We start from the raw sequence: 57671 nt of genomic DNA, 5'->3' as shown, positions 1-57671 counted from the left end.
GCGGGTACAGGCCAGCGTATTGGTCCCGTCGATGTTCATCGCGCAGGACCCGCAGATGCCCTCGCGGCAGGACCGACGGAAGGTCAGCGTCGGATCGATGTTGTTCTTGATATAGATGAGCCCGTCCAGAACCATCGGTCCGCAATCGTCGAGATCGACGAAATAGGTGTCGACGCGCGGGTTGCGGCCGTCATCCGGGTTCCAGCGATAGATGCGGTATTCCCGCAGGTTGGTGGCGCCGGCCGGCTTGTCCCAGACCTTGCCCTGGGTCACCTGGGAGTTCTTGGGAAGCGTCAGCTGTACCATGTCTCGTCGCTCCGCGTTTCGGTCGGCCGGATCGGGCCGGCCATCCATTCCGTTCAAGTTTCCAGCCGCTCAGGCAAACCGCCTCAGCAGCACATTGTCTTCCGTTTCGCCTTCGGCGAGATAGCCGAAGGTGGCGAGCACGGCGAGACAGTCTTCCTGCCAGTGCTCGCGGCAGTTGGTTTCCAGCAGGATCGCGCCGGGATGATCGCTCGGCTCCGTCGCCCTGATATAGGGCAGCAGGACCCTGTCCTCGTATCCCTCGACATCGACCTTCAACACGTCGACGCGTTTCACACCGTAGCCTGTAAGGATCTCCGCCAGCGGCTGCACGCGGACCTGGCGCGCACGCCAGTCGCCCTGCCATTCTTCCGTCAGTTCCGGCACCAGGGTCGCAAAGCCGCAATTGCTCGGCTCGCTCCACAGATCCATCGTGCCGCAGCCTTCCCCGACCGCCACCGTCGCCACGTCGATGTCGGCCAGTCCGTTCGCGGCAATGTTGAACGCAAGGCGTCCGGCCGTCTCGGGATTGGCCTCCACCGCCAGAACGGTGGCTCCGCAACGCGCGGCGGCAAGGCTGTAGCTGCCGACATTGGCTCCGACATCGACGAAGACCGTGCCCTCGTGCAGGTGGGCGGCAAGGAAGCGCCGCTCGGCCCGCTCCGGCAGACGCTGGCGTGCCAGAATCTTGCGGTCGTCGTAGTTGGAGCCGGGATAAAGCCGGAAACGGAGCCCCTCGACCTCGGTATCGAACGGCCCGGCGAAGAGGCGGGCGACAACCGCCCTTAGCTTCTTGCGCAGCGCCGGCGCGAGATCGTGCCAGTCGGCAAGCCGCCACGCGAAACGTGCCAGTCCCCGGGTCCTGTAGGTCCCGAAGGGAGAGGTCGTATCGACAAGGGTGGCTGCCGCCGTCATGTCCGCAGGGCTCCAGGCACACCGGCAAGGCCTTCAAGGCCCGGCCGGTGCGCGGTCTCCATCAGTAGACGCGCGCCTTCGGCGCGATCTTCTTCGGGTCGATGCCGCCTTCCTCGTAGGTGGTCAGCGGCTCGGTGATCACCGGACGATACTTGAGCGTCACCTTGCCGGCCTCGTCGACCCAGGCAAGCGTGTGCTTGCGCCAGTTCTCGTCGTCGCGACCGCCCATGGGACCGTCCTTGTAGTCCTCGCGGGCATGGGCGCCACGGCTCTCCTTACGCGCCTCGGCGCCGTAGACCGTGGTGATGGCGTTGGCCATCAGGTTCTCCAGCTCCAGCGTCTCCACCAGGTCGGAGTTCCAGACCATCGAGCGGTCGGTGACCTTGAGGTCGGCCATCTCGCCCCAGATCTGCGTCAGGCGCTGGCAGCCCTGCTCCAGGCTTTCCTGGGTGCGGAAGACAGCCGCGTCTTCCTGCATCGCCCGCTGCATCTTTTCGCGAAGCTGCGCGGTCGGCGTGCCGCCATTGGCGTGACGGATGCGGTCGAAATGACCCATGATCCGGTCGCAGGAGGCTTCGTTCGGCGTCGGAACGGCCGACTTGCGATCGATCACTTCACCCGCCTTGATCGCCGCCGCACGTCCGAAGACGACGAGGTCGATCAGCGAGTTGGAGCCGAGACGGTTGGCGCCGTGCACCGAGGCGCAGCCCGCCTCGCCGACGGCCATCAGGCCTGGCTGGATCGCATGCGGGTCTTCCGCCGTCGGGTTCAGCACCTCGCCCCAGTAGTTCGTGGGAATGCCGCCCATGTTGTAGTGGACGGTCGGCAGGACCGGGATCGGCTCCTTGGTCACATCGACGCCGGCGAAGATCTTCGCCGATTCGGAGATGCCCGGCAGACGTTCGCCGAGAATGTCCGGATCGAGATGGTCGAGATGCAGGAAGATGTGATCCTTGTTCTTGCCCACACCGCGGCCTTCGCGGATCTCCATGGTCATGCAGCGGGAGACGACGTCGCGCGAGGCAAGATCCTTGGCCGAAGGAGCATAGCGCTCCATGAAGCGCTCGCCCTCGGAGTTGACCAGATAGCCGCCTTCGCCGCGGGCGCCTTCCGTGATCAGGCAGCCCGCGCCGTAGATGCCGGTCGGGTGGAACTGCACGAACTCCATGTCCTGCAGCGGCAGGCCGGCGCGCGCCACCATGCCGCCGCCGTCACCGGTGCAGGTATGGGCGGAGGTCGCCGAGAAATAGGCACGGCCGTAGCCGCCGGTGGCCAGCACGACCATCTTGGCGGCAAAACGGTGGATGGTGCCGTCGTCGAGGTTCCAGGCGATGACGCCCTGGCAGACGCCATCCTCGGACATGATCAGGTCGAGCGCGAAATACTCGATGAAGAACTCGGCATTGTTGCGCAGCGACTGGCCGTAGAGCGTGTGCAGGATCGCGTGGCCGGTCCGGTCGGCCGCGGCGCAGGTGCGCTGCACCGGGGGACCGTCGCCGTAGTTCTGCATGTGGCCGCCGAAGGGGCGCTGGTAGATGCGGCCGTCCTCGGTGCGCGAGAAGGGCACGCCGTAGTGCTCCAGTTCGTAGACCGCCTTGGGCGCCTCGCGGGCCAGATACTCCATGGCGTCGGTGTCGCCGAGCCAGTCGGAGCCCTTCACCGTGTCGTACATGTGCCACTGCCAGCAGTCGGGCGTCATGTTCTGGAGCGATGCGGCAATGCCGCCCTGCGCCGCGACCGTATGCGAGCGGGTCGGGAAGACCTTGGAGATACACGCGGTCCTGAGACCCTGCTCGGCCATGCCGAGGGTCGCCCGCAGGCCGGCGCCGCCGGCTCCCACCACCACCACGTCGTAGCGGTGGTCGACGAAGGAATAGGCTTGTCCTGCCATGTTGTTCAGCCTCCGAAGCTGATCTTGAGGACAGCAAAGATCGACGCGAGGCCGATGAATGCCGAGAAGAAGGTGTTCGCCATCAGCGTCAGGAACTTCGGCAGCTCATCGTGGACATAGTCCTCGATGACGATCTGCATGCCGAGCTTCATATGATAGACGCCGGAAACCACCACCATCAGCATGACGATCGCCACCAAGGGATTGGCGAGGGTCGCGGTGACCGATTCGTAATCGCCGCCCTGCAGGGCGATCACCAGGATCACGAAGAAGGTGATAAGGAAAACATTGGAAACCGCGGTGACCCGCTGGCGCCAGAAATGGGTCGTTCCGTCCCGGGCCGAGCCGAGGCCGCGAACGCGTCCGAGCGGAGTGCGCATGTCAGTCATGGATCCAGCCTCCCTCAGCGAACTGCATATCCGACGATCCACAGCAGGATCGTCAGGGACACGGAACCGATCAGCGTGGCGCGTGCGAGCCACTCGCGCGCCTGCGGCCCAAAGCCGTATCCCATGTCCCAGATGAAGTGCCGCATCCCGCCCAGCATGTGGTGGAGCAGCGCCCAGGTGAACCCGAACAGCACGAGCCGCCCGAGGATCGAGCCGTAAAGATCGTTGACGAAGTTGAAATAGTCCGGGCCCGCCGCTGCGGCCACCAGCCACCACACCATCAGGATCGTGCCGAAGTATAGTGCACAGCCGGTGATGCGGTGCATGATCGACATGACCATGGTGAAGATGGGTTTGTAGATCTGGAGATGCGGCGAAAGCGGCCGGCTGTTTCTCGTCCCGACGTCCGACATGGATTGTTCTCCCGTCTCCCTCATCGGCTTACGCTTACGTAAACGTTAGCTAAATCAGGGCCTTGTATACCCGCCTTCTAACTCCATCGGACGGGTACGTCAAAATATCCTGTCGGATAAGACGGAACGTGGATTTTGTCGCCGCTCCAAAGGCGGACACCAGCCATGCTGCCGCGTGGCCGACAAAGGACGGCGCGCGAAGGTTTACCTATAGGTCAACCGCTTGTGCAGATGCACCATCATGACGGTCGCAAAGATCGGCGTCAGCAGGTTGAGCAGCGGCACGGCAAGGAAACCGGCAAGCGCGAGGCCGGCAAGAAACACCGTGCCGGAATGGGCCCGACGCAGAGCACGTGCCTCAGTCGGAGAGCGGAAGCGGCTGGCGGCAAACTCGAAGAACTCGCGGCCGAGCAGGTATCCGTTGACCACGAAGAAAGCGATCAGGTTGACGCCCGGAACGAGGAGCAGAAGGAGCGCCAGCAGGTTGCCGGCGATGACGATGCCGGTGAACTTGATCGCCTGGGGCAGCGCCACGGAAAGAGGCAGCGCCTTGCCCGGAGGATCCGACGGATAGTCGCCCCGCTCAACGACCTCGGCGATGTCGTCCTGCAGCAGCCCGGCAATGATCGCCGTCACCGGCGCAACGAGAAAGCCGAGCAGGAAGATCGCGCCGATGCCGGTCAGCAACGACAGAACCGTCTCCAGCCAGGGGTAGGGCAGGCTGACGAAGGCTGCGACCGCACCGTTCAGCCCAAGCCAGACGAGGAACAACAGCACCAGCGTGTAACCGAGCGTCTTCCAGAAGATCGCCCGCAAGGGGGGCTCGAAGATCTGGGAAAGCGCGCGCAAAGCGGAAGAAATCATGTCGGGAACGCGGTCCTTGTCGCCGTATGCTTCGAGCCTCACTTAGGAAGCCGGCACGGCGACCACAAGCGGGCGCGGCTCAGCCGTCCAGCGATTGCCACGCCATGCCTGTGGCGTTTCTGTCTCGCAGCGCAGCCCGTGCAAAACCATACCAGAAGCCCCCTCCGGCCGGCTGGTCGTACCGCCGATCGATCGCCCAACCACCCAGATGGCACTTGAGCAGGGTGCCGACCGCACCGTGGCCGACGAAAAGGACCTGCGCGTCCTCAGGGATACGCTCCAGATGCGCCACCACCCGGCCGACGATCCGGGACTGGGCGTCGCAGGCCCGCTCCCAGCCACGCACGCTGGCCTCCGCCTCTGCGAAAAAGGTATCGGCGACACGCTCGAACTCTTGCGGCGGCAGGAAGCCCGTCGCCGATCGGTCGTTCTCGTGCATCAGCTCGTCCACGACGACCGATAGACCGAGATGCCCGGCAATGATCCCGGCCGTTTCGACCGCTTTCGTCTCGGCACTGGAGACGAGATGGGTAAGGGACGCGAACTCGGGCCGACGCGCGCCTATCCGGGCACGCCTCGCCCCGTCCTCCGTCAGGCTCCATTGCGGCACGGGAACGGCCGGATCGATGCGTACCTGCGGATGCGTGAGATAGAAGCAATCGGCAGGTGCGAGGGCCATGGTCAGTTCCGCCCTTCGACCCAGCTGCGAATCAGCCAATGGGCGATGGAGAGCGGCGGCGGCACCTTGAGTCCGTCCGGATGCATGTCCGCCAGCATCGCCGTCACCTCCTCGCGGGAGAACCAGCGGCAGGCTTCCAGCTCTGCCTCGTCCATGGTGATGTCGCGGCTGATCGCCGTGCCGTGGCAGCCGATCATCAGCGAGGCCGGGAACGGCCAGGGCTGGCTCGCCATGTAGCCGACATCGCCGACGCGGATGCCCGATTCCTCGAACACCTCCCGGCGCACCGCCTCCTCGATGGTCTCTCCCGGCTCGACGAAGCCGGCCAGCGTGGAGAACACGCCCTCCGGCAGGCGCGGCGGCCGGCCCATCAGGCAGGCGTCGCCGTCGGTCACCAGCATGATCGCCACCGGATCGGTGCGCGGGAAATGCAGCCCGCCGCAGGACGGGCAGTCGCGACGATAGCCGCCCTGCGTCATCGTGCTGGGAGAGCCGCACCTGGAACAGAAGCGATGGCTGACATGCCAGTGCAGCAGGGAGCTGGCCTGCGCCAGCAGGCCCATATGGCCCGGCGGCAGAACGCCCTGCAGGGCAAGAGACCGCAGATCGATCAGCTTGCGCCCGTCGATCTCGACCCGCTCCGGGTCGGCGGCAAGCGTGGCAGCGAAGACCGGCGCCTCGGTCTCCGGCTGGAAGCCGAGCAGGACGATTTCATCCCCTATGGGCGCGAGCGCAGCACCCGCCTTCTCCTCCCACAGGATCGAAAGCGGCGAACCGGACGTGTCGACCAGAGGCTTGCCCTCGCACAGGAAGACGAAGCGCGCCGCGGGCGCTGCCCGGTGCGCGGCCAGCCAGTTCGCATCTCCGCGATACTCGGAAAGCCGGTCCAGAGGATTGCCGTGATAGGAAAACCCGAAGGGGGTGTCGGGCATGTTGGTCATGCTGGAGCGGTCCTTGTTCAGTCAGGCACGTCTGGCGGGAAAAAATCAGGCGGGTTTCGGCAAGCGCTCAGCGATCCTCAGCGCAAGGGCTTCGGCCTCGCCTGCGGGATAGGGCACGGCTGCGCCGGAGCCCCAGACGGGGCCGGGCCAGGCGGCATCGCCGGGAAAACGCGCGATCACATGCACATGAAGCTGCGCGACGATGTTGCCGAGCGCCCCGACATTCAGCTTGTCGCACCCCGTCTCCGCCTTCAGCACTTCGCCCACAAGGGCGATCTCGCGCATCAGCTGCGTGCGGTCCTCCTCCGCCAGATCGAGGAGCTCGACCAGCTCCGGCTTGCGCGGAACCAGCATCAGCCAGGCATACCGGCTGTCGCGCATCAGGCGCAGGGACGACAACGGCAGATCGGCGACGGCCAGGCTGTCGGCCGCAAGCCGCGGGTCGAGACTGAAGGGCGGCATGGAGGCTCCGTCGAAGGCAGGCGGGGATACAGAGAGCCGCACTATAACGAGAGCGCATGCGAGCGCCAGCCCCTCCCCCCTGCAGTTCACCCCACCATTTCCCGTTGACGGCATTCCCTCACGGAGGGCATGCCAGATGAAGGATATGAAAAGGCCGGCACCATCGGTATGAGGCACGATAGCGGGAGGACGCGGATGCTGCCTGAGGCGACGAGCTACGAGGATCTTGCCGCACGCTTCGTCTGGCAGGTGCCGGAGCGCTACAACATCGGCGTCGACATCTGCGACAAGTGGGCCGACGCCGATCCCGAGCGCACCGCGATCATCGCCATCTCCGAGGACGGCCGCCGCGACGTCGTCAGCTTTGCCGCGCTGAAAGCGCTGTCCAACCGGATCGCGAACCTTTTCGTGCGCGACGGCATCCGCCGCGGCGACCGGGTGGCCGTTCTCCTGCCGCAGGCGGTCGAGACGGCCGCGACACATATCGCCGCGCTCAAGATGGGTGCGATCACCATTCCGCTCTTCATGCTGTTCGGCGACGAGGCGCTGGCCTATCGGCTCGGGAATTCCGGCGCGCGCGCGGTCGTGACCAATGCGGAGGGCGCGGCCAAGCTCGCCCGGATCCGCAACCAATTGCCGGAATTGACGTCGATCTACGCCATCGACGGCACGGCGCCGGAGGCGAGCGATCTGCACGCGGAACTCGCCGGGCAGTCCGACGCCTTCACGCCGGTCGACACGCTGGCCGACGATCCGGCCATCATCATCTACACTTCCGGCACCACCGGCCAGCCCAAGGGCGCGCTGCATGCCCAGCGGGTGCTGCTCGGCCACCTGCCCGGCGTCGAGATGAGCCACAATCTCTTTCCCCAGCCCGGGGACCGGATCTGGACCCCCGCCGACTGGGCCTGGATCGGCGGGCTGCTCGACGTGCTGATGCCGGCGCTCCATCACGGTATCACCGTCGTCGCCTGCCGCTTCCGCAAGTTCACGGCGGAAGCGGCATTCGACCTCATCGCCAGAGAGAAGATCCGCAACGCCTTCCTGCCGCCCACCGCACTGAAGATGATGCGGGCCTACGGCGAACCGCCGGCGGACCTGCGGCTCGACATGCGGACGGTCGCCAGCGGCGGCGAGACGCTGGGCGCGGAGCTCGTGGAATGGGGCCGCCGGGTGTTCGGCGTCACCATCAACGAGTTCTACGGCCAGACCGAGTGCAACATGATCGTCTCGTCCTGCGCCCGGCTGATGCCGGCGCGGCCTGGCATCATGGGCCGCGCGGTGCCCGGCCACGACCTTGCCATCGTCGACGCCACGGGCACTCCGGTCCCCGACGGCCAGCAAGGCAATATCGGCGTCCGGCGCCCGGACCCGGTGATGTTTCTCGGCTACTGGAACAATCCCGAGGCGACGCGGGCGAAATTCGCCGGCGAGTACCTTCTCACCGGCGACATGGGCGTGCGCGATGCCGACGGCTGGCTGCGCTTCATCGGCAGGGACGACGACGTCATCACCTCGGCCGGCTATCGCATCGGCCCAGGCGAGATCGAGGACTGCCTGATCGGGCACCCGGCCGTCGCCATGGCCGGCGTCGTCGGCAAGCCGGACCCGGCGCGCACCGAAATCGTAAAGGCCTATGTGGTGCTGGCGGACGGACATGACCCGTCGGAGGCGCTGGCGAGCGAACTGCAGGACTTCGTCAAGTCGCGGCTCGCAGCGCACGAATATCCCCGCGAGATCGCCTTCGTCGATGCCCTGCCGATGACGACGACCGGCAAGATCATCCGCAAGGATCTGCGCGCCAGAGCCACCCAGGAGACCGGGGAGAGTGACGGCCACCGGTGATCTCTGCCGGATTTCCCCTTGCATCGGCGGGCGAAACTCACGATATAGGGCGTGGGAGGTTGGTGGTGGACGAGCCACTCGCCAACCGGGTCAGGTCCGGAAGGAAGCAGCCCCAACGAGTCGCGGCACGGGTCACCGTGCCAGCCTCCCACCCTTTCCCCTTCAGGTTCCGATCCGGCGCAGCTCGCGCCCAAGGGCGAGGGTGCGGCATCGCGACGGCGCAAGAACGCGTGCTCTGGTCAGCGGCAGCGGGGAAATCCTGCAAGGCGCACCGAATAGGCCTCAACATCCGGCGGCCGCGCCGCTAAGCTTGGACCCATGGACGGTCTCATCCCCACTTCTTCCGACGATGCTCCCGGCGCAGGCAACGGCAACGCCGCCTACCGGGTGCTCGCGCGCAAGTATCGCCCCCGCAGCTTCGACGATCTGGTCGGCCAGGAGCCGATGGTCCAGACCCTGCGTAATGCGTTCGAGACCGGGCGCATCGCCCAGGCCTGGATGCTGACCGGCGTGCGCGGTGTCGGCAAGACGACGACGGCCCGCATTCTGGCGCGCGGACTCAACTACGAGGTCCCGGGCGAAGCCGACCGGCCGACGGTGAACCTCGAAAAGCTGGGCGTGCATTGCGAAGCAATCATGGACGGCCGTCATGTCGACGTCATCGAGATGGACGCAGCCTCGCATACCGGCATCGACGACATTCGCGAGATCACGGACGCGGCGCGCTACCGGCCAGCCTCCGCCCGCTACAAGGTCTACATCATCGACGAAGTGCACATGCTGTCGAAGTCGGCCTTCAACGGCCTGCTGAAGACGCTCGAGGAGCCGCCCGAGCATGTGAAGTTCATCTTCGCCACCACCGAGATCCGCAAGGTGCCGGTCACGGTCCTGTCGCGCTGCCAGCGCTTCGACCTGCGCCGCATCGATGCCGACAAACTCGTCGGTCTGCTGCGCCGCATCTCACAGGCAGAGGGCATCGCAGTCGCCGACGAAGCGCTGGCGCTGATCGCCCGCGCCGGCGAAGGTTCGGCACGCGATTCCCTGTCGCTGCTCGACCAGGCCATCGCCCATGGCAGCATTTCCCAGGGCGGCGGCGACGCAATCGGCGCGGAGACGGTGCGCGCGATGCTCGGCCTTGCCGACCGCGCCCGCATCACCGACCTGTTCGAGTATCTGATGCGCGGCGATGCGGCGGCGGCAATGGCCGAGTTCCGCCAGCAATACGACGTCGGCGCCGACCCGGTGGTCGTGCTGTCCGATCTTGCCGAATTCACCCATCTCGTCACCCGGCTGAAGATCGTTCCCGATGCGGGCGACGATGCCTCGGTGACGGAGACCGAGCGGGCCCGCGGCCGCGAGCTTGCCGGGCGTCTGTCCCTGCGCCTCCTGTCGCGCGCCTGGCAGATGCTCCTGAAGGGGATCGAGGAAGTCCAGGCCGCTCCCAAGCCGCATCTGGCCGCCGACATGGTGCTGGTACGTCTTGCCTATGCCGCCGATCTTCCCGATCCGGAAGACGCCCTGCGCATGCTGCGCGACGGCAAGGCCGCCGCGCTCGGCTCCAGCCTGCCGGCAGCGCCGGCCCGCCCGCAGACCTCCGGCGGAGACGCTTCCGGGCGACAGGCGCCGAGCGAGCCGGCGCAAGCCGCGTCGTCGCCGGCCGCATCCGGTGCCCCCTACTCCACCCCGACAGCCGAGCCGGTTGCCGTCTCGCCGCAGATGCGCACCTCCACGCAGGCATTGCCCGGCGAGGCGTCCTACACTCAGGCCGCTCCCGGTACCCAGCCCCGCCTGCAGGCGCTGGCCGGAGGGCTAGCCCCGGAGACGACCCGCGCCCAGCCTGCTGCCGACAGCCAGCCGGCGCCGTCCCACGGGCTCGCCTCGCTGGCCGACTGCGCCGCTCTTGCCGCGGAAAAACGCGACATCCGCCTGAAGGTCGAGATCGAGCGGCAGATGCGGCTCGTGCGTTTCGAGCCGGGGCGCGTCGAATTCCAGCCGGTCGAAGGCGCCGATCCGGATCTCGCCGGACGGCTCGGCCGGCGCCTGTCGGAATGGACGGGCACCCGCTGGATCGTCACCGTCTCCCGCACGGAAGGACGGCCGACGCTGCATGAGGAGCGCGAGGCCAACCAGCGCCAGCTCTTCTCCGATGCCAAGGCCGAGCCCACCGTGGCAGCCCTGCTCTCGGCCTTTCCGGGCGCCAAGGTCGTCGACGTGAGAATGACCGCCGTCGAGGATGCGCCCCTTGACATGGCTCCGGTCGAAGACGAAATCGACCCCGACACATGATGCGACAGCCGGCGCCGGTACGATCCGACCTGCCGACCGGCAGGGACTGACCCGACGCCCTTTCGTACCGCTCCCAAGGAGACACCCATGGACTTCCTGAAGATGATGAAACAGGCGAAGCAGATGCAGGAGCAGATGGGCTCGCTGCAGGAAGAGATCGCCTCGGTCGCGGTGGAAGGCACCGCCGGCGGCGGCATGGTCACCCTGACCATGACCGGCAAGGGCGAGCTCAAGTCCATTCGCATCGATCCGTCCATGGCCAAGCCCGACGAGGTCGAGATCCTCGAGGACCTGATCCTTGCGGCCCATCAGGACGCCAAGGCCAAGGCCGAAGCGCTGCTGCAGCAGAAGACCCAGGAACTGATGGGCGGCCTCGGCCTGCCCGCCGGCTTCAAGTTGCCGTTCTGATCCCATGGCCAACCGGGCGGTCGCCGGACCCGAGGTCGAACGGCTGATCCAACTGCTCGCCAAGCTGCCGGGGCTGGGCCCCCGGTCGGCCCGGCGTGCTGCGCTGCACCTCATCAAGAAGAAGGACCAGCTGCTGGTCCCGCTGGCGCAGGCCATGGGCGTGGCCGTGGACCGGGTGACCGTGTGCCAGACCTGCGGCACGGTCGACACCTGCGATCCCTGCACCATCTGCTCCGATCCGCGCCGCGACACGGCAACCATCGTCGTGGTTGAAGACGTTTCCGACCTGTGGGCGCTGGAGCGCGCCGGGGCGCTGAACTGCCGCTATCACGTGCTGGGCGGCACCTTGTCGCCGCTCGACGGCATCGGACCCGACGACCTGACCATCGACAAGCTGATCGAACGGGTCGCTGCCGGAGATGTCTCTGAGATCGTCCTGGCGGTGAACGCGACGGTGGAGGGCCAGACCACGGCCCATTACATCACCGACCGGCTGCGCGGCATGGACGTGAAGGTCACGCGCCTTGCCCATGGCGTTCCGGTCGGCGGCGAGCTCGACTATCTCGACGAGGGAACGCTGGTCCAGGCGCTGAAGGCCCGCACGTCCTTCTGATCCCGCATGTCGTTCCGCGCGGGGCGCCGTGCTAGGCTCGGCGCAGCCAGCCACCTGCAACGGATCGTCATGCACCGCGCCCTGCCCGCCCTTCTCGCTTCGCTCGCAGTACTGCTTGCAGCCATCTGCAGCTCTCCCTCCCTCGCCCAACAGAGCCTGCAGGCGAAATTCGACCGGTTCCTCGAAACGCGCATCGTCCCGGCCGCTCGCGCGGCCGGCGTGCCGCAGGACGTGATCCGGCGGGAGCTCTCGGGCCTGTCGCCCGACACCTCGCTGCCGGGCCTCGGCGATCCCGACGGTCCGGAGCGGCCGCCCTCGGTCAACTATCAGTCCGAGTTCCGCGCCCCGGCCGGATATTTCCGCGACAGCCAATTCAACGCGCTGGCCGCACAGGGCCGGCGTCTTGCACAGACGCATCGCGCGACCCTGTCGCGGATCGAGGCGCGTTACGGCGTGCCGTCACGGATCATCCTGGCGATCTGGGCCCGCGAATCCGGCTATGGCGCCGCCCGTATTCCCAACGATGCGCTAAGAACCCTTGCGACCCGCGCCTTCATGGGAACCCGGCGCGATTTCTTCGCCGAGGAGACCGTCGCGGCCCTGCAGATCCTCGCGGACGGGCACATCGCCCGTGCGAACCTGCGCAGTTCCTGGGGCGGCGCGCTCGGCCAGCCGCAATTCCTGCCCTCCAGCTTCCTGCGCCTTGCGGTGGATTTCGACGGCGACGGCAAGCGCGACATCTGGCGCTCAGTGCCGGATACGCTGGCCTCCATCGCCAATTATCTCGCCTGGCACGGCTGGGTGACAGGGCGCGACTGGGGCTACGAGGTCGAGGTCCCGACTTCCGTCTCCTGCGCACGCGAAGGGCCCGACCGGGGCCAGCCGATCACGGCCTGGGTCAGGGAAGGCGTCAGCCGCGTCAAGGACCGCCCGTTTCCGCAACACGAGTTGCCGCAGCCGGGCTTTCTCCTGATGCCGGCCGGGCGCAACGGCCCGGCCTTCATCGCGACCGACAATTTCTATGTGCTGAAGGCCTACAACGAGTCCGATGTCTACGCGCTCTTTGTCGGCCATCTGGCGGGCCGCTACGGCAACAATGCCGGCTTCGTTCAGGGGTGGAAGGACGTGAAGACACGCTCGCGCGGCGCCGTGCGCGACCTCCAGCTCGAGCTGGAGGCCAAGGGCCACGATGTCGGCGGCGCCGACGGGCTGATCGGCTTCAAGACCCGCCGCACCCTCGGGCTCGAACAGGAAAAGGCCGGCCGGCGGGCGACCTGCTGGCTGGAGTGAGCCTCTGCCAGATTCCGGCAGTCGCCTGCTTCAGCGGCGTCGCAACGGTAGAGAGTAGCCCCCGCTTGCCGAAGATATATAATAGTTTCTTCCCGATTTCAGAATGTAGAAGTAGTCGGAGTGCTCCTTCTTTCCCTCGCACGTTCTGAATTCGATTGTCAGAAGCCCATACCGATCAATCTTGTATGTATGCGGATCTTTCCCTCCACATGCCTTCCCGTTGGCAAGGCGAAAATGGTTGTCTTTCTTGAAAGTAATGCCCGGAGGCGGCCAAATGGCCGAACCGAACCGTTTACCGACAATGAGCGCCCTCACCTGATCTCCGGAAAGCTGCTGTTGCGCCAATACCGGAACGGTCGCCGCAAAACTCAGAATCGAGAGGCAAATCAGAACCTTAATGGAATACATCAAACTCTCCCTCGCAATCATGCGAGTTTAGCAAGATATCCTCTCGCCTTACACGCAAAAGATGGCTCCAGGGGAGCGCGACGGCCCTCGTGGTCTTTCCGCCCTCGCAATGAGCGGCTCTCTCCTACTCGCTGACGATGCCGGTGCCCGCCGTTTCCATGCGGAAGGCTGCGGCCATCAGCGCCTTGGTGTAGTCTGACTTCGGCGCGTCGAAGACATCGGCGGCGGCTCCCGCCTCCACCACCTTGCCGGCTCGCATGACGATGACCTCGTTGGCGAGTGCGCGCACCACCTTGAGATCGTGCGAGATGAAGAGATAGGCGAGGCCGTGGCGCTTCTGCAGGTCGCGCAGGAGATCAACCACCTGCGCCTGCACGCTCATGTCCAGCGCTGATGTCGGCTCATCGAGCATGACGAATTTCGGCTGCAGCACCATGGCACGGGCGATGGAAATGCGCTGGCGCTGGCCGCCGGAGAATTCATGCGGATAGCGGAAGCGGGTGTCGGCATCGAGACCCACTTCGACGAGTGCGGCGGCGACCTTCGCATCCCGCTCGTCCGCAGTAATGCCGGGGAAATGCACGGCGAGCCCCTCGCCGACGATGTCCGCCACCGACATGCGCGGGCTGAGCGAGCCGAACGGATCCTGGAAGACGATCTGCATGTCGCGGCGCAGCGGACGCATGTCCTTCCATGACAGCTTGTCGATCTCGCGGGCACCGAAACGGATCTTGCCGGTGGAGGAAATCATCCGCAGCAGGGCAAGGCCGAGCGTCGTCTTGCCGGAGCCGCTCTCGCCGACGATGCCGAGCGTTTGGCCCTCGCGCACCGTGACGTCGATGCCGTCGACCGCCTTGATGTGATCGACGGTCCGGCGCAGCAGGCCGCGCCTCACCGGGAACCACACCTTCACGTCGCGCGCTTCCACCACCACCGGCCGGGTCTCGTCCGTTACCGGCGGTTTGCCCTTCGGCTCGGCCGCGATCAGGTGCCGGGTATATTCGTGCTGAGGGTTCTCGAAAACCTCGCGCACCGTTCCGCTCTCGACGATCTCGCCTTTCGTCATCACGCAGACCCGGTCGGCGACCTTGCGAACGATGCCGAGATCATGGGTGATGAAGAGCATGGCCATGCCGACGTCGCGCTGCAGCTCCTTCAACAGCTTGAGGATCTGCGCCTGCACGGTGACGTCGAGCGCCGTGGTCGGCTCGTCGGCGATGAGCAGGTCCGGCTCGTTGGCGAGCGCCATGGCGATCATCACGCGCTGGCGCTGGCCGCCGGAAAGCTGATGCGGATAGCTCTGCAGCCGGCTCTCGGGATCGCGGATGCCGACCTGATCGAGCAGTTGCACCACCCGGGCACGCGCCGTGGTCTCGCCCATGCCGCGATGCAGCTTCAGGACCTCGGCGATCTGCTTTTCCACCGTATGCAGCGGATTGAGCGAAGTCATCGGCTCCTGGAAGATCATCGAGATCTCGTTGCCGCGGATGCGCCGGAGCGCCGCCTCGTCGGCCTTGAGCACGTCCTCTCCCTTGAACAGGATCTCGCCGGTCGGGTGCGAGGCCGAGGGATAGGGCAGCAGCTTCACCGCCGAAAGGGCGGAGACCGACTTGCCGGACCCGGATTCGCCGACCAGCGCCAGCGTTTCACCGGAACCGATGTCGAACGAAATCCGGTCGACGGCCGTATGGGTGACGCCGTTCTGGGTGAAGGCGACCGAGAGCTCGCGGACGGAGAGCAGCGGCCGTGTGATCTGTTCGCTCGTCATTGGGTCCTCACACGAAGCTCTTGCGCGGATCGAATGCGTCGCGCACGGCTTCGCCGATGAAAATCAGCAGGCTGAGCATGGTCGAGATGACGATGAAGCCGGTGATGCCGAGCCACGGCGCCTGCAGGTTGTTCTTTCCCTGCGCCAGCAATTCGCCGAGCGAAGCCGAGCCGGGCGGAAGGCCGAAGCCGAGGAAATCCAGCGCCGTCAGCGTCGAGATCGAGCCGTTCAGGATGAAGGGCATGAAGGTCAGCGTCGCCACCATCGCGTTGGGCAGCAGGTGCCGCCACATGATCGTGGCATTGCCGACGCCGAGCGCCTTCGCCGCCGTGACGTATTCGAAGTTGCGGGCGCGCAGGAACTCCGCCCGGACCACGCCCACCAGTGCCACCCAGGAAAAGGCGAGCAGGATGGTGAAGAGTGTCCAGAAGCCGGGGATCAGCACCGAGGACACGATCAGGATCAGGTAGAGAGTGGGGATCGCCGTCCAGATCTCGATGAAGCGCTGGAACAGGAGGTCGACCCAACCACCGTAGTAACCCTGCACCGCGCCGGCGGCGATGCCGATCACCGAGGAAGCGATCGTCAGGGCCAAGCCGAACAGCACCGAGATGCGGAAACCGTAGACAAGCCGCGCGACGATATCGCGGCCCTGGTCGTCGGTGCCGAGCCAGTTCCAGTTGCCGGGCGTGCAGTTGGGGTCTTCCGCCCCGAGCGGATAGCGGCTGCAGCGCTCCTGCTTGTCGAGCAGCCATGAGGGAGGCGCGGGCGCCGGCACCGGAATCTCGTTGTTGACTGTGCGATAAGAGTAGCGGACCGGCGGCCACAGCATCCAGCCGTTGGCGCCGATCTCTTCCTGAATATATGGATCGCGGTAATCGGTGACCGCCAGGAAGCCGCCGAACTTTTCCTCCGGATAGTCGACGAGGATCGGCGCCAGGACCTCGCCCTTGTAGACGACGACGATCGGCCGGTCGTTGACAAGAAGTTCGGCGACGAGCGACAGACCAAACAAGAGGAGGAAGATCCAGAACGACCAATAGCCGCGCCGGTTGGCCCTGAAGTTCGCCAGACGGCGCCGGTTGATCGGCGACAGCCAGCCCTTCGGCCGGCCGAATGGCGCAGCGGCCGCAGTGGATCCGGTATTGCCGGCGGTTTCTGTCCGCAGGTCCATGGGCTCAGACCTCCCGGCTCTCGAAATCGATCCGCGGATCGATCCAGGTATAGGTCAGGTCGGAGACGAGATTCACGAGCAGGCCCATGAGAGAGAAGATGTAGAGCGTCGCGAAGACCACCGCATAATCGCGATTGATCACCGCCTCGAAGCCGAGCAGGCCAAGACCGTCCAGCGAGAAGATGGTCTCGATCAGAAGCGAGCCGGCAAAGAAGGACGAGATGAAGGCGCCCGGGAAGCCGGCGATCACGATCAGCATCGCATTGCGGAAAACGTGACCGTAGAGCACCTGCCGCTCGTTCAGGCCCTTGGCGCGGGCCGTCTGGACATACTGCTTGCGGATCTCGTCGAGGAACGAGTTCTTGGTCAGCAGCGTCACGGTCGCGAAGGCCGACAGCACCATGGCGGTCAGCGGCAGGGCGAGGTGCCAGAAATAATCGACGATGCGCGCCGGCCAGGACAGTTGCTCCCAGTTCTCGGACGTGAGGCCGCGCAGCGGGAACCAGTCGAGGAACGAGCCGCCGGCGAACAGCACGATCAAGAGCACCGCGAAGAGGAACCCGGGTATCGCATAGCCCACCACGATCACGGCGGAGGTCCACACGTCGAAGCGCGAGCCGTCACTCACCGCCTTGCGGATGCCCAGCGGGATCGAGATCGCATAGGAGATGAATGTCATCCATAGGCCGAGAGAGATGGACACGGGCATCTTCTCGATGATCAGGTCGATCACCGAAACGTCGCGGAAATAGCTCTCGCCGAAGTCGAATCGGGCATAGTCCCACAGCATCCCGGCAAAGCGCTCCAGCGGCGGCTTGTCGAAGCCGAACTGTCGCTCCAGTTCCTTGATGAATTCCGGGTCGAGGCCCTGGGCGCCGCGATATCGCGATCCGACCGAGGAGGCATCTCCGGCCGTGTCTGCGCCGCTCCCGGCGAAATCGCCGCCCCCGCCCGAGATGCGGGCAGTCGCGGATACATCCGTTCCTTGAAGCTGGGCAATGACCCGCTCCACCGGTCCGCCGGGGGCGAACTGGATGATGACGAAGTTGATGGCCATGATGCCGACGAGAGTCGGTACGATCAGCAGCAGCCGGCGCAGGATGTAGGCGCCCATCGTGTCAACGATCCCTTTCTTGCCGGTAGCCGGCCGGCTCGTTCGCCGTGCCGCAACCGCAATGCATGGTGCCTTGGAGCATGTGTCGCATGTCAGCGCATGCCGATTCGCTCCGCGCTCTCCCGGTCGTACCACCAATGGAGTTCGGGCGCGAAATCATGCGTGGGCGGTGCCTCGGGATGTCCGAACACATCCCACATGGCGACCGTATGGACCGCCTTGTACCATTGCGGCACCCAATAATAGCCGGCCCGCAGGATCCGGTCCAAAGCACGGGCGGCAACGGTCATTTCCTCGCGCGTGGCGGCCGAGAGGATCTTGTCGATCATGGCATCCACCGCCGGATCCGCGATGCCGGCCAGGTTGGTCGAGCCGGGCTGACTGGCCGCTTCCGATCCCCACATCTGACGGATTTCCTCGCCGAGGGTCGGCGCCAAGGCGTAGCGCCGTGAGACGATGTCGAAGTCGTAATCGTTGATACGCGACTGATACTGCGCCGGATCGACCACGCGGAAATTCGCCTTGATGCCGAGACGTCCCAGGTTGCCGATATAGGGGAGAGTCACACGCTCGAAGGTCGAGGTGTTCGAGAGGAACTCGAAGGCGAGAGGCTCGCCGCTCGGCAGGAGCAGGCGCGCCCCGTCTCGCCGGCACCCCGCCTCGCGTAGCAGGCGGTCGGCCTCGCGCAGCATCGAGCGGTCCTGTCCGGACCCGTCCGATACCGGCGGCAGGATCGCCGGCCCGAAGACCTCGTCCGGCACCTTGCCGCGCCATGGCTCCAGCAGCGCGAGTTCGGCCGCATCCGGCTCGCCTTCCGCAAGCATGGCCGAATTCTGGAAGAACGAACTGGTGCGCTTGTAGGCATCGAAGAAGAGCGAGGTGTTGGTCCACTCGAAATCGAACACCAGGCCCAGCGCCCTGCGGACGCGCGGATCGGAGAACTTCTCCCGCCTGAGGTTCATGAACCAGCCTTGCGCCCCTGCCGGACGCCCATCCGGGATCTCCTCGCGGATCACCCGGCCGTCCTCGACAGCGGGGAAGTTGTACTCCGTCGCCCAGGTCCGGGCGGTGAACTCCTCGCGGAAGGTCATCACGCCCTTCTTGAACGCCTCGAAATCCACCTGCCGGTCGCGGAAGAACTCCAGCCGGACACGGTCGAAATTGTAATGACCACGGCTCACGGGCAGATCCGCCGCCCACCAGTTTTTGACCCGTTGGTACTCGACGAAACGGCCGACCTCGTGCCGGCCGACCTTGTAAGGGCCGGACGACAGCGGCGGGGTCAAGGTGGTCTGGGCGAAGTCGTAGCGGGAATAATAGGCTTTCGACAGGATCGGCATGCCGGCCGCAATCAGCGGCACCTTGCGCGACTGCTTGCCGGAGAACACCAGCGCAACCCTGTGGGGAGCCTCGACACGAACCTCGGAGAGCTCGCGCAGGACCTGACGTATCGAGGGGTGCCCCAGTTCCTTGAGTGTGACCAGCGAGAAGGCAACATCCTCTGCGGTCAGCGGGCTCTCGTCATGGAATCTTGCCTGCGGCCGCAGGGCGAAGGTGTATACATTCCCGTCCTCGGAGACCTCGACCGTCTCGGCAACAAGACCGTAGACGGCGTCCGGCTCGTCCAGCGCCCGCACCATCAGCGTGTCGAAACACAGTTCCATCCGGGGCGGCGCGTCGCCCTTCAAGATCAAGGTATTGAAGCTGTTGAAGGTCTGCGGGTTCTGATTATAGGCCCAGGACGGCGCCGAGAACACGATCCGCCCGTCCTTCGGCGCATCCGGCACCACATAATCGAAGTGGGTGAAATCCGGCGCATACTTCAGATCGCCGAACACCGAGAGCCCATGTCGCGGAGCCGTATCGCTTGCGGCTTGCGTGTCCGTGGCGGCACGGACCGAACGACCGCCCAGCGGCAAAAGCGTTGCCGCGCAAAAGGCCAGAGCGCCTCCGACCACCTGCCGCCGGTCCGGTCCCGTCTGCCCGATGGCGGCGGGAGGGGGCATCTTGCGTTCTCTCGTCATCACTGCCGCCTCCGCACCGCCGCGGCCTTTTGCGCATCCCACCACCAGATGGTCGGGAAACCGTGCGTGTATTCGGGGATATTCTCCGGGTGACCGAACCTGTTCCAGCGGGCGGTGCGATCAACGTCGATATACCATTGCGGCACCACATACTGATGCGCCATCAGCACCCGGTCGAGAGCGCGGGTCGCCGCGACCAATTCCTCACGATCCTTGGCGAAGATGACCTTTTCAATGAGCGCATCGACGCCCGGATCCTTGATGCCGCTGTAGTTGCGCGACTGTGGTCGGTCGGCGGCCTCGCTGCCCCAGTAGTCGCGCTGCTCGTTGCCGGGCGACAGGGACTGCGCCCAGCCCAGCGTCGTCATGTCGAAATCGCGCTCGCGGATCCGGTTGATGTATTGCGGCGTATCGACAGTGCGCAACGTCATCCTGATGCCGATCCGCTCCAGATTGCGGGCATAGGGCAGAACGTAGCGTTCGGAATTCGGATCGTTGTCGACGAACTCGATCGCCAGTGGTTCGCCGGTCTGGCGGTTCACCATCTGCCTGCCGCGCAGTTCGTAGCCGGCCTCGTCCAGCAGTTCGACCGCCTTGCGCATGTTATCGCGCAGCCGCCCAGGATCGCCGTTCACAGGATTCTCGTAAGGGGTTGTGAACACCCGCTCGGGCACCAAGTCGCGAACGCTTTCCAGGATCTCCAATTCCTGCCCTTCCGGCAGGCCGCTGGAGGCGAGTTCGGTTCCGGCGAAATAGGACGGTATGCGTTTGTACTGGTCGAAGAACACTGTCTTGTTGGCGGTCTCGAAATCGAAAACGAGATTCAGGGCCTGACGCACCCGGATGTCGGAAAACTTCTCCCGCCGGAGATTGAGGACAAAGGCCTGCATGATACCACGAGCCTTGTCTGGGAACGTTTCGAGAACCACGCGGCCGTCCTTGGCGGCCGAGAAGTCATAACCTGTCGCCCAGTTCTTGGCACTGTTCTCAGATCGGAAGTCATACTGATCCGCCTTGAACGCCTCCAGCAGCACCGTCTGGTCGCGATAGCTGTCATAGCGGACCTTGTCGAAATTGTGGGTGCCCACCTTGGTGGGATGATCCTTCGCCCAGTAATCGTCTACGCGCTCATATTCGATATAGCGTCCCGGCTCAAAAGCGCCGATGCGGTAGGGGCCGGAACCAAGCGGTCGCTCCAGAGTGCCGTTGGCGATGTTGCGCGCCTTGCCGTCGGGGGCGGTGCCTTCCCACCAGTGCCTGGGCAGGATGATCAACTGACCGACGATCTTTGGGAGTTCGCGATTGCCGGCGGAATCGAAGGAAAATCGGATAACCCGCTCGCCTGCCGCCTCGGCCTTTTCCACGTGGCGATAGTAGAAGGCCTGGCTTGGATTGACCTCCTTGATCTTTTCAAAGCTCCAGATCACGTCGTCGACACTGATCGGCATCCCGTCGTGCCAGCGCGCCTGTGGATTAAGCCGGTACTCCACCCAGGAATAATCGGCCGGATAGCGCATCGCCTCGGCGATCAAGCCGTATTCAGAGTTGATGTTGATCTCGTCGAGAGCCGGCTCCAGGAGAGAATCATACATCAGACCGAGGCCGGGAGCCGGGTTGCCCTTCGGCAGGATCGGATTGAGTGTGTCGAAGCCCGTGCTGTCGCCAAGTCGTACGATACCGCCTTTGGGCGCCTCGGGATTGACATAGTCGAAATGCTTGAAGCCCTCGGGATATCGAGGCTCGCCGGTCAGCGACGCCGCATGCCGCCATTCAGGCTCGTCCTGCGCCCGTACGGCCGAAAGCCCTGCCAGCAACAGGCACAGCGCCATCAGCGGCAAGGTCACGAGCCAGGGGACCGCCGGCAGATGGCGGGCGACCGTATCTCCCTTGGTGGACGAACGAAGGAAAGTGCTTTGGCGATCTGTCTGCATCATGGCGATTGAACGGATCCGTCTGTCTTGCCGCGACACGCGCCTCTTGGCCACGCGGCTGCGCCGGCGTTGTTGCCCTGAAGGCATATTAGGGAGTTGTACCGCCCGCCGACAGACGTGAAACGCTTCATGACGAAAGTTTAATCGTGGCCGAACGTGTCGGCAGGCCGTGCCCGGATCAGGCGGCGGCGAGTTTCTCACGGTACATCCGCTGGTCTGCGAGCTCGAGAATCTCCGGAATCGTCGTTGCGTCGTCGGGATAGACCGCCCAGCCGACACTGGCTCGAATGCCGATCACGTGGTCGCCCGCCCGCACCGGCTCGCTGACCGCCTGGCGCAGCCGCTCTGCGAGATTGGCGGTGCTCTGGTGGTGGGTCATGCCCGGAACCACGACTACGAATTCGTCGCCGCCGATCCGTGCGATCGTGTCGGACTCCCGCGTCTCCTGACGCAGTCGCTTGCCGACCTCGCGCAGGACCATGTCGCCCACCGCATGACCGAATGTATCGTTGATCGGCTTGAACGCATTGAGATCGACGAAAAACACCTGGAAGCCCAGACCCGTCCGCTCGCTGAGGGCAGCCAGTTGCTCCAGCCGGTCTTCCAGCAGGCGGCGGTTGGGCAGCCCGGTCAGGGCATCGTGCAGTGCCATGGACCGCGCCCGTTGCTGGGCGATTACCACCATCGCCGAAAGGAAGGCGATCGCGAATGTCACGCCGAAACCGACCATCCGCGCGATACGCACCTCCGGAGAGCTTGTCGTCCAGCCGCCGACCGGCCGGCTCGCCATCTGCCATGTGCCATTCGGCAGATTGACCGGCAGCACCACCGCTCCGCTGTCGAACAGGTTGGGATCCCCCAGAACCATACCTCCAGCAGGTCCGAGACCATCCGCGCCGCGGATCGCGAACTGATACCCGTTCATCTCCGGCCGGATGCCGGCATCCTCGAACAGCGTATCCATGTCGATCACCACGGAGGCGATCCCCCAATACCGGCGCTCGATACTGGTCTCGTCGTCCTCGATGGGAATCAGCACCGGCGATCGTGCGATCAGGGCACGCCCGCCCTGCACCAGGTTGACTGGGCCGGCGACCACGGTGCGCCTTTCCTGCATCACCCGCTTCACCACCGTCCACTGCTCCTCGTTCTTGCTGTAGTCGAGACCGAGCGCCCTCAAATTGCCGAGGAGCGGATAGACGTAGCGAACGACGTTGTCCGGAGCGAGAGCAATGAGCTTCACATGGTTGTTGAGCGAGGAGATCTCCTCCGCGAACCGGCGGAACTGGCGCTGGGTGAGATCGCTGTTGATGGCGGTGAAGCTGACGAGCCCTTGCGAGATATAAAGCGTCGCGCCGATGGTTCCCTCAAGCCGGGCCCTCGCCTCCGAGAGGCGGGACAGCGTTTCGTTCTGCAGGCGCTTCTGGGCGTTTTCCGTCAGCAGCGTCGAGATGTAGCTGGTGAGAGCCACCCCGAGAATGCAGATGAATGCGACGACGGCAAAGGCGATCGCCCGATGCTTCCATCGGATCAGCGCCAATTCCTTGCCGCCGGACGCCTGCGTCATGGGCCCTCGCTTGCCAACGATACGCGTATGGAGACCGCTTGTCCGATCGGTTTGCGTGTCGTTCAAGCCCGACGTCTCCATACCTGATAAAACTGCGTATCACATCCCGGTTAAAGAGGTATTTGCAGACGAATGGCGGCCGCCCTCCAGGGTCAACGCATCGACACCCCGCAAAGCGCAAGGGTTATAGCCGAAAGCCGCGCATCTTCACAGCCGGAACGCAGCGGAAACTTGCGGTTCAGACCTTGCTTGACTGAAGGAACCGGAGGCCTGGAAAAGGAAAAGGCCAGGCTCACGCCCGGCCTTTCGAACTTCGCTTCAAGTCGGAGACGCAAGACGTCGCGCCGGCTTTACTGGGCCTGCGTTCCTTCCGCAGGAGTCTCTGTGACCGGAGGTTCGGTCGCGGGCGCATCGGCCGCCGGAGCCTCCGTCGTAGGCGCTTCAGCAGCAGGGGCCTCGGTCGCAGGTGCTTCGGCAGGCGTCTCCGCCGCGGGCGCTTCGGCCGCCGGAGCATCGGCAGCGGGCGCTTCCGGCAGCGGCTGCGGATTTTCCGACAGCGTGCGCAGATAAGCGATCAGATTGGCGCGATCCTCGGGCTTGCGCATACCGGCGTAGCCCATCGAGGTACCGGCGACTTCCTGCTTCGGGCCGGCCAGGAAGTGATCGAGGTTCTCGTAGGTCCAAGCCTCATGCTCCTGGGCATAGGCCTGCATACCGCTCGAATAGCGGAACCCTTCGTGGGCTGCCGGCGCGCGGCCGACCACTTGCCACAGGCCCGGACCAACCTTGTTGGTGTTGGCGCTGGAGAAATCGTGGCAGGACGCGCAGGCGCGGGTCAGCTTCTCGCCATCTTCTGCCGAAGCGCTCTGGAGGCGAACCGCGATCGGCTCGACCTGCGGTGCTTCCTCGGCCGGTGCCGAACCAGTATCCGCCTCGGCCACGACGATCTCGTAGCCCGGCTTCTCGGGTGCATCCTGGTGGAAGATGATTTCCGACACGATGCCGAGTCCCATCGTGAGGAGGAGGACGGACAGGATCGCACCGGCGATCATATTTAGCTTGGCAGAATTCATTCCCGCTGGCTCCAACTCCCTCGGTTGCTGCAAGGCCAATACGAGAAGGCCCCGCGCAACGCGGCGCGTGGTGAAAAAGTCGCCGGAAACTACAAAGTTTTTGACGCTCGTGTCCATAGGTTTAAAAGGGCAGTCCATGATACAAATCATCGCATGTTGCCGCCGGGCGTGCCCCGCACCCTTCCGGCGCCCGAAAGGCCGTCCGTGACGCCCCCTGCACCCCTGTCCGCCCTGGTGGTGATCCCGGCGCGGATGGCGTCGACGCGCCTGCCCGACAAGCCTCTTGCGCTCATTGCCGGCAAGCCGATGATCGCGCATGTGATCGAGCGCGGCATGGCCGCCGGGATCGGCCCTGTCGTCGTTGCCTGCGATCATCCTGACATCAGGGCCGCAGTGGAAGCTGCCGGCGGAACCGCAGTGATGACCGATCCCGACCTGCCGAGCGGCTCCGACCGCGTCCGGGCCGCGGCCGAGGCGGTCGACCCGACGCGCGCGTACGAGATCGTGCTCAACCTGCAGGGCGACGTACCCCTGATCGACCCGGAGGCGATCCGCGCCGCCTTCGATCCCCTGTCCGATCCGGCGGTCGATATCGGCACCATCGCAACGGAAATCCGGAGCGAGGCCGGCAGGACGGATCCCAGCTTCGTCAAGACGGTGGGAACGCCGGTTGGCGAACGCCGGCTGCGCGCGCTCTATTTCACCCGGGCGACCGCCCCGACCGGCCCCGGACCGCTCTATCAGCACATCGGCCTTTACGCCTATCGGCGGACCGCGCTCGACCGTTTCGTATCTCTGCCGCCCTCGCCGCTGGAAAAGCGCGAAAGCCTCGAGCAGCTGCGGGCGCTCGAAGCCGGCATGCGCATCGATGTCGGTCTCATCGACAGCGTGCCGATGGACGTCAACACGTCCCGCGATCTCGAAGCCGTGCGGGCCATTTTCGCATCCCGCGTCTCAAACCCCAGCTGACAACCGGTCGAACATGACGAACAAGAAGCGCATCGTCTTCCAGGGCGAATACGGGGCCAACTCGCACATGGCCTGCCACAATGTCTATCCCGCCTATGAAGCCGTGCCCTGTGCCACCTTCGAGGATTGCTTCACGGCACTCGAGAACGGAGACGCCGATCTCGGCATGATCCCGGTCGAGAATTCCGTTGCCGGCCGTGTTGCGGATATCCATCACCTGCTGCCCCGCTCTTCGCTGCAGATCATCGGCGAGTATTTCCTCCCCATCCGCTTTCAGCTGATGGGGCTGCCCGGCACCAGGATCGAGCAACTGAAAAGCGTGCAGAGCCATGTCATGGCCCTCGGGCAGTGTCGCAAGATCATCCGCGAACTCGGACTGCGAGCCATCGTGGGGGCCGACACCGCCGGCTCCGCACGTCAGATCGCCGAGGCCGGAGATCCGAGTGCAGCCGCATTGGCACCGCAGATGGCCGCCGACGCCTATGGACTGGAGATCCTGCGCCGCGACGTCGAGGACGAGGCCCACAACACCACGCGGTTCCTCATCCTCTCGCGCGATGGGGTTCGGGCGGAAAACAACGGCCAGCCTGTCATCACCACATTCATCTTCCGTGTGCGCAACGTCCCGGCGGCGCTCTACAAGGCGCTCGGCGGCTTTGCCACCAACGGCGTCAACATGACCAAGCTGGAATCCTACCAACTCGAGGGCCAGTTCTTCGCGTCCATGTTCTACGCCGACGTCGAAGGCCATCCGGAAGACCGCAGCGTCTCGCTGGCGCTGGAGGAACTGGAGTTCTTCTCCGCCGAGTTCAAGCTGCTCGGCATCTATCCGGCCAGCACGTTCCGCGACAAGATCCGCGAGCCCGAAGCCAACCGCGCCTTGCGTCCGACACCCGGCATCTGACAGCCGCTTGCCCGATACCAGATAAGGACAGTTCCATCACCATGACCAGCCAGCGCTTCGACACATTGTGCATCGGCAATGCCATCTGCGACGTCTTCGCCCACGTGGAGGAGGATTTCCTCGTCCGCGAGAAGCTCGTGAAAGGCTCGATGCGCCTGATCGATACCGAGGAAGCCGTTCGCCTCTACGAGAAGATGGGGCAGACCACCCGGATTTCCGGCGGCAGCGCCGGCAATACGGCAGCCGGCGTTGCCGTGCTCGGCGGTGCCTCCGCCTATTTCGGCAAGGTCGCAGAAGACGAACTCGGCAGCGCCTTTCGCCATGACATGCGCGGCACCGGCGTGCATTTCGAAACGCCGGTCCTCGTCGACGGCCCGCCCACGGCGCGCTCGATGATCCTGATCACGCCGGATGGCGAGCGGACCATGAACACCTATCTGGGCGCCTGTGTCGAACTGTCCGAAAAGGACATCGATGCAGACACGGTCGCAGCCTCCGCGATCACCTATATGGAAGGCTATCTCTGGGATCCGCCCGCGGCCAAGGCGGCCTTTCTCAAGGCTGCCGAGATCGCCCATGCGCACGGCCGCAAGGTCAGCCTGACGCTTTCCGACAGTTTCTGTGTCGACCGCTACCGCTCCGAGTTCCTCGGCATGATGCGCGACGGCACGATCGATCTGCTGTTCGCCAACGAGCACGAGTTGAAGGCGCTGTACGAGACCGCCGACCTCGATACGGCGATCGCAGCCGTTCGCGGGGACTGCCCGACCACCGCGCTCACCCTCGGCGCCCATGGTGCGATGGCGATTTCGCGCGAGGAGACCGTGCGGGTTCCCGCCGCCGCGGTGACCGATGTCGTCGATCTGACCGGCGCCGGCGACCTCTTCGCCTCCGGTTTCCTGCTCGGCCAGGCACGCGGTTTCGACTTCACCACCTCGGCCGAGCTCGGCTGCCTGTGCGCGGCGGAAGTCATCGGCCATGTTGGCGCCCGCCCGGAGCGCTCGCTGAAGCAACTGGCGGAGCAGCAGGGCTTCGGTCTGTGACCGCCTGACGCGTCTTCCTGCCGCCTTTTCGCAAAAGAAACGGCCGCACCCTGAGGGCGCGGCCGTTTCTTTTTGATCTGCGGCGAATGAGGTCGTCTCAGTCGGAGAGGTCCTGGACGGAGGCGACCTTGCCCTCGTCCGTCAGCCGATAGACGATCGGCGCGCCGGTTGCCAGTTCGCGCTTGAGGATCTCGTCCGGCGACAGGCCTTCCAGCTCCATCACCAGCGCCCGCAGCGAGTTGCCGTGGGCGGCGACGATCACCCGCTTGCCGGCAATCACCTGGGGCAGGATTTCGGACCGGTAATAGGGCAGCACGCGCTCGGCGGTCATCTTGAGGCTTTCGCCGCCGGGAGGGGGAACGTCGAAGGAGCGGCGCCACACATGCACCTGCTCCTCGCCGAACTTCTCGCGCGCCTCGTCCTTGTTCATGCCCGTGAGGTCGCCGTAGTCGCGCTCGTTCAGGGCCTGATCGCGCACCGTCTCCAGGCCTTCCTGACCCAGTTCCTCCAGGATCAGCTTGAGGGTGTTCTGGGCACGGCTGAGATCGGATGTGAAGGCGATGTCGAAGGCGAGCTTCAGGTCGCGCAGCTTGCCGCCGGCAGCGCGCGCCTCGGCGATCCCCTTCTCTGTCAGGCCGGGGTCCTTCCAGCCGGTGAAAAGGTTCTTCAGGTTCCATTCGCTCTGCCCGTGGCGCACGAGCACAAGAAGATGTTCCATTGCGAGACTGTCTCCAGGTCGGATGGCGGAAGATGCGGTTCAGTCGCGTAGACCGAGCACATCCTCCATCGTGTAGAAGCCGGGCTTCCTGTCGCGGGCCCACAGGGCCGCCTTCACCGCGCCCCGGGCAAAGATCTGCCGGTCCTGGGCATGGTGAGAAAGGGTGATCGTCTCGAGCGGTCCGGCGAAGACGACGCTGTGATCGCCGATGACCGTACCGCCGCGCAAGGTTGCGAAACCGATGTCGCCGCGCGGACGCTCGCCGGTGAACCCGTCGCGGCTGCGCACGCTGCGCTCGGCGAGATCGAGGCCCCGGCCTTTCGCCGCAGCTTCGCCCAGCAGATAGGCGGTGCCGGACGGCGAGTCGACTTTGTGACGATGATGCATCTCGAGCACTTCGATGTCGAAATCCTCGTCCAAGGCCGCGGCTGCGCGGCGGACGAGCGCTGCCAGCAGGTTGACGCCGAGGCTCATGTTGCCCGACTGGACGATGCGGGCGTGCCGGGCGGCCGGGTGGATCGCGGAAAGATCTTCGTCGCTGAGGCCGGTCGTGCCGATCACATGCACGATCCGCGCCTGAGCGGCCAGTTCTGCGAAATGCCGCGAGGCGGCAGGCGCGGTGAAATCGAGAATCCCGTCCGTTGCCGCAAAGGCTGCGAGCGCGTCGTCCGTCACGGTGATGCCGTTCGCCGGCAGACCTGCCAGAACGCCGCAATCCTGTCCGATCGCGGGAGAATCCGTCCGCTCGACCGCAGCCGACAACCGGACGCCGTCCATCTGCGAAATCGCGCGGATCAGCGCCCCGCCCATGCGACCGGCAGCCCCTACCACCGTCAGGCGCATTTCGCTCATTCCGCAACTCCGCTCGTGATCTGCCGGAACCCGATCCGGTCCTTGCGCGCGGTATAGCAGGTTGACCGGTTCGCGCAACGCTGCAGGGCCCACCCGAACGCCCGCAGGGGTGGAAGGCTCACAGTCGCGCTACACCTTACGGCCGTGAAAACACCTCATGTGCGGACACAATCAGAGTGGATTTTTCACGGTTTCTCAATCGTATGATGATCCCTTGCATGTATCTGGCCAATCAGACAGACTTCTGGAAACGGCTACCGTATCGGAATGCTATCGTGAGAAGAATACGACTGCTCTTTCCGGTTCTCTTCCTTCTCTTCTTGGCGATGCTCCCGCCCGGTATCGCCAGATCCGACTTCGGTCGCGACTCTCTTGCCGAATTCTGGGAAATTCCCGACCTTTTTAAGGAAATTCCTGAACAGCGCGAACTGAGCGCCCGGTTCACCCAGCGGGTGCAGAGCGCTGCCGTCCCCGCCACTGCCACCTCCCTGGCGCCGGCGCGCATCGCCGTGGTTTATCCTGCCATTCAGGTCTCGGACTACTGGCGGCGCAGCCTCGTGGCGCTGGAGCGCCGGTTGGACGAGCTCGGCATCCGCTACGAGGTGACGTCCCAGTTCACACTGCCGGGTCAGGAAATCCGAGAACAGACCCGGCAGATCGTCGAGGTGCTGAAGTCCGATCCCGACTATCTGATCTTCACGCTGGACGCCCTGCGCCACAAGGTTCTCGTGGAGCGCCTCATTGCCCGCGGCCGCCCGAAGGTCATCCTTCAGAACATCACCACGCCGCTGCGCGCCTGGGGCCGGGACCAGCCGTTCCTCTATGTCGGCTTCGACCATGCCACCGGCGCGCGCCTCCTGGCCGATCATGTCCTGGAAACGCGGCCGCAGCCGGAGTCCTTTGCCATCTTCTATGGCCCGAAGGGCTATGTCAGCCATGCCCGCGGCGAACCCTTTCGGCTTGCGATGGCGGAGCAGCCGGGGAAACGACTGGTCGCGTCCTATTATGTCGGCTTCGATCGGGAGAAGGCCCGCGAGGCGGCCACTGAGCTACTGCAGCGACATCCGGACCTCGGTTTCATCTATTCCTGCTCCACCGACATCGCGCTCGGCGTTGCCGATGCCATAGAGGCCGCGGGCTTGACGGGGAAGGTCGCCACCAACGGCTGGGGCGGCGGCACTGCGGAGCTCGACTATCTTTCCAAGGGCCGTCTCGAGGCGACGGCTATGCGCATCAACGACGACAACGGCGTGGCGATGGCCGAAGCGATCTCGCTCGACCGCCAGGATCGCACGGAGGAGGTTCCCCTCGTCTTCTCGGGATCGTTCGCCCTCGTCTCCTCGGAGGATTCGATGCAACGTATCGAAGAGCTGAAACGGAGGGCGTTCCGCTACTCGCAATGACACGCAGGGCCGACTTCCGCTTCAACCGCTTCGTGCTCGGCCTGTTTGCAGTAGCGCTGCTGACGACGTCGGCCGTGCTTTTCGCAATCAGCTATGTCGGCAGCCTGTCCATCGCAGATCAGGAGCTGAAGCGCTTCGCCCGCAAGGAGGCGACGCTTGCCCGCCTCGTCTTCGACCAGACGTTCAGCCGGCTCGACACCTATCTGCGGGCGCTGTCCGAGAATTCCGCACTCCGGCGTGCCGTCTGGTCCCGCGACGAAAGGCTCGTGCTGCAGATCCTGTCCGATGCCGCCCGCCAGCCGATCGGGGCGCAGTTCGAGCTCCTCAGGATCGATCAGCCCGACGAACCGGACTGGGTGGACGCCGGCGCTTCGCTTTACGATCTCGACCAGATCCTCACCCCGGCCCTGCGCTCGCGCATGCCGGCCGGTCAGTGGCATATGTTCACCGGTGGGGAGGCCAGCGGCAATACCGCGCCCGTGCTGCTTGCCGCCCTCTCCATTCCGTTGGTGGGCGATATCGACGGCCGCGTGGTCGGCCAGTTGACCGGCGGCTACGTCTTCAACGACAGCAAATACCTCTTGGACGATCTCGCCAAGGCTCTCGACACGGAAAGCCTCGCGCTGTTTCTCGACGAGCGGATGATCTCGGCCAGCGGCGAATTGCGGGATGCCGTGCGCAGCGGCCGCGCGCCCCTGAAGCAGCTCGGCCAGATCGACCATGTTCTTGCAGAGGACCGGTTGCTGATCCGCTCCCTGCTGGCGGAGGCCCCTGCCAGCCGGCCGCTCTACCTGGTGAGCGACCGGCCGGGCGAGACCATCGACAATATCGATGCCACCTATCAGACGCTGTTTACGCCGTTCCTGCTCTATGTGCTGGCAGGCTCCATACTCGGCGCCTACATCCTGCACCGCTTTACCAGCCCGGCGCTGGAGCGCCTCGTCAACTATGCCGCTCGGATCCGCCAGGGCACGTCCGACCTGACCTACAGACCTGGCAAGATCCGCGAGTTCAACGCCGTCGGCGTCGCATTGCAGGAAGCATTTCGCAACCTCAAGGAGTCGGACGCGCAGTTCCGGGCCCTCATCGACGAGTCCCTGCAGGGCGTGTGCATCCATTCCAACCAGCGGGTTCTCTACATCAACGACGCGCTGCTGCAACTGCTCGGCCGCGGGAGCGAGGATCGGCACAATGTGACCGGCTTGCCGGTGCTGGACCTGTTCGCACCGGAAGAACACGAACGCATGAGATCCTATGCAAGGGCCCGCGCCTCCGGAGCTTCCGCACCAGACGTCTACGAGGCGAGAGCCCTATCGCGAACCGGAGAGCGGATCTGGGTGGAAGTGTACCTGCGTCAGACCCGCTGGAACGGCGCCAGCGCCTATCACGTCACCGTCACCGACATTTCCGAGCGCAAGCGCCAGGAAGAGCTGATCGTCCGCCAGGCCAATTTCGACGGCCTGACCGGCCTGCCGAACCGCACCCTGTTCCGCGACCGCCTCGTCCAGGCGATGTCGCGGGCGCAGTGGGACGGCAACATCGTCGCCCTGCTGTTCCTCGACCTCGACCGGTTCAAGAACATCAACGACAGCCTCGGGCACAGCATCGGCGACCAGTTGATCAAGGAAACGGCGGTCCGCATCGGCGCGGTTCTCGACGATCACGATACGGTAGCACGCCTGGGCGGCGACGAGTTCGCAGTCATTCTCAGCAATGTCCGCAGCGTGATGGACGTAGAGATGACAGCAGCCCGCCTGCTCGCCCATCTGGCCCGGCCGCTGGTCCTCGGCGACGGCATCGAGGTGTTTACGACCACCAGCATCGGCATCACCGTGTTTCCCAGCGACGGGCGCGATGACGAACTCCTTCTGCGCCAGGCCGATACGGCGATGTATCACGCCAAGGCGGAGGGAGGTAACAAGCTGCGCTTCTTCTCCGCCCACATGAACGAACAGGTTGCACGGGCGCTGGAAACCGAAAGCGCCCTCCGCAAGGCACTGGAACGACGCCAGTTCACCCTGAACTATCAGCCGATGATCGATATCGCACACAACCGCATCGCCGGCTGCGAGGCCCTGGTCCGTTGGACCGATCCCGAGCGCGGGCCGATCCCGCCTGCCGAGTTCATTCCCATCGCCGAAACCACGGGACTGATCGTGCCGCTGGGCGCCTTCGTGCTGGAGGAAGCCTGTCTGTTCTATCGACGCTGCAGCGAACAGGGTCTCGACCTGCCCGGAATCAGCGTCAATGTCTCGCCGCGCCAGTGCCGCGACGAGAATTTCGTCGAGCTCGTCCGTGAGACGGTCGAGCGTACCGGCATGCCGCCGGAGCGGCTGCATCTGGAGATTACCGAGAGCGTCATGTTCGACGAGACCGGCAGCGACCCGATCGAGACGCTCAACGCGATCCGCCGGCTCGGCATCCGCCTGTCGCTCGACGATTTCGGCACGGGATTTTCCTCGCTGAGCAACCTGAAGCGGTTTCCTATCGATGTCCTGAAGATCGACCGTTCGTTCATCCGCGACCTGGAGACCGACCGGGACGACCGCGCGCTGGTCGAGGCGATCGTGGCGATGGCCTCCAGTCTCGGCATCACTGTCGTCGCCGAGGGTGTGGAGACCGAGGGCCAATGCGCGCTGCTCGACCGGCTCGGCTGCACCCGCATCCAGGGCTTCTATCTCGGCCGGCCGATGCCGGACGACCGGTTCCGCGAATATCTCGAGGCCCGTGACGGCTCGTCGCGGCCGCGCCGCACCGCCACCAACTGATCCTCGCTCCACGCTGCTCCGCAAACGAAAACGGGCCGGAATGATCCGGCCCGTTTCCTCATGGCGTTGTCGAACGACGGAGTCCGCCGGAAGGCCTCAGCCTTCCGCAGCGATCTCCTGGCCGGTCTCCTGGTCGACGACCTTCATCGACAGGCGGACCTTGCCGCGCTCGTCGAAGCCCATCAACTTCACCCAGACCTTGTCGCCTTCCTTGACCACGTCGGTGGTCTTGGCAACCTTCTGCGGGGCCAGCTGCGAGATGTGGACGAGACCGTCCTTGGCGCCGAAGAAGTTGACGAAAGCACCGAAGTCCACGGTCTTGACGACGCGGCCCTCGTAGATCACGCCCACTTCCGGCTCCGCGGCGATGGAGTTGATCCAGTTGATCGCGGCCTTGATCGCCTTGCCGTCGGAAGAAGCCACCTTGACGGTGCCGTCGTCCTCGATGTTGACCTTGGCGCCGGTCTTCTCGACGATCTCGCGGATGACCTTGCCGCCCGAGCCGATGACTTCACGGATCTTGTCGACCGGGATCTTCAGGACCTCGATGCGCGGGGCATGCTCGCCGAGCTCGGCGCGGGCCTCGGACAGGGCCTGCGACATCTCGCCGAGGATGTGGATACGGCCGTCACGCGCCTGGTCGAGCGCGACACGCATGATCTCCTCGGTGATGCCATCGATCTTGATGTCCATCTGCAGCGAGGTGATGCCGGTCGTGGTGCCCGCCACCTTGAAGTCCATGTCGCCGAGGTGATCCTCGTCGCCGAGGATGTCGGAGAGCACCGCGAAGCGGTCGCCTTCCTTGATCAATCCCATGGCGATACCGGCCACCGGCGCCTTCAGCGGCACGCCGGCATCCATCAGGGCCAGCGAGGTGCCGCAGACGGTCGCCATCGACGAGGAGCCGTTGGACTCGGTGACCTCGGACACGACACGCAGCGTGTACGGGAACTCGTGATGCGCCGGCAGGAGCGGGTGCACCGCACGCCAGGCGAGCTTGCCGTGGCCGATCTCGCGGCGGCCGGGCGAACCCATGCGGCCGGTCTCGCCGACCGAGTAGGGCGGGAAGTTGTAGTGCAGCATGAAGGTGGACTTGTAGGTCCCCTCCAGCGCGTCGACGAACTGCTCGTCCTCGTTGGTGCCGAGCGTCGCGACGACGAGCGCCTGGGTTTCGCCGCGGGTGAACAGGGCCGAACCGTGGGTACGCGGCAGGATGCCGGCCTCGGAGACGATCGGACGGACCGTCTTCAGGTCGCGGCCGTCGATGCGCTCGCCCTTGTCGAGGATGGCGCCGCGGACGATCTCCGCCTCCAGGTCCTTGAACAGGCCTCCGACGACGACTTTGTCGATGCCGGCGTCACCGGCCTCGGCGGCCAGCGTCTCGACCGTCTTGGCCTTGACCGCGTCGATGGCGTTGCGGCGGTCGGTCTTCTCGCGGATGGCATAGGCGGCCGTCAGGTCGCCGGCAGCCAGTTCCTTGATGCGGCCGGCGAGCACGGAGTGATCCGGCAGGTTGAGTTCGCGCGGCTCGCGGGCGGCGGTCTCGGCCAGCTTGACGATCGCCTCGATCACCGGCTGGAAGCCCTTGAAGCCGAACATCACGGCGCCGAGCATGATGTTCTCGTCCAGCTCCTTGGCCTCGGACTCGACCATCAGAACCGCTTCGCCGGTGCCGGCGACGATCAGGTCGAGCGCCGATTCCGGCATGTCGTCGACCAGCGGGTTCAGCACGTATTCGCCGTTCACATAGCCGACACGGGCGCCGCCGATCGGGCCCATGAACGGCACGCCGGAGATCGTCAGGGCAGCGGAGGCCGCAACCATGGCGACGATGTCCGGTGCATTCTCCATGTCATGCGACAGGACGGTGGCGATCACCTGGGTGTCGCACTTGAAGCCGGCGACGAAGAGCGGGCGGATAGGCCGGTCGATCAGACGCGAGGTCAGCGTCTCGTGCTCGGACGGACGGCCTTCGCGCTTGAAGTAGCCGCCCGGGATCTTGCCGGCGGCGAAGGCCTTTTCCTGATAGTTGACGGTCAGCGGGAAGAAGTCCTGGCCGGGCTTCGGCTCCTTGGCGGAAACCACCGTGGCCAGAACCTTGGTCTCGCCATAGGTGGCGAGCACGGCGCCGTCGGCCTGGCGGGCGATCTTGCCCGTCTCCAGGATCAGCGGGCGACCGCCCCAATCCACTTCCACGCGATGAATATCGAACATTGTGTCATCCTATTTCGGTCACCCGGCCCGCATCCATATGCGGCCCGGGGTGCTCCCATGGGCAGGCGGAGGCGGCATCGTGCCATCTGCGCCATTCAAGAGACGCGCCATGGGCAAGACAGCAGGTGGCTCGTGCCCGCCCGGCGTGCTGCCGGTGCGTTCAAGCCACCTGCTATCCTGCCCCATGACCGTCTTTCGCCGCCAATCCGGCGGCAGATGCGCAAACGCGGCGCCCTTGCGGACGCCGCGTTGCCCGTGCCGGTTAACGGCGCAGGCCGAGACGCTTGATCAGGTCCTGATAGCGGCCTTCTTCGGTCTTCTTCAGGTAGTCGAGAAGCGACCGGCGCTGGCTCACCATCTTCAGCAGGCCGCGGCGGGAATGGTTGTCCTTGCCGTGGCTCTTGAAGTGTTCGGTCAGGTTGGCGATCCGCTCGGAGAGAATGGCGACCTGCACGTCGGCAGAGCCCGTATCCCCTTCCTTGATCGCGTATTCCTTGATCAGTTCCGCTTTGCGTTCAGCGGTAATCGACATCGGTCATGTCCTTTCAACGATAACCGCTCCGGACGTGTCCGGAGCGAGATTGAAGACGCGCCGCGGCAAGAGTTCTCCGCGCTCGATCTCGCCGATCGCCACCAGTTCTCCCTGAGTGGTCACTGACACGAGGCCCGAAAACGCCGGGGCATCCCGCCCGCGCAGCAAAACGCCCTGCCCCCTTCGGAGGCGGGCGGCATCCTGCCGGCTGACGGCCAGCGCCGGGATGTCGTCCAGCGCGGTCTCTACAGGCAGAATGAAGTCGGCATGGGCCTCGGTCAGGCCCATGCCGGGCGCACATTGCCCCAACTCCTCAAGAGTTTCCAGCGGAATCATGTCCTGCTCGTCGAAAGGACCGACGACAAGGCGCCGCAAGGCGGCAACATGGCCGCAGGTGCCGAGCCGCTCCGCGATGTCGCGGGCGAGCGCGCGCACATATGTGCCCTTACCGCATTCCGCCTCGAAGACCGCGTGGTCGCGGTCCGGGCACTCCACCAGATCGAGCCGATGGACATCGATTTCGCGCGCGGCCAGTTCGACCTCCTCGCCGCCGCGGGCAAGGTCATAGGCGCGCGCGCCGTCCACCTTGATGGCGGAGTATTTCGGGGGAACCTGGAGAATCGTGCCGGTGAAGTCCGGAAGTACGGCCGCGATCTCGTCCGCAGCGGGGCGCACGTCGCTGGTGGCGACCACCGCGCCTTCCGTGTCGTCCGTCTCCGTCGCCTCGCCCCAGCGCACGGTGAAACGGTAGACCTTGCGCCCGTCCATCGCGAAGGAGACGGTCTTGGTCGCCTCGCCGAAAGCCACCGGCAGCAGGCCGGAGGCGAGCGGGTCGAGCGTGCCGGCATGGCCGACCTTTTCGGGGTGAAGGATCTTCTTCAGCCGCGTCAACGCGTCGTTGGAGGTGATGCCCACAGGCTTGTCGAGCACCAGCCAACCGTCGATGCGGTTGCGGTTCGCCTTCTTGCGTCGCCCCATGCCCCTAACGCCCGCCCTCGTCGGGGGTCTCGTCGGCACGGTCGTCACCTTCGTCCGCCTCGTCCTCCGACAGGTCGCGGCGCACGTCGTCGCGGGACAGAAGCGCCGTGATCCGGTCGTCGTCGTCGAAGCGGGTATCGAGCACGAAGCGCAGGTCGGGCAGGAACTTCATGGTCATCCGGCGCGCCAGTTCGCGACGGATCGTGCGGGCGCTGCGGTTGAGCGCCTCGATCACCCGGTCGGCATCGCGGCCACCGAGAGGCATCACCAGGCAGCTGGCAAGGCGCAGGTCGGGCGTCATGCGTACTTCAGGCACGGAGATGATCGTTCCGTCGAGCACCGGGTCGGCCAACGTGCCGCGCGCCAGGATGTCGGAGACTTCCTTGCGCACCAGCTCGCCGACACGCAGCTGGCGCTGCGACGGCATTCCCGCGGGATGTCTGTTGTTCGGGGCCATGGAACCGGTCCACCTCTTGCCGGATCATCAGGGTCGACAGGCGGCGGTTTCCCGGCGCGCCCGGCCCTCTGTCCGGACCAAACGGCAAACGCCGGCGGGAGAGTCCCGCCGGCGCGTAAATTGTACGGCCGCCCCCGTCAGAGGGTGCGAGCCACTTCCTCCACCCGGTAGCACTCGATGATGTCGCCCGGGCGCATGTCCTGGTAGTTTTCGAAGTTCATGCCGCATTCCTGGCCGGCATTCACTTCCTTCACCTCGTCCTTGAAGCGCTTCAGCGTACCGAGCTTGCCTTCGTGGATCACGACGTTGTCGCGGATCAGGCGCACCTGGGCGCCGCGCTCGACGATGCCCTCGGTCACGCGGCAACCGGCCACCTTGCCGACCTTGGTGATGTTGAAGATCTCGAGGATCTCCGCATTGCCGAGGAAGGTCTCGCGGCGTTCCGGCGACAGCAGGCCCGACATCGCCGCCTTCACGTCATCCACCAGGTTATAGATGATGTTGTAGTAGCGGATCTCGATGCCCTCGCGCTCGGCCGCGTCGCGCGCCTGCTTGTTCGCACGGACGTTGAAGCCGATGATCGGCGCGTTGGAGGCGGTTGCCAGTGTCACGTCGCTCTCGGTGATGCCGCCGACGCCGGCATGCAGGATGCGCGCCTTGACCTCGTCGGTGCCGAGCTGGTCCAGCGCACCGGCGATGGCCTCGACCGAGCCTTGCACGTCGCCCTTGATGACCAGCGGGAACTCCTTGTGGCCGCTCTGCTGCAGACGGTTCATCATCTGCTCGAGCGAGCCGCGGGCACCGCTGGCCAGGACCGACGCCTTGTCGCGCTTCTGGCGCTGGCGATAGTCGACGATCTCGCGGGCACGGGCCTCGTTCTCGACGACGGCGACCATGTCGCCGGCAGCCGGCGTGCCGTTGAAGCCCAGGACCTCGACCGGCTTGGAGGGCGGAGCCTCCTTCACCTGCTGGCCGTTCTCGTCGAGCATGGCGCGCACGCGGCCCCATTCGGAACCGGCCACCAGGATGTCGCCGACCTTCAGCGTGCCCTTCTGGACCAGGACGGTCGCCACCGGACCACGGCCCTTGTCGAGCTGCGCCTCGATGACGATGCCCTCGGCGGTGCGGAGCGGGTTGGCCTTCAGCTCGAGAACCTCGGCCTGCAGCAGGATCATCTCCAGCAGCTTGTCGAGGTTGAGCCCCTTCAGCGCGGAGACCTCGACGTCGATCACGTCGCCGCCCATCGACTCCACCACGATATCCTCGCGCAGAAGGTCGGTGCGCACGCGACTCGGATCGGCCGACGGCTTGTCCATCTTGTTGATGGCCACGATGATCGGGACGCCGGCCGCCTTCGCATGGGCGATGGCTTCCTTAGTCTGCGGCATCACGCCGTCGTCGGCTGCCACCACCAGGATGACGATATCCGTGGCCTTGGCGCCGCGGGCGCGCATCTGGGTAAAGGCTGCGTGGCCCGGCGTGTCGATGAAGGTGATCTTGTGACCGCCCTGCTCGACCTGGTAGGCGCCGATATGCTGGGTGATGCCACCGGCCTCGCCCTGCACCACGTTGGAGCGGCGCAATGCATCCAGCAGCGACGTCTTGCCGTGGTCGACATGGCCCATGATCGTGACGACCGGCGGACGCGACTCGAGCGCATCGTCCGAGTCGGCGGCCGAGAACAGGCCTTCCTCGACGTCGGATTCCGACACGCGCTTGACCGTATGGCCCATCTCGGAGGCGATCAGCTCTGCCGTGTCGGCGTCGATCACGTCGTTGATCTTGAGCATCTGCCCCTGCTTCATCAGCAGCTTGATCACGTCGACGGCACGCTCGGCCATGCGGTTTGCGAGTTCCTGGATGGTGATCGCCTCGGGCAGAACCACCTCGCGGGAGATCTTCTCGCGCACCACCTGCTGGCCGGCTCGACGCTCCTTCTCGCGGCGGCGACGCAGCGAGGCGAGCGAACGGCTGCGCCCCTCGTCGTCGCCGGTGGCGGAGGAGATGGTCAGCTTCGACCGGCGGCGGTCGTCGGCGCCGGGGGTCTTTGCCGGCGGGCGCGCCGGCGCGACCTTGGCGCGCTTGACGGCCTTCACGCCGCCCTTGCGGGCATCGTCGTCTTCTTCGCCGGCACGGCGCGCGGGAGCGGATGCAGGTGCGGCAGCAGCCGGCTTGCGGGCGGTCTCGTCACGGGCGGCCGGAGCGGACGCTGCCGGCGCAGCCTCGCCGACGGCCGCGGCGATCGCGTCGGCCGCGTCCGTGGCGGAGACCTTCTCGCGGCCATCGTCGCTCTTCTTGCGCTCGGCCTCCTCGGCGGCGCGACTGGCGGCCTCTTCGGCCTCCCGCTTGGCGCGCTCCGCCTCCTCGACCTTGCGGCGCTCGTCCTCGATGGCACGCAGGCGTTCTTCTTCCTCGCGGCGCTTGCGGTCCTCGGCATCGCGGCGCTGTGCCTCGAGGAGCGCCTGCTGGCGGGCGGCAGCCTCGTCTTCGGTAAGCGTGCGAAGGATGTTGCCGCCGCGCGGACGCTGCGGTGCCGGCTCGGCACGACGCTGCTGAACCTGCGGCTCGATGTCAGGTCGACGCTGCTGGGGAGCCGGGGCGCGCGGCGCCTCGGCTTCGGCCTCAGGCTTGCCGCCTTCGCCCGGCAGGACGACGCGGCGCTTCTTCTTCTCCACCACGACCGCTTTGGTGCGGCCATGGGAGAAGCTCTGACGGACCGTGCCCTGTTCCACGCCGGAGCGTTTCAGGCCCAGTGTCTTGCGCTCCATGCTGATCGTCTTGTCGCCGGGATTTTTCGTTTCGCTCATATCGCCTTCAGTCCTGGATCACCGCACTGCCCGCACCGTCGTTCGCAACCGGATCGTCCAGCGTTCCGGCAACCGGGTCGCTGACGGAACCGGTACGGAAACGCTCCAGTTCCTCAACCCGGACGAGAGCGTTCTCGCCTGCCCGGCCTGCAAGCAGTGCAGCATGTATCACATTTGACCGACCCAATGCCAAATCCAATTGAGCCGACGTAAAACAGCCGATGATCCGACAACCGCCGGTATCGGCAAAGCGCGCCCGCGCGATTGCCGCGAGCTTTCTGGCCCCGTCGTCGCCGCCATCGCGCGCCTGGACGAGACCGATGATATCCTGCCCGCGCACCGCCGCCTCCACCTTGGAGAACCCGCTGACGATCTCGCCGGCCTTGCGGGCCAGCGACAACGCGTTGAGCGCGGACCGCTCGATGAGGGCATCGACCTGATCCGTCAGGTCGCCCTCCACCCGCACGGACCCATCCTTGAGCGCGCGCGAAAACACTTTCTTCTTCTGGGCCTCGGCGACCGCCTGGCGGCTCGCCGTGATCCAGACGCCCCGGCCCGGCAGCCTGCGCCGCAGGTCGGGGACGATGATGCCGTCAGGGCCCGCAACGAAACGGATCAGTTCATCCACCGGACGCACCGCGCGGGTCAGCGCGCAGCTTCGTTCCAACGGCTCGTTTCGTTTCGGCACCCGTATCGCTCCGCCGGTCCTGTCGGCCCGATCCTGTCGGATCGGACCCTGCCGGATCAGACCTCGTGCACCACGCCGGTCGCAACGATGCCCGCCTCGTTTTGCTCCGCCTCGCCCTCGGCCTCTGCGGCCTCGTCGTCGACGGCAAGATCCGCCTCGGTGATCCAGCCCGCGTCGATGCGCGCGGCCATGATCATTTCCTCGGCCTCGGCACGGCTGACATCGAACCCGGTCAGCGCACCTTCATGGCGGGTCACCTCGCCATTGGCGCGCTCCGTCCAGCCGACGAGATCGTCGGTGGCGCAACCGGCCAGATCCTCGACGGACTTGACGCCGTCCTTGCCGAGCGCGACCAGCATGGCCGTGGTCAGGCCATTGATGTTCCTGAGGTCGTCGGAAACGCCAAGTTCACGGCGCTCCTCGTCGAGCTTCGCCTCGATTTCCTCGAGATATTCGCGGGCGCGCGCCTGAATCTCATCGGCGGTCTCCTCGTCGAAGCCCTCGATCGTGGCCACCTCTTCGCGCTCGACATACGCCACTTCTTCCACCGAGGCAAATCCTTCGGAAGCGAGAAGCTGTCCGACGACCTCGTCGACGTTCAGCGCTTCCATGAAGAGCTGAGTGCGATCGGTGAATTCCTTCTGGCGACGCTCGGACTCGTCATGCTCGGTCATGATGTCGATCGCCCAGCCCGTCAGCTGCGAGGCAAGGCGTACATTCTGACCGCGACGGCCGATGGCCAGCGACAGCTGCTCGTCCGGCACCACCACCTCGATGCGCTCGGCATCCTCGTCGAGGACGACCTTGGCCACCTCGGCCGGCTGCAGCGCGTTGACGATGAAGGTCGCGTGATCAGGGTTCCACGGGATGATGTCGATCTTCTCGCCCTGAAGCTCGCCGACGACCGCCTGGACACGGCTGCCGCGCATGCCGACGCAGGCACCGACCGGATCGATGGAGCTGTCCTTGGAGATGACGGCGATCTTGGCGCGCGAGCCCGGATCGCGGGCAACCGCCCTGATCTCGATGACGCCGTCATAGATTTCCGGCACTTCCTGGGCGAACAGCTTCGCCATGAACTGCGGATGGGTGCGCGACAGGAAGATCTGCGGGCCGCGCTGCTCGCGCCGCACGTCGTAGACATAGGCACGGATGCGGTCGCCATTGCGGAACAGCTCGCGCGGGATCAGTTCGTCACGGCGCACGATAGCCTCGCCGCGGCCGAGATCGACGATCACGTTGCCGTACTCGACGCGCTTGACCACGCCGTTGACGATCTCGCCGATGCGGTCCTTGAACTCGTCGTACTGGCGGTCGCGCTCGGCCTCGCGCACCTTCTGCACGATCACCTGCTTGGCCGACTGGGCGGCGATACGGCCGAAGTCCAGCGGCGGCAGCGGCTCGGCGATGTAATCGCCGATCTGCGCCATCGGATTGCGGCGCAGGGCCTCTTCCTTGTCGATCTCGGTCGAGGAGTTCTCGACCTTCTCGACGACCAGCAGCAGGCGCTGCAGCTTGATCTCGCCGGTGCGCGGATTGATCTCGGCGCGCACTTCGGTCTCCGAGCCGTAGCGCGAGCGCGCGGCCTTCTGGATCGCGTCTTCCATCGCCGCGATCACGATGCTGCGATCAATCGTCTTTTCGCGCGCGACCGCATCCGCGATCTGCAGCAGCTCCAGCCGGTTCGCACTGATTGCCATCTCAGTCCACTCCTCTCGCGCCGGTCTCGCCGGCGCTTCCTGTCATCTGGAAGGGCATGGCCGCTTCCCTCGGAATTTCGTTTCTCGCCCCAACGGGAGCGGATCAGGCCTTGTCGACCCCATTGGCGGAAGCCTTGCGGCGAGCCGCCTTGTCCGCCTTAAGCGATGCCTCGACGAGCGCATCGGTCAGGATCAGGCGAGCCTCGGCCATGTCGGCCAGCGGCAAGCGCACATCGGGCTCGCCGTCGTCCGGCAGGTCCTCGAGGCGCAGCACGAGTTCGCCGTTCTCGACGGCGCGGATCTCGCCGCGGAAGCGCTTGCGGCCGTCGCGCGGCACGGCAAGCTCCAGTTTGGCCAGATGGCCGCGCCAGCGCTCGAAGTCGATGGCGCGCACCAGCGGCCGATCGATGCCGGGCGAGGAGATCTCCAGATGGTATTCGCTGTCGATCGGGTCCTCGACATCGAGAACCGGCGTCACCGCGCGGCTCACCGCCTCGCAATCGTCGACGGTCATCGTACCGTCGGGGCGCTCGGCCATGATCTGCAGGGTCAGTCCGTTGACGCCGGACAGCTTGACGCGCACGAGGCGGAAGCCGAGATCGGCGATCGCCGGCTCGACCATGGCCGCGATACGGGTTTCGAGTCCGTTTTCCCGGACGATCCGCGTTTCCTGGTCCTGCAAGTCTGTCTCCCCGTGGGGCGGAAGGGCGGCCGCCAAAACAAAAAGAGCGGGTCCTCGGGAGGGCCCACTCTCATACTGCTCATGCGAGCCGATAGAGAATTTGAGTATCGCAACTATACGCCGATAGCCGCCAAACGCAAGAAAATTCGCCGCCTGCCCGGATTCCGCCGTCCCGTATCAGACCTTGCGGAACTCCAGATAGTGGCCCTTGCGGCCCTCGCGATAGGCCTTTGCCTCGTAGCGCGTTCCCGACCAGGGCTGCCAGGGAACCAGCCAGTCGGCTGCAGCTTCCGCCGTCCACTCGAAGGCGGGATGGCCGAGCAGGCGGGCCAGCGTCCAGTCGACATAAGTGTCGATGTCGCTGGCGAAGCGGTAGAGCGCACCGGGCTTCAGCACGCGCGCCATGCGGTCCAGATTGACCGGATTGACGAAGCGGCGCTTCCAGTGCCGGCGCTTGGGCCAAGGATCGGGATAGAGCTGGTAGATGCCGTCGAGCGAGGCGTCGGGCAGCCAGTCCAGCAGCTTGATCGCGTCGTCGCCATAGACCCGGACGTTGGCGAGTTCCTCCGTCTCCACCTCGACCACCGCCTTGGCGAGGCTGCTGACGAAAGGCTCGACGCCGAGGAAGCCGGTCTGCGGTAGCCGCCTTGCCTCGTGCAAAAGGTGCTCGCCGCCGCCGAAGCCGATCTCCATCCACACCGTCTCGACCTTGCCCGCAAACAGCTCGCGCACGTCTTGCGGCGCCGGCTGCGACAGGTCCGGCTGCAGGCGCTCGAGGGCGCTTTCGAAGACTTCGCGGCGCTGCGCGCGCAGCGGCTTGCCGACGCGGCGGCCGAAGAAGGAGCCTTTGCTGTGGTCGGTCATATGCGTGCAGGTCCGGCACTCTATGCCCTCAGACGACACGTCGCGGGGCAGCGAAAACGACGTCCGCCCGGCACCAGGGTGCCGGGCGGGATGGCAAGCCGCGGCCTTTCGGCCCGGCACGATGTCAGGCGACGGCGTCGCGCAGCGCGTGCACCAGGTCAATCTTCTCCCAGGAGAAACCACCGTCCTCCTCCGGCTCGCGGCCGAAGTGGCCGTAGGCGGCCGTGCGGGCGTAAATTGGCCGGTTCAGGCTGAGGTGCTGGCGGATGCCGCGCGGGGTCAGGTTCATCACCTCGCGCAGGGCCTTTTCCAGCTTCGCCTCGTCGACCTTGCCGGTGCCGTGCAGGTCGACATAGACCGACAGCGGCTCGGCGACGCCGATGGCGTAGGAGAGCTGGATGGTGCAGCGGTCGGCCAGATTGGCCGCAACCACGTTCTTCGCGAGATAGCGGGCTGCGTAAGCCGCCGAACGGTCGACCTTGGTCGGGTCCTTGCCCGAGAAGGCGCCGCCGCCATGCGGGGCGGCACCGCCATAGGTGTCGACGATGATCTTGCGGCCGGTCAGGCCGGCATCGCCGTCGGGACCGCCGATCACGAAGGCGCCCGTCGGATTGACGTGCCACGCGGTGTCCTTGGTGACCCAGCCGCCCGGCAGCGCCGTGACGATGTAGGGCTCGACGATGGCGCGGATGTCATGGGAGGTGAGCTTGGGGTCGAGGTGCTGGGTCGACAGCACGATCGAGGTCACGCCGACCGGCAGACCGTTCTCGTAGCGCACGGTGACCTGGCTCTTGGCGTCCGGCCCGAGCGCCGGCTCCTTGCCGGTCTTGCGGGCTTCGGCCAGCAGGCGGAGGATCTTGTGCGAATAGTAAATCGGCGCCGGCATCAACTCCGGCGTCTCGCGGCAGGCGTAACCGAACATGATGCCCTGGTCGCCGGCGCCTTCGTCCTTGTTGTCGGCCGCATCGACGCCCTGGGCGATGTGGGCCGACTGGGCGTGCAGATGGACGGCGATGTCGCAGGCCTCCCAGTGGAAGCCCTCCTGCTCATAGCCGATGTCGCGAATGGCCATGCGCGCCAGGTGCGCGATGTATTCGTTGGTGATCGTCGCCGGACCGCGGGTCTCGCCCGCAATCACCACGCGATTGGTGGTTGCCAGCGTTTCGCAGGCGACGCGCGCCTCCGGCATCTCGGAGATGAAGGCATCGACGACCGTATCCGAAATGCGGTCGCAGACCTTGTCCGGATGGCCTTCCGACACGGATTCGGAAGTGAAGAGATAATCTTGACGAGCCACGTTCAACCGTCCTTCTGGGAAGAATAGAAAGAAGCGGCAGGGACCCCCGCCGCCACGCACGACACATGCCAGCGAAGACGACGGCTCGTCAAGCCATGCGGGATCGCAACCGGCAACGGCGCGGCTGTACCGCCCTCCGGCAGAACCCGAGGACCGGGCGGAGAAGGCAAGGCCTTCGCCGTCCGTCCGCATCATGAAATCCGGATATCAGACCTCTTCGCCGGCCAGGGCGCGGACAAGGTCGACGACACGGCGCCGCACCTTGGCATCCTCGATCCGGACGAAGGCCTTGTTCAGCGACAGGCCTTCCGAGGAGGACAGGAAATCGACCACATAGGATGCCGGCTTGGCCTCGCCGAAGCCGCTCGCATCGTCCGGCGTGCCCGGTGCATCCTCGAAGAAGAAGGCGACCGGCACCTTCAGGATCGTGGCAATGTGCTGCAACCGGCTGGCGCCGATGCGGTTGGTGCCTTTTTCATACTTCTGAATCTGCTGAAATGTGATGCCAAGGCTCTCGCCAAGCTTCTCCTGGCTCATGCCAAGCATCATCCTGCGCAGTCGCACGCGGCTGCCGACATGCACGTCGATGGGGTTCGGTGCTTTCTTGCTGCTCATTGTCGTCTTCTTTCCGGATCTTTCGAATGCTGTGACCATACTTGTTTTACCCAGCGTTTCTTCGCTCGACCCAAGACGCCTTCGCCGGATGCGTGCATCCGAACACCAGAACATCGCGGAAGAACCGACGCCGGTTCACAGGGTTGCAACCTATTCTACGCAACAGGCTGCCCCGGTTGTTATGATGCCGTGCCGCCTGCCAGCACGTCAATCATTACGCGCATAACCTAAGTACCGCGTTATCAGGAGGGTGCCAAGAAAAACTATCAGGAAAATTGACAAGGCATTCTGCCCGTATCGCGCGAATGCCCCTGCGGAAATCGCAGGCGGGAGTCGCATATCGATCATCCCGGCCTCCATCAGCGGGCGCATGTCCAGCACGCGGCCATAGGCATCGACAACTCCTGATATGCCCGTGTTGGCCGCCCGCACAACCGGAAGCCCCTGCTCGACCGCACGCATGCGCGCCTGCACGAAATGCTGGCGAGGACCCGGCGTGTCCCCGAACCAGGCATCGTTGGTGACGTTGAGCAGGAAACCGGGCCGGCCGTCGCGCGAGGTCGCGGCCTGCGGAAAGATCGCCTCGTAGCAGATCAACGGCAGGAACGACGGCCCGGCCACGGGCTCCAGCGTGCGAGGGCGGAAGCCGGCACGGAAGGTGCCGGGCAGGTCCACCAGCTTGGTCAGACCGATCCTCTCCAGCAGGTCGCCAAGCGGCAGGTATTCGCCGAAGGGCACGAGGCGCACCTTGTCGTAGGCGTCGCGGACCGTGCCTTCTCCGTCGATGACGAAGACGGAGTTGTAGAACACTCGGTTGCCCGCATCCTCGACGCTGGCGCGGATCGCCCCGGTCACCAGCGTATCCTCGCCGCGCAATAGGTCGGCGATGGCGGCAAGCGCCTCCGGCGCCTCGGTCAACAGAAAGGGCGGCGCGGATTCCGGCCAGATCACCAGGCGGGGCAGTTCGGCATCGGCCTCCTCCCCCTTCCAGGGCGCGCGGCTCGCTTCCAGATAGGTCTGGAACACCCGCGCCCGGTTCTCCGGCTGCCACTTCTCTTCCTGCGGGATGGAGGGCTGCACCACCCGTATCGCGATTTCCTCGCCCTGCGACACGGGAGCGAGCGAAAGCCGCGCGGCGCCAAAGCCGGCAACCAGGGCCAGCAGCAGCAGGGACGCGGCGCCCATGCGCCGTCCGCCGCGGGTTCCGTCGACAAAGCCGGCAAGCCCGCAGAAGATCGTCGCCACGACAAGACCGAGCCCATAGATGCCGACCAGCGCCGCCGGCTGCATCAGGACCGTGTAGTCGCCGAAGGCGTAGCCCCACAGGTTCCAGGGAAAGCCGGTCAGCACATGACCGCGCAGCCAGTCCGCCAGCGTCAAGACCAGCGCCAGCAGCAGCAGCCGATCCGGCCCGTCGCGCCAGGCAAGACCGGCAACGAGGGTCGCCAAGCCGGTGAACAGCGCCAGGCCCGCCGGCAGCAGCACCACGGCGAAGGGGATCATCCAGGCGAAGACATCCGCCTCGACCAGGAATGCCCGGCCGATCCACCACAGCCCCGCCAGATGGAAGCCGAAGCCGAACCACCAGCCGATCGCGAACCCCGGCCGCAGGCGCCGCGCCAAGCCCGTCTCGTCCGAGATCGCGCCGTCCAGCAGCCAGACCAGCGCCGGCATCGACAGGGCGAGGACCGGAAACAGGCCGAAGGGCGGCATGGCAAGCGCGGCAAGGGCACCGGCGAGGGCAGCCAGCAGCCAGCGCCGCCAACCATGAGCGAGAAGGAAGACCTGTGCGAGGCGCAGCACGGTATCGGCTCCTGCTTTGCGCATGCGCGAAACGTCGGCGATGCGTCAACGGAAGGGCGAATCAGTCGCCCGTCACCGGACCATTCCCGGCGCCCCCGCGCCGGTCAAGTAAAGCGAAAGCCGCAGCCATGGCCCGGACGGGGCATGGCTGCGGCTCGCAAGGGGGAGGACTCGAGTGCGTGTTCGCGCCCTGGCTGGGCCTAGCTGGCGGACTCCGGCCGCCGCAGGCGACGGCGCGTTTCCGTGAGGCGGGCCTCGGGACGCCTTGCCCGGATCCGCAGACGCTTGATGCGGCGCGGGTCGGCATCGAGAACCTCGAACTCGTAGCCGGGGAACTCGCGAGCGGCGAGCAACTCGCCGCGCACCGGCACCCGTCCGACCAGCGTGAAGACCAGGCCGCCGAGCGTGTCGACCTCCTCGGCAAGGTCGCCGAGCTGGAAATCCGTTCCGACCGCCTCCTCGACTTCCTCCACCGGCACCCGCGGATCGGCGACCCAGACGCCATCGGCGACCTTCTGGATCATCGCCTCCTCGTCCTCGTCGTGCTCGTCCTCGATGTCGCCGACCACGGTCTCGACGATGTCTTCCAGCGAGACGAGGCCTTCGGTGCCGCCGTATTCGTCGATCACCAGCGCCATCTGCACGCGGTCCGCCTGCATCTTCGCCATCAGGTCCGTCGCCGGCATGGACGGCGGAACGAAGAGAACCGGGCGGATCAGGTTGGCCTCGGCGAGCGGCAACGACAGGTCGACGCGAGTCAGGTCGAAGAGTTGCGGCTCGTTGCTGGCGGGCGCCTCGCCGGTCTCCGCCGCCGCGCCCTCGCCGTTGCGCTTCTCGTCCGGCGTCGCACGGCCGACGAAATAGGCCATCAGGTCCTTTATGTGGACCATGCCGCGCGGATCGTCGAGCCCGTCGTGATAGACCGGCATGCGCGAATGGCCGCTCTCGCGGAACACATCCATCAGCCGGGAAACGGTGACGGTATCCTCCACCGCATCGATATCGGCGCGCGGTACCATCACATCCTCCACCCGCACCTCGCGCAAGCGCAGGATGTTGGACAACAGGATGCGCTCTTCGGGTGTGAAGCTGGCGCTGTCGTCGGCCTCGCGGGCCAGTTCGTCCTGGAGATTCTGGCGCAGCGTGCCCGCACCGTTGCCCGGCCGCCGCAGACCGGCAAGCCGTTTCAGGGCATCGGACCACACGCTGCGCAGCGATCGCTGCGGTTCGCCGTCGGTCTGGGCGGCTTCTGCCGCCGCTCCTGCTGCCGCATCTTGCGACGCCGGAGTGTCGGTCGTACTTCGGACCTCTGTATCATTCATATCGGTTTTCACGCCCGCTCACACGGGCGTCTCGCTCTCCGTTTCGGTTCCGGACACCAGAGGGTCCCGGTAAGGGTCTGCAATACCCAGAACGGCCAGAATGCGCCGTTCCAGGGCTTCCATCTCCTCGGCTTCGTCCTCCATTTGGTGATCGTAACCGAAAAGGTGAAGGAATCCATGCGCGACAAGATGCGTCACGTGGTCGGAAAAGGTAATTTCCAGCGCCTCGGCCTCGCGCGCCACCGTCTCGCGGGCGAGGATGATGTCGCCGAGAAGCGGGCCGAAGGGCGGCTCCTCCTCGTCGCCGCCCGGAAAGGACAGGACGTTGGTCGGCGCGTCCTTGTCGCGCCAGTCGCGGTTGAGTTCGCGCACGCGCGCATCGTCGGCAAAGACGACAGACAGTTCCGCGCCCTCGACCAGCTCCAGCTCCGCCTCGGTGCACGCCACCTCGACGACCCGCGCGACGAGCGCTTCCAACTCGTCCTCACCGGGCCAGCCGTCCGCCTCGACGGCCACGTCGATCTCCGGCACCACGCCGTCGCCTTGGCTCATGTCGGCGGGCCCCGCCGCGGCGAACGCCGCGCCGCTTCGGCCGCAGCCTCGGCCGCATCGCGTTCGGCACTCGCCTCGCGGCCCGCATCGTCATAGGCGCGCACGATGCGGGCGACGAGCTCGTGGCGAACGACGTCGACCTCGGTGAAGCGCACCTGCGCCACGCCCTCGACGCCCTCGAGCAGGGCCAGCGCCTCGCGCAGGCCCGACTTCTGGCCCGGCGGCAGGTCGACCTGGCTCGGGTCGCCGGTGACGATCATCCGCGAGTTCTCGCCAAGGCGCGTCAGGAACATCTTCATCTGCATCGTCGTGGTGTTCTGGGATTCGTCCAGAATCACGACCGCGTTGGAGAGCGTGCGTCCGCGCATGAAGGCGAGCGGCGCCACCTCGATCATGCCGGATTGCAGCCCGCGCTCGACCTTTTCCGCCGGCATCATCTCGTAGAGCGCGTCGTAGAGCGGGCGGAGATAGGGATCGACCTTCTCCTTCATGTCGCCGGGCAGGAAGCCGAGCCGCTCGCCCGCCTCCACCGCGGGGCGCGACAGGATCAGCCGGGCCACGTCGCCGCGCTCCAGCAGCGCCGCCGCATAGGCGACCGCGAGGAAGGTCTTGCCGGTGCCCGCCGGCCCGACGCCGAAGGTGAGGTCGGCCCGGTCCATGGCGCGGATATAGGCATCCTGCGCCGGGGTGCGGGCCAGCACCGTCTTGCGGCGGGTCGAGACCTGCGCATAGGTCAGATGCGAGCGCGGCTCGATGGTCGGCAGGTCGAGCTGCGCTTCTTCCGCTGCGGCCATGCGCAATGCCCCTTCCACGTCGCCCGGATGCAACTCGTAGCCCTGCTGCAGGCGCGCATAAAGCGATTCCAGCGCGCGGCGAGCCTGCTCGCAGCCGGAATGGCGCCCCTTGATGATCACCTGATTGCCCCGCGCCACCGCGTCGACGCCGAGGCGCTGCTCGATAAGCGCGAGATTCTGGTCGAACTGGCCGAAAAGATCGCCGACGAGCCGGTTGTCGTCGAAGGCCAGGACCACATGGGTCATGTCCGAAGCGGGGACCGCGGCGCGGTATCCGCCCCGACCGGACGTCCGGCTGGCGCCGGTCAAGCAGCGTCTCCTGGCATCATGCCTCCTGAAACCCCTTGGGCGGGCCTCACGCCTGGGCCCGCAAGGGCTTAGCCTTGCCGATATTGTGCCCCGGCGCGAGGCGCGCGAACAGGGAATTCGCGCCGGTTCCGACGATTTCCACCGGCACGATCTCGCCGATCAGGCTTTCATCCGCATCGAACTGCACCGGCTGCAGCCAGGGCGAACGGCCGTTGAGCTGGCCGGGGTTGCGGCCATGCTTTTCGACCAGCACCTCGCAGGTGCGCCCGACAAGGCTCTCGTTGAAGGCCTTCTGCTGCCGCGCCACCAGATCCTGCAGTTCCAGCAGCCGGGCGTTCATCACCGCTTCGGGCACATGATCCGCCATGGTCGCGCCCGGCGTGCCGGGGCGGGGGCTGTACTTGAAGGAGAAGGCCGAGGCGAAGCCCACCTGCTCGATGAGGTCCATCGTGTCGCGGAAATCGGCATCCGTCTCGCCCGGGAAGCCGACGATGAAATCGCAGGACAGGGCAAGGTCCGGCTGAGCCGCACGGATGCGGTCGATCAGGCGGAAATAGTCGTCCCGCGTGTGCTTGCGGTTCATCGCCTTGAGAATGCGGTCCGAGCCCGACTGCACCGGCAGGTGCAGGTAGGGCATTACCTGCGGCAGGTCGCGATGGGCGGCGATCAGCGCATCGTCCATGTCGCGCGGGTGGCTGGTCGTGTAGCGCAGCCGGTCGATCCCGTCGATGCGCGCCAGCCGCTCCAGCAGCTGGCCGAGCCCCCAGGCGCCGCCCTCCGGCCCGGCGCCGTGCCAGGCGTTGACGTTCTGGCCGAGCAGCGTGAGCTCGCGGATGCCGCGCGCGGCCAGCCGTTCGGCCTCGGCGACGATCTGCGCCACGTCGCGCGACACCTCGGCACCGCGCGTATAGGGCACCACGCAGAAGGTGCAGAACTTGTCGCAGCCCTCCTGCACGGTCAAAAAGGCGGTGTAGCTGCGCGGACGGCCGCTTGACTGCGCCTTGGCCGCGGCCTGCGGCTTCGACAGATGGCGGAACTTTTCCTCGATCTCGAACTCGGTCTCGACGACGCTCTCGCCGGCCGCCGCGCGGCTGACCAGTTCCGGCAGCCGGTGATAGGTCTGCGGGCCGAAGACCAGATCGACGACGGGAGCGCGGCGGGCGATCTCCTCGCCCTCGGCCTGGGCGACGCAGCCGGCGACGCCGATCATCGTCTCGCGTCCCTGTTCGGCGCGCTCGGCCTTCAGCTTGCGCAACCGGCCGAGCTCCGAATAGACCTTCTCTGCCGCCTTTTCGCGGATATGGCAGGTGTTGAGGATGATCAGGTCGGCATCCTCAAGCGTCTCGGTGGCGCTGTAGCCCTGCGGCACCAGCGCGTCGGTCATCCGCTCGCTGTCGTAGACGTTCATCTGGCAGCCATAGGTCTTGACGAAGACCCGGCGCGCAGGCGCCGTGCCGGCGGCAAGGCCGGTCGCCGGATCGCTGACGATGCCATCCCCTGCCGGGATAGTGGTGATCTCTTCGCTCATCCTGTCTCCGCGCGGGATCTGCCGCGCCGCATGCCGTCCGGCAGCCAATGGCTGAGGTCTTGCCGGCGGATTGTGTCAAGGTTGCGATGACGGCGGCACGCCTTCGCGCGCCCGGCCGCTCGCCGATCGTGCCTGCTTTAGCCGTTTTCGGCCGCGTTGAGAATAGCGGGCTCATCCGCAGGGGCCGGCAGGGCGGCGGGCGGCAAGTCCGGTCCGGCCGGAGGATGGCCGGCGCGGACATTGCCGGCGAGGCGGCGCACCTCGTCCTCCAGCAGCCGCGTCAGCGTCTTGCGGTCCATGTCCGGCCGCACCCGGATCGGTTTGCCCCAGACCACGGCCACATCGACCGCCCCCTGGCGAACCACATTCATGAAATGCGGCACCATCTCCATGTCGCCGTACCAGGCGACATGCGGGCGGAACTGGCGCCCCATCGGCAACCCGTGCAGGTGGGTATAGGCGAGCGCCAGCGGCTGGATCCACATCTCCCCGTCCTCGCCGGCCAGCGCGTGGCGCGCCGCCCCGATCAGCGCGGAGCGGAACGGCAGCACCTCGTTGCCGCTGTTCGACGTGCCTTCGGCGAACAGCACCATGGCATCGCCCGAGGCAAGGCGGGTGCCCAGTTCCTCGGCGGTGCGCCCGGTCGCGCTGCGCCGCTGCCGGTCGACGAAGACGGAGCGCTGCAGCTTCGCGAAAAGCCCGAAGACCGGCCAGGACGCGACCTCGGTCTTGGCGACGAAGGACAGCGGCATACGGCTGCCGAGCACGGTGATATCGAGCCAGGAAACGTGGTTGGCGACGATCAGCAGCGGGCGCTCGCGCGCCGGCCGGCCGATCTCGCGCACGCGGATGCCGACGGTGCGGCAGGCGATGCGGTGCCAGACGACGGGCAGGGAGCGCTTCAGCCCGCCTTTGAGGCGCAGTGCCAGCCATTGCACCGGGATCAGCGGCAGCGTCACCACCGTCAAGGTCGCCAGGACGGTCGCGGCGCGCAGGCGCATCATCGGGTCAGTCCCGATCCTTCGGCGACAAGGGCACGCCGTAGAGCTCCAGCCGGTGATCGACCAGCCGGTAGCCGAGCTTGCGGGCGATGGCTTCCTGCAGCCGCTCGATCTCCTCGTTGCGGAACTCGATGACGTTGCCGCTCTTCAGGTCGATCAGGTGGTCGTGATGCTCTTCCGGCACGGTCTCGTAACGGGCACGCCCGTCGCGGAAATCGTGGCGCTCGATGATGCCTGCATCCTCGAACAGCTTCACCGTACGATAAACGGTGGAAATGGAGATGCGCGGGTCGTTCTCGACGGCGCGGCGGTAGAGCTCCTCGACGTCCGGGTGGTCGCTGGCGCCCTCGATGACGCGCGCGATGATGCGCCGCTGCTCGGTCATGCGCATGCCCTTGGCAACGCACTGCTCCTCCAGCGAGACAGCCGGCTGCTCGGCCGCGGTCTCGGCGCCCTTGCGGCTGCCGGAATCGGTCATCTCGCCTCTCCTCCTCGCGCCCTCGGCTCGCGCCCGTCGACCGGTACGCCGGCCGGCTTTTAGGCCGTCGCGATACCGCCAAGCCGATTACGCCAGATCGACCCGCATGACAAGCGCACCGCCGTCGCCCGCGCTGTCGCGATAATAGCCGCGCCGTTCGCCCACCTTACGGAAGCCGAGGCGGCGGTAAAGCGCCAGCGCCGGAGCGTTGGCCGCATCGACCTCGAGAAACAGCGACGCCACCCGGTCGGCATAAAGCCGGGAGAGGGCATGGCGCATCAGCAGCGCCCCGACGCCGCGCTGGCGCTGGCGCGGATCCACGGCAATCGTCAGCACCTCCGCCTCGTCGGCGGCAACGCGCAGGATGACGAAACCGAGGATGGAACGGCTGCCGAACAGGCTGGAACGACGGGCCTGCAGGATGGTGACGCCCGGCTGGCGGGCGAGCGCGGAAAGGTCGTCCTCGCTCCAGCCGCTGGGGAAGGAGCGCTCGTGGATCTCGGCCAGCACCGCATGGTCGGAGGGCGCTGCCTCCTCGACCACCGGCGGCGAGGGCAGGAACCACCAGGAATTCATGCCAGCAACCGTATGTCGCGCCGCGCGGGCGCCGCATCGGGCGGGCGCAGGTAAAGCGGCTCGGGCGGATGGCTGCCGACCTCGGCGGCGGTGCCGAGCCGCGCCACGGCGGCAATGTCCGGCCAACCGGCCTCTCCGAGGATCCTGAGGTCCTCGCGTCCGCTCGCCGCCACCAGCTTGGCCGCGCCGCTGCCATAGAGCGCGGCGCCCGGAGGCAAGGCTGCGCCATAGGTGGCGGCGTCAACGGCCTGCGGCGCCTCGAGCGGCGTCCCGTCGGCGGCGAATCCCTGTGCGTAGATCTCGCCGCCCTTGGCAGCCAGCACCGCATGGACCGGCTCTCCGACCGACACGCTGGCGGCAAGCGCTTCCAGGGTGCCGATGCCGACCGCCGGCGCGCCGACCACGAGAGCGATGCCGCGGGCGGCGGACAGGCCGACCCTGAGGCCGGTGAAGGAGCCGGGGCCGACGGTGACCGCGATCCGGTCGAGCGCAGCGAAGGGCAGGCTCGCCTCGGCCATCACCTCACCGATCATCCCCATCAGCCGCTCGGCATGCCCGCGCCCCAGCACCTCGCTGGCCGTGGTCAGGCGCAGCACCTCGCCGCTGCCGTCATGGACGGCGACCGAACAGGCGTCGAGCGCGGTATCGATGGCAAGCAGTCTCATGAGATCACTAAACCGTTGACGACGGAAGAAGTCGACAGAACCAAAGGCTAAGACGATGGACCGTCGGGTCCGCACCGGCGCCGGCAGCGATGCCGGAAAACGCGAGGGCGGCCCGGCCGCTTCGGCAGCCGGACCGCCCGTCAAGTCACGCCTTGGTTCTCAGATCGCGCGCACTTCCTCGACTTCCGGCACGAAATGCCGGAGCAGGTTCTGGATGCCGTGCTTCAGCGTCGCGGTCGAGGACGGGCAGCCCGAGCAGGCGCCGCGCATCGACAGGTAGACGATCCCGTCGCGGAAACCGCGGAAGGTGATGTCGCCGCCGTCCTGCGCCACGGCCGGGCGCACGCGCGTCTCGATCAGTTCCTTGATGGTGCCGACGGTTTCCTCGTCGCCCTCCTCGAAGAACTCCTCGTCGCTTTCCTCGGACATCTCGCTGGCCACGACCGGCGCACCGGACATGAAGTGCTCCATGATGGCACCGAGGATCGCCGGCTTGATGTGCTGCCAGTCGACATCGCCCTTGGTCACCGAGATGAAATCGTGGCCGAAGAAGATGCCTTCCACACCATCCACCTGGAACAGGGTCTGCGCCAGCGGAGACGTGCCGGCATCCTCGCTCTTGCGGAAGTCCATGGTGCCTTCCGGCAGGACGATCCGGCCGGGGAGGAACTTGAGGGTCGCCGGGTTCGGCGTCGCCTCTGTCTGAATGAACATGTCGGTCTTCCTTGTTAGGGGGCGTGGCCCAGGGCCGCGCCCTCGCAGGCCTGTACCTGCCGGCCCGGCCCTTGCAGGAGCATGCGGTCGCAGGTCTTGCATACGGTCTCGCGTCGCGTCGCAAGAGCCACCATGGCCTGCATCAGCTGCGGTCTTGACCCTAATATACAGCGAAGGGGATCGCGTTTCCAGATTGGAATGGTTCCAGTCTTTGCTTTTGTTGCGCTCAGGCGAGCGCCGCGATCGATTCGTCGTCCAGCGTTCCCGGCACGATGGTCACCGGAATGGGAAAACTGCCCGCCCCCTTGCCGGCGATGGCGGTGACGAGCGGGCCCGGCCCTTCCGTGCCGCTGCCGGCCGCCAGCACCAGGATGGCGATGTCCGCATCCTCTTCGATCAGCTGCAGGATTTCATCCGAGCGGTTGCCCTCACGCACCACCAGTTCCGGGGTGGTGCGGGCCACGGCGCGCACCCGGTCGGCCGCACGGGCAAGGCAGGCATCCGCCTCCTCGCGGGCCTCGGCGCGCATGATGTCCTCCACGCCGATCCAGTGCTGGAAATCGCCGGGTGCGATCACATAGAGCAGCGTGGCGACGCCGCCGGTGCGCTCCGCGCGCTTGGCGGCATAGACGATGGCCCGGTCGCACTCGGCCGTCTCGTCGACGACGACGAGAAACTTGCGCCTGTGGCCTTCCTCGAAACTCTTGCGGATCGCTACCATGGGCGCATGCTGCCATTGCCGCCGCAGCGCGGCAAGCGCCAAGCGGTCGCGGGAAAAACCTTGACGCGGATCACAGGATGAACCTCGACAGGTCGACGTTCTTGGCGAGTTCGCCGATATTCTCGCGCACATAGGCCGCGTCGATGGTCACGTTGCGCTCGGCCATGTCGGGCGCAACGAAGGACACCTCGTCGAGGATGCGTTCCATCACCGTCTGCAGCCGGCGTGCTCCGATGTTCTCGATGGTGGAGTTGAGGTCGACGGCGATGGAGGCGATTTCCTCGATCGCGTCGTCGGTGAAAGTCAGCTCCACCTCTTCCGTCGCCAGCAGGGCGACATACTGCTTGATCAGGCTCACTTCCGTGTCGGTCAGGATCGCGCGGAAATCGTCCTTGGTCAGCGCTTTCAGCTCGACGCGGATCGGCAGGCGGCCCTGCAGTTCCGGCAGCAGGTCCGACGGCTTGGCGACGTGGAAGGCGCCGGAGGCGATGAACAGGATGTGGTCGGTCTTGACCGGCCCGTGCTTGGTGGCGACGACCGTGCCCTCGATCAACGGCAGCAGGTCGCGCTGCACGCCCTCGCGTGAGACGTCGCCGCCCATGCGCTCGCCGCGCGCGCAGATCTTGTCGATCTCGTCGAGGAAGACGATGCCGGCATTCTCCACCAGGTGAATGGCTTCCTCGACCACCTTGTCCTCGTCGAGCAGCGCATCGGCCTCCTGCTCCAGCAGGATCTGATAGCTGTCGCGCACGGAGACGCGGCGCGGCTTGGTCTGACCGCCGAACGCCTTGCCGAGCATGTCGGACAGGTTCATCACGCCGACGCTGGCGCCGGGCATGCCGGGCATCTCGAAGCTCGGCATCTGCGGGGCGGCCCGCACCTGGATCTCGATTTCCTTGTCGTCCAGCTCGCCGTCGCGCAGCTTCTTGCGGAAGCTGTCCCGGGTGGCCGGGCTCGCGCCCTTGCCGACCAGCGCCTCCAGCACCCGCTCCTCGGCCTGCAGATGGGCCTTGGCCTCGACCGCCTTGCGCTTGGCGGCGCGCACCAGGGCGATGCCGGCCTCGACCAGGTCGCGGACGATCTGCTCCACGTCGCGGCCGACATAGCCCACTTCCGTGAACTTGGTCGCCTCGACCTTGACGAAGGGCGCGTTGGCCAGCTTGGCCAGCCGGCGGGAGATCTCCGTCTTGCCGACGCCGGTCGGGCCGATCATCAGGATGTTCTTCGGCATCACCTCCTCGCGGAGGCTGTCGTCCAGCTGCTGGCGGCGCCAGCGGTTGCGCAGGGCGATGGCGACGGCGCGCTTGGCGTCCTTCTGGCCGACGATGTAGCGGTCCAGCTCGGAGACGATCTCGCGTG

52 protein-coding genes and 1 other RNA gene (2 of these 53 running past the window's edge) are annotated in these 57671 nt (G+C 66.0%); 11 read left to right on the top strand and 42 right to left on the bottom strand.

Annotated features, from left to right (window positions below; all coding sequences use genetic code 11):
* The 9 genes from MNI96_RS09815 to MNI96_RS09775 all read right to left on the bottom strand — a co-directional run.
* Positions 1-306, bottom strand: the beginning of a protein-coding gene (locus tag MNI96_RS09815) for a succinate dehydrogenase iron-sulfur subunit (RefSeq protein WP_158194617.1). 477 nt of this gene lie to the left of the window's left edge; 306 of the gene's 783 nt are visible here — the first part of the coding sequence; its start codon is at positions 304-306; its stop codon lies beyond the left edge, outside the window.
* A gap of 69 nt (positions 307-375) precedes the next feature.
* The gene (locus tag MNI96_RS09810) at positions 376-1218 is read right to left on the bottom strand and encodes an FkbM family methyltransferase (protein WP_249692586.1); all 843 of its coding nucleotides are present in this window, start codon (positions 1216-1218) and stop codon (positions 376-378) included.
* Between the two features lie 61 nt (positions 1219-1279).
* The gene (gene sdhA / locus MNI96_RS09805; protein ID WP_249692584.1) at positions 1280-3109 is read right to left on the bottom strand and encodes a succinate dehydrogenase flavoprotein subunit; all 1830 of its coding nucleotides are present in this window, start codon (positions 3107-3109) and stop codon (positions 1280-1282) included.
* A 5-nt stretch (positions 3110-3114) separates the two neighbouring features.
* Positions 3115-3498, bottom strand: coding sequence for a succinate dehydrogenase, hydrophobic membrane anchor protein (gene sdhD, locus MNI96_RS09800; protein WP_249692582.1), 384 nt, complete (start codon positions 3496-3498; stop codon positions 3115-3117).
* Positions 3499-3512: 14 nt separating this feature from the next.
* Positions 3513-3911, bottom strand: coding sequence for a succinate dehydrogenase, cytochrome b556 subunit (sdhC, locus tag MNI96_RS09795; protein WP_249692580.1), 399 nt, complete (start codon positions 3909-3911; stop codon positions 3513-3515).
* Positions 3912-4115: 204 nt separating this feature from the next.
* Positions 4116-4775 carry a sulfate transporter family protein gene (locus MNI96_RS09790; RefSeq protein WP_249692578.1) on the bottom strand — a complete coding sequence of 220 codons (660 nt, stop codon included), beginning with the start codon at positions 4773-4775 and terminating at the stop codon, positions 4116-4118.
* 79 nt (positions 4776-4854) lie between these two features.
* Positions 4855-5454 (bottom strand): histidine phosphatase family protein, encoded by a 600-nt coding sequence (locus MNI96_RS09785; RefSeq protein ID WP_249692576.1) that lies wholly within the window; start codon positions 5452-5454, stop codon positions 4855-4857.
* A gap of 2 nt (positions 5455-5456) precedes the next feature.
* On the bottom strand, positions 5457-6395 hold the full coding sequence (nudC, locus tag MNI96_RS09780; protein WP_249692574.1) for an NAD(+) diphosphatase: 939 nt from the start codon (positions 6393-6395) through the stop codon (positions 5457-5459).
* A gap of 45 nt (positions 6396-6440) precedes the next feature.
* On the bottom strand, positions 6441-6857 hold the full coding sequence (locus MNI96_RS09775) for an HIT domain-containing protein (RefSeq protein WP_249692572.1): 417 nt from the start codon (positions 6855-6857) through the stop codon (positions 6441-6443).
* 195 nt (positions 6858-7052) lie between these two features.
* Between MNI96_RS09775 and MNI96_RS09770 the strand changes: the two genes are divergently transcribed.
* The 6 genes from MNI96_RS09770 (at position 7053) to MNI96_RS09745 (ending at position 13299) form a co-directional block, all read left to right on the top strand.
* Entirely contained in the window at positions 7053-8702 is a 1650-nt protein-coding gene (locus tag MNI96_RS09770; protein ID WP_249692570.1) for an acyl-CoA synthetase, read from the top strand.
* Positions 8703-8756: 54 nt separating this feature from the next.
* Positions 8757-8854: signal recognition particle sRNA small type (gene ffs, locus MNI96_RS09765), an RNA gene on the top strand.
* Between the two features lie 166 nt (positions 8855-9020).
* A complete protein-coding gene (locus MNI96_RS09760; RefSeq protein WP_249692567.1) occupies positions 9021-10988 on the top strand; it encodes a DNA polymerase III subunit gamma/tau in 1968 nt (655 codons plus the stop codon).
* A gap of 87 nt (positions 10989-11075) precedes the next feature.
* Positions 11076-11396: a YbaB/EbfC family nucleoid-associated protein gene (locus MNI96_RS09755; RefSeq protein ID WP_067223300.1), complete on the top strand. Its 321-nt coding sequence runs from the start codon at positions 11076-11078 to the stop codon at positions 11394-11396.
* Positions 11397-11400: 4 nt separating this feature from the next.
* Entirely contained in the window at positions 11401-12009 is a 609-nt protein-coding gene (gene recR / locus MNI96_RS09750) for a recombination mediator RecR (protein ID WP_097175393.1), read from the top strand.
* Between the two features lie 69 nt (positions 12010-12078).
* Positions 12079-13299 (top strand): lytic murein transglycosylase, encoded by a 1221-nt coding sequence (locus MNI96_RS09745; RefSeq protein ID WP_249693027.1) that lies wholly within the window; start codon positions 12079-12081, stop codon positions 13297-13299.
* A gap of 30 nt (positions 13300-13329) precedes the next feature.
* Here the strand turns inward: MNI96_RS09745 and MNI96_RS09740 are convergent, their stop codons facing one another.
* From MNI96_RS09740 to MNI96_RS09705, 8 genes are all read right to left on the bottom strand, one after another.
* A complete protein-coding gene (locus MNI96_RS09740) occupies positions 13330-13707 on the bottom strand; it encodes a hypothetical protein (RefSeq protein ID WP_249692565.1) in 378 nt (125 codons plus the stop codon).
* 124 nt (positions 13708-13831) lie between these two features.
* Positions 13832-15475 carry an ABC transporter ATP-binding protein gene (locus MNI96_RS09735; protein WP_249692564.1) on the bottom strand — a complete coding sequence of 548 codons (1644 nt, stop codon included), beginning with the start codon at positions 15473-15475 and terminating at the stop codon, positions 13832-13834.
* 7 nt (positions 15476-15482) lie between these two features.
* Positions 15483-16649, bottom strand: a complete 1167-nt coding sequence (locus MNI96_RS09730; RefSeq protein ID WP_249692563.1) for an ABC transporter permease — start codon at positions 16647-16649, stop codon at positions 15483-15485.
* A gap of 4 nt (positions 16650-16653) precedes the next feature.
* Positions 16654-17763 (bottom strand): microcin C ABC transporter permease YejB, encoded by a 1110-nt coding sequence (locus tag MNI96_RS09725; RefSeq protein WP_249692562.1) that lies wholly within the window; start codon positions 17761-17763, stop codon positions 16654-16656.
* A 92-nt stretch (positions 17764-17855) separates the two neighbouring features.
* The gene (locus tag MNI96_RS09720; RefSeq protein WP_249692561.1) at positions 17856-19787 is read right to left on the bottom strand and encodes an extracellular solute-binding protein; all 1932 of its coding nucleotides are present in this window, start codon (positions 19785-19787) and stop codon (positions 17856-17858) included.
* Positions 19787-21616, bottom strand: a complete 1830-nt coding sequence (locus MNI96_RS09715) for an extracellular solute-binding protein (protein WP_249693026.1) — start codon at positions 21614-21616, stop codon at positions 19787-19789. Before MNI96_RS09715 ends, MNI96_RS09720 begins: the two co-directional genes overlap by 1 nt.
* A 280-nt stretch (positions 21617-21896) precedes the next feature.
* Positions 21897-23285 carry a diguanylate cyclase domain-containing protein gene (locus MNI96_RS09710; RefSeq protein ID WP_249692560.1) on the bottom strand — a complete coding sequence of 463 codons (1389 nt, stop codon included), beginning with the start codon at positions 23283-23285 and terminating at the stop codon, positions 21897-21899.
* A 350-nt stretch (positions 23286-23635) separates the two neighbouring features.
* Positions 23636-24358 carry a c-type cytochrome gene (locus tag MNI96_RS09705; protein WP_249692559.1) on the bottom strand — a complete coding sequence of 241 codons (723 nt, stop codon included), beginning with the start codon at positions 24356-24358 and terminating at the stop codon, positions 23636-23638.
* Positions 24359-24562: 204 nt separating this feature from the next.
* Between MNI96_RS09705 and MNI96_RS09700 the strand changes: the two genes are divergently transcribed.
* Genes MNI96_RS09700 through MNI96_RS09690 form a run of 3 tightly spaced genes read left to right on the top strand, consistent with a single transcriptional unit; the run spans position 24563 to position 27274 of the window.
* A complete protein-coding gene (locus MNI96_RS09700; RefSeq protein WP_349629147.1) occupies positions 24563-25327 on the top strand; it encodes a 3-deoxy-manno-octulosonate cytidylyltransferase in 765 nt (254 codons plus the stop codon).
* A 13-nt stretch (positions 25328-25340) separates the two neighbouring features.
* Positions 25341-26231 carry a prephenate dehydratase gene (locus MNI96_RS09695; protein ID WP_249692558.1) on the top strand — a complete coding sequence of 297 codons (891 nt, stop codon included), beginning with the start codon at positions 25341-25343 and terminating at the stop codon, positions 26229-26231.
* A gap of 41 nt (positions 26232-26272) precedes the next feature.
* Positions 26273-27274 carry an adenosine kinase gene (locus tag MNI96_RS09690; RefSeq protein ID WP_249692555.1) on the top strand — a complete coding sequence of 334 codons (1002 nt, stop codon included), beginning with the start codon at positions 26273-26275 and terminating at the stop codon, positions 27272-27274.
* A 97-nt stretch (positions 27275-27371) separates the two neighbouring features.
* Here MNI96_RS09690 and MNI96_RS09685 read toward each other — a convergent pair whose 3' ends face one another.
* Positions 27372-27992: a 2,3-bisphosphoglycerate-dependent phosphoglycerate mutase gene (locus MNI96_RS09685; RefSeq protein ID WP_249692553.1), complete on the bottom strand. Its 621-nt coding sequence runs from the start codon at positions 27990-27992 to the stop codon at positions 27372-27374.
* A 39-nt stretch (positions 27993-28031) separates the two neighbouring features.
* On the bottom strand, positions 28032-28835 hold the full coding sequence (gene dapB, locus MNI96_RS09680; RefSeq protein WP_249693022.1) for a 4-hydroxy-tetrahydrodipicolinate reductase: 804 nt from the start codon (positions 28833-28835) through the stop codon (positions 28032-28034).
* Between the two features lie 227 nt (positions 28836-29062).
* Between dapB and MNI96_RS09675 the strand changes: the two genes are divergently transcribed.
* Together MNI96_RS09675 and MNI96_RS09670 are read left to right on the top strand one after the other, a co-directional pair.
* Positions 29063-30247 carry an autoinducer 2-binding periplasmic protein LuxP gene (locus MNI96_RS09675; protein ID WP_249692551.1) on the top strand — a complete coding sequence of 395 codons (1185 nt, stop codon included), beginning with the start codon at positions 29063-29065 and terminating at the stop codon, positions 30245-30247.
* The gene (locus MNI96_RS09670; protein WP_249692549.1) at positions 30244-33015 is read left to right on the top strand and encodes an EAL domain-containing protein; all 2772 of its coding nucleotides are present in this window, start codon (positions 30244-30246) and stop codon (positions 33013-33015) included. The genes MNI96_RS09675 and MNI96_RS09670 overlap by 4 nt, the downstream gene beginning before the upstream one ends.
* A gap of 96 nt (positions 33016-33111) precedes the next feature.
* Here the strand turns inward: MNI96_RS09670 and pnp are convergent, their stop codons facing one another.
* The 23 genes from pnp to hslU form a co-directional block, all read right to left on the bottom strand.
* On the bottom strand, positions 33112-35229 hold the full coding sequence (pnp, locus tag MNI96_RS09665) for a polyribonucleotide nucleotidyltransferase (RefSeq protein WP_249692547.1): 2118 nt from the start codon (positions 35227-35229) through the stop codon (positions 33112-33114).
* Positions 35230-35491: 262 nt separating this feature from the next.
* Positions 35492-35761, bottom strand: coding sequence for a 30S ribosomal protein S15 (rpsO, locus tag MNI96_RS09660; RefSeq protein WP_120270553.1), 270 nt, complete (start codon positions 35759-35761; stop codon positions 35492-35494).
* 3 nt (positions 35762-35764) lie between these two features.
* Entirely contained in the window at positions 35765-36739 is a 975-nt protein-coding gene (truB, locus tag MNI96_RS09655) for a tRNA pseudouridine(55) synthase TruB (RefSeq protein ID WP_249692545.1), read from the bottom strand.
* Positions 36740-36743: 4 nt separating this feature from the next.
* The gene (rbfA, locus tag MNI96_RS09650; RefSeq protein ID WP_283776419.1) at positions 36744-37196 is read right to left on the bottom strand and encodes a 30S ribosome-binding factor RbfA; all 453 of its coding nucleotides are present in this window, start codon (positions 37194-37196) and stop codon (positions 36744-36746) included.
* A 137-nt stretch (positions 37197-37333) separates the two neighbouring features.
* Positions 37334-40003: a translation initiation factor IF-2 gene (infB, locus tag MNI96_RS09645; RefSeq protein WP_249692541.1), complete on the bottom strand. Its 2670-nt coding sequence runs from the start codon at positions 40001-40003 to the stop codon at positions 37334-37336.
* 7 nt (positions 40004-40010) lie between these two features.
* The gene (locus MNI96_RS09640; protein WP_349629145.1) at positions 40011-40691 is read right to left on the bottom strand and encodes an RNA-binding protein; all 681 of its coding nucleotides are present in this window, start codon (positions 40689-40691) and stop codon (positions 40011-40013) included.
* 56 nt (positions 40692-40747) lie between these two features.
* The gene (nusA, locus tag MNI96_RS09635; protein ID WP_249692538.1) at positions 40748-42391 is read right to left on the bottom strand and encodes a transcription termination factor NusA; all 1644 of its coding nucleotides are present in this window, start codon (positions 42389-42391) and stop codon (positions 40748-40750) included.
* Between the two features lie 103 nt (positions 42392-42494).
* Positions 42495-43073, bottom strand: coding sequence for a ribosome maturation factor RimP (rimP, locus tag MNI96_RS09630; RefSeq protein ID WP_249692537.1), 579 nt, complete (start codon positions 43071-43073; stop codon positions 42495-42497).
* Positions 43074-43250: 177 nt separating this feature from the next.
* The gene (gene trmB / locus MNI96_RS09625) at positions 43251-43937 is read right to left on the bottom strand and encodes a tRNA (guanine(46)-N(7))-methyltransferase TrmB (protein ID WP_249692536.1); all 687 of its coding nucleotides are present in this window, start codon (positions 43935-43937) and stop codon (positions 43251-43253) included.
* Between the two features lie 124 nt (positions 43938-44061).
* A complete protein-coding gene (metK, locus tag MNI96_RS09620) occupies positions 44062-45234 on the bottom strand; it encodes a methionine adenosyltransferase (protein WP_249692535.1) in 1173 nt (390 codons plus the stop codon).
* 207 nt (positions 45235-45441) lie between these two features.
* Positions 45442-45849, bottom strand: coding sequence for a helix-turn-helix domain-containing protein (locus tag MNI96_RS09615; protein ID WP_158194583.1), 408 nt, complete (start codon positions 45847-45849; stop codon positions 45442-45444).
* A gap of 207 nt (positions 45850-46056) precedes the next feature.
* Positions 46057-47676: an apolipoprotein N-acyltransferase gene (gene lnt / locus MNI96_RS09610; protein ID WP_249692534.1), complete on the bottom strand. Its 1620-nt coding sequence runs from the start codon at positions 47674-47676 to the stop codon at positions 46057-46059.
* A 176-nt stretch (positions 47677-47852) separates the two neighbouring features.
* On the bottom strand, positions 47853-48974 hold the full coding sequence (locus MNI96_RS09605; RefSeq protein ID WP_249692533.1) for a hemolysin family protein: 1122 nt from the start codon (positions 48972-48974) through the stop codon (positions 47853-47855).
* 18 nt (positions 48975-48992) lie between these two features.
* On the bottom strand, positions 48993-49526 hold the full coding sequence (ybeY, locus tag MNI96_RS09600) for an rRNA maturation RNase YbeY (protein WP_249692532.1): 534 nt from the start codon (positions 49524-49526) through the stop codon (positions 48993-48995).
* Positions 49523-50566: a PhoH family protein gene (locus MNI96_RS09595; RefSeq protein ID WP_249693021.1), complete on the bottom strand. Its 1044-nt coding sequence runs from the start codon at positions 50564-50566 to the stop codon at positions 49523-49525. The genes ybeY and MNI96_RS09595 overlap by 4 nt, the downstream gene beginning before the upstream one ends.
* A gap of 109 nt (positions 50567-50675) precedes the next feature.
* Positions 50676-52157, bottom strand: coding sequence for a tRNA (N6-isopentenyl adenosine(37)-C2)-methylthiotransferase MiaB (gene miaB, locus MNI96_RS09590; protein WP_249692530.1), 1482 nt, complete (start codon positions 52155-52157; stop codon positions 50676-50678).
* Positions 52158-52294: 137 nt separating this feature from the next.
* Positions 52295-53161, bottom strand: coding sequence for a lyso-ornithine lipid O-acyltransferase (gene olsA / locus MNI96_RS09585; RefSeq protein ID WP_249692528.1), 867 nt, complete (start codon positions 53159-53161; stop codon positions 52295-52297).
* 4 nt (positions 53162-53165) lie between these two features.
* Positions 53166-53636, bottom strand: a complete 471-nt coding sequence (locus MNI96_RS09580; protein WP_249692526.1) for a Fur family transcriptional regulator — start codon at positions 53634-53636, stop codon at positions 53166-53168.
* Positions 53637-53723: 87 nt separating this feature from the next.
* Positions 53724-54212, bottom strand: coding sequence for a ribosomal protein S18-alanine N-acetyltransferase (gene rimI, locus MNI96_RS09575; protein WP_249692524.1), 489 nt, complete (start codon positions 54210-54212; stop codon positions 53724-53726).
* Positions 54209-54877 (bottom strand): tRNA (adenosine(37)-N6)-threonylcarbamoyltransferase complex dimerization subunit type 1 TsaB, encoded by a 669-nt coding sequence (gene tsaB, locus MNI96_RS09570; RefSeq protein ID WP_249692522.1) that lies wholly within the window; start codon positions 54875-54877, stop codon positions 54209-54211. Before tsaB ends, rimI begins: the two co-directional genes overlap by 4 nt.
* A 159-nt stretch (positions 54878-55036) precedes the next feature.
* Positions 55037-55591, bottom strand: coding sequence for a NifU family protein (locus MNI96_RS09565; protein ID WP_249692520.1), 555 nt, complete (start codon positions 55589-55591; stop codon positions 55037-55039).
* 226 nt (positions 55592-55817) lie between these two features.
* Positions 55818-56312 carry a universal stress protein gene (locus MNI96_RS09560; protein WP_158194575.1) on the bottom strand — a complete coding sequence of 165 codons (495 nt, stop codon included), beginning with the start codon at positions 56310-56312 and terminating at the stop codon, positions 55818-55820.
* 70 nt (positions 56313-56382) lie between these two features.
* Positions 56383-57671, bottom strand: partial view of an ATP-dependent protease ATPase subunit HslU gene (gene hslU, locus MNI96_RS09555; RefSeq protein ID WP_249692518.1) — the 3' portion only. 16 nt of this gene lie beyond the right edge of the window; 1289 of the gene's 1305 nt are visible here — the last part of the coding sequence; the start codon falls outside the window, past its right edge; it ends in the stop codon at positions 56383-56385.

It is taken from the genome of Stappia sp. WLB 29 (genome assembly GCF_023507705.1).
Taxonomy (GTDB): domain Bacteria; phylum Pseudomonadota; class Alphaproteobacteria; order Rhizobiales; family Stappiaceae; genus Stappia.
This window is presented reverse-complemented; position numbering and strand designations above follow the sequence as displayed.

Coding starts and splice junctions, on each gene's coding strand:
- MNI96_RS09810 (WP_249692586.1), bottom strand. CDS start 1,218: ATGACGGCGGCAGCCACCCTTGTCGATACGACCTCTCCCTTCGGGACC.
- sdhA (WP_249692584.1), bottom strand. CDS start 3,109: ATGGCAGGACAAGCCTATTCCTTCGTCGACCACCGCTACGACGTGGTG.
- sdhD (WP_249692582.1), bottom strand. CDS start 3,498: ATGACTGACATGCGCACTCCGCTCGGACGCGTTCGCGGCCTCGGCTCG.
- sdhC (WP_249692580.1), bottom strand. CDS start 3,911: ATGTCGGACGTCGGGACGAGAAACAGCCGGCCGCTTTCGCCGCATCTC.
- MNI96_RS09790 (WP_249692578.1), bottom strand. CDS start 4,775: ATGATTTCTTCCGCTTTGCGCGCGCTTTCCCAGATCTTCGAGCCCCCC.
- MNI96_RS09785 (WP_249692576.1), bottom strand. CDS start 5,454: ATGGCCCTCGCACCTGCCGATTGCTTCTATCTCACGCATCCGCAGGTA.
- nudC (WP_249692574.1), bottom strand. CDS start 6,395: ATGACCAACATGCCCGACACCCCCTTCGGGTTTTCCTATCACGGCAAT.
- MNI96_RS09775 (WP_249692572.1), bottom strand. CDS start 6,857: ATGCCGCCCTTCAGTCTCGACCCGCGGCTTGCGGCCGACAGCCTGGCC.
- MNI96_RS09770 (WP_249692570.1), top strand. CDS start 7,053: ATGCTGCCTGAGGCGACGAGCTACGAGGATCTTGCCGCACGCTTCGTC.
- MNI96_RS09760 (WP_249692567.1), top strand. CDS start 9,021: ATGGACGGTCTCATCCCCACTTCTTCCGACGATGCTCCCGGCGCAGGC.
- MNI96_RS09755 (WP_067223300.1), top strand. CDS start 11,076: ATGGACTTCCTGAAGATGATGAAACAGGCGAAGCAGATGCAGGAGCAG.
- recR (WP_097175393.1), top strand. CDS start 11,401: ATGGCCAACCGGGCGGTCGCCGGACCCGAGGTCGAACGGCTGATCCAA.
- MNI96_RS09745 (WP_249693027.1), top strand. CDS start 12,079: ATGCACCGCGCCCTGCCCGCCCTTCTCGCTTCGCTCGCAGTACTGCTT.
- MNI96_RS09740 (WP_249692565.1), bottom strand. CDS start 13,707: ATGTATTCCATTAAGGTTCTGATTTGCCTCTCGATTCTGAGTTTTGCG.
- MNI96_RS09735 (WP_249692564.1), bottom strand. CDS start 15,475: ATGACGAGCGAACAGATCACACGGCCGCTGCTCTCCGTCCGCGAGCTC.
- MNI96_RS09730 (WP_249692563.1), bottom strand. CDS start 16,649: ATGGACCTGCGGACAGAAACCGCCGGCAATACCGGATCCACTGCGGCC.
- MNI96_RS09725 (WP_249692562.1), bottom strand. CDS start 17,763: ATGGGCGCCTACATCCTGCGCCGGCTGCTGCTGATCGTACCGACTCTC.
- MNI96_RS09720 (WP_249692561.1), bottom strand. CDS start 19,787: ATGACGAGAGAACGCAAGATGCCCCCTCCCGCCGCCATCGGGCAGACG.
- MNI96_RS09715 (WP_249693026.1), bottom strand. CDS start 21,616: ATGGCGCTGTGCCTGTTGCTGGCAGGGCTTTCGGCCGTACGGGCGCAG.
- MNI96_RS09710 (WP_249692560.1), bottom strand. CDS start 23,285: ATGACGCAGGCGTCCGGCGGCAAGGAATTGGCGCTGATCCGATGGAAG.
- MNI96_RS09705 (WP_249692559.1), bottom strand. CDS start 24,358: ATGAATTCTGCCAAGCTAAATATGATCGCCGGTGCGATCCTGTCCGTC.
- MNI96_RS09695 (WP_249692558.1), top strand. CDS start 25,341: ATGACGAACAAGAAGCGCATCGTCTTCCAGGGCGAATACGGGGCCAAC.
- MNI96_RS09690 (WP_249692555.1), top strand. CDS start 26,273: ATGACCAGCCAGCGCTTCGACACATTGTGCATCGGCAATGCCATCTGC.
- MNI96_RS09685 (WP_249692553.1), bottom strand. CDS start 27,992: ATGGAACATCTTCTTGTGCTCGTGCGCCACGGGCAGAGCGAATGGAAC.
- dapB (WP_249693022.1), bottom strand. CDS start 28,835: ATGCGCCTGACGGTGGTAGGGGCTGCCGGTCGCATGGGCGGGGCGCTG.
- MNI96_RS09675 (WP_249692551.1), top strand. CDS start 29,063: ATGTATCTGGCCAATCAGACAGACTTCTGGAAACGGCTACCGTATCGG.
- MNI96_RS09670 (WP_249692549.1), top strand. CDS start 30,244: ATGACACGCAGGGCCGACTTCCGCTTCAACCGCTTCGTGCTCGGCCTG.
- pnp (WP_249692547.1), bottom strand. CDS start 35,229: ATGTTCGATATTCATCGCGTGGAAGTGGATTGGGGCGGTCGCCCGCTG.
- rpsO (WP_120270553.1), bottom strand. CDS start 35,761: ATGTCGATTACCGCTGAACGCAAAGCGGAACTGATCAAGGAATACGCG.
- truB (WP_249692545.1), bottom strand. CDS start 36,739: ATGGGGCGACGCAAGAAGGCGAACCGCAACCGCATCGACGGTTGGCTG.
- rbfA (WP_283776419.1), bottom strand. CDS start 37,196: ATGGCCCCGAACAACAGACATCCCGCGGGAATGCCGTCGCAGCGCCAG.
- infB (WP_249692541.1), bottom strand. CDS start 40,003: ATGAGCGAAACGAAAAATCCCGGCGACAAGACGATCAGCATGGAGCGC.
- nusA (WP_249692538.1), bottom strand. CDS start 42,391: ATGGCAATCAGTGCGAACCGGCTGGAGCTGCTGCAGATCGCGGATGCG.
- trmB (WP_249692536.1), bottom strand. CDS start 43,937: ATGACCGACCACAGCAAAGGCTCCTTCTTCGGCCGCCGCGTCGGCAAG.
- MNI96_RS09615 (WP_158194583.1), bottom strand. CDS start 45,849: ATGAGCAGCAAGAAAGCACCGAACCCCATCGACGTGCATGTCGGCAGC.
- lnt (WP_249692534.1), bottom strand. CDS start 47,676: ATGCGCAAAGCAGGAGCCGATACCGTGCTGCGCCTCGCACAGGTCTTC.
- MNI96_RS09605 (WP_249692533.1), bottom strand. CDS start 48,974: ATGAATGATACAGAGGTCCGAAGTACGACCGACACTCCGGCGTCGCAA.
- ybeY (WP_249692532.1), bottom strand. CDS start 49,526: ATGAGCCAAGGCGACGGCGTGGTGCCGGAGATCGACGTGGCCGTCGAG.
- MNI96_RS09595 (WP_249693021.1), bottom strand. CDS start 50,566: ATGACCCATGTGGTCCTGGCCTTCGACGACAACCGGCTCGTCGGCGAT.
- miaB (WP_249692530.1), bottom strand. CDS start 52,157: ATGAGCGAAGAGATCACCACTATCCCGGCAGGGGATGGCATCGTCAGC.
- olsA (WP_249692528.1), bottom strand. CDS start 53,161: ATGATGCGCCTGCGCGCCGCGACCGTCCTGGCGACCTTGACGGTGGTG.
- MNI96_RS09580 (WP_249692526.1), bottom strand. CDS start 53,636: ATGACCGATTCCGGCAGCCGCAAGGGCGCCGAGACCGCGGCCGAGCAG.
- rimI (WP_249692524.1), bottom strand. CDS start 54,212: ATGAATTCCTGGTGGTTCCTGCCCTCGCCGCCGGTGGTCGAGGAGGCA.
- tsaB (WP_249692522.1), bottom strand. CDS start 54,877: ATGAGACTGCTTGCCATCGATACCGCGCTCGACGCCTGTTCGGTCGCC.
- MNI96_RS09565 (WP_249692520.1), bottom strand. CDS start 55,591: ATGTTCATTCAGACAGAGGCGACGCCGAACCCGGCGACCCTCAAGTTC.
- MNI96_RS09560 (WP_158194575.1), bottom strand. CDS start 56,312: ATGGTAGCGATCCGCAAGAGTTTCGAGGAAGGCCACAGGCGCAAGTTT.